Here is a 57671-nt window from a genome sequence, read left to right on the forward strand (position 1 = left end):
AACTTTTGGGGTTCACTACAAGAAGCGTGACTTATTGTTTACATGAAAATGATAACGCAAAGAACTGCGGCTAAAACTAAACGATAAATGGCAAAAGGCATTAATTTTACCTTTGAAATAAGCGCTAAGAAAAACTTAATGGACAATAATGCAAAGACGAACGAACTAATGAATCCTACAGCATAAAAGCCAAAATAGTCCATTGATAAAGTATCCCAGTTTTTCAAAACGGATACGAGGCTAGCTCCTGCCATGATTGGCACAGCCATAATGAATGTAAAATCGGCTGCAACACGGTGACTCATACCAAATAGTACCCCACCCGAAATCGTTGCACCTGAACGAGAAAAACCTGGCCATAGTGATAGGCATTGTACAAGTCCTACCTTAAATGCTAAACCATAAGAAATCTTATCTAAAGAATCAACTTTTGGTTTTCTCGGTGCCAACTTATCTGCAGCAATCATCAGAATTGCTCCTGCCACTAGTGCATAAACAACATGCTCTACTTTAAAAAGATGATCGTCAATAAAATCCTTGAATGCAAAACCTAAGACAACTGCTGGTAGCATACCAACAATAACATGCAATAAGTTAAAGCGGCCATTTATGGACTTAGCTTGACCTTCAATTTTATATAAACCAACTAAGCTTAGCATACGTTTCCACATAACTACGATAACCGCTAATATGGAACCAAGTTGTACAACAATTTTAAATGTGTTGGCAGGATATTTCCCTAAAAACTCCTCAGTCTTTAACCACATATCATCCACGATAATCATATGTCCCGTAGAAGATACTGGTGCAAATTCTGTCATACCCTCGACAAAGCCTAATATTAATGCTTTTAATAACTCTATAATTTCCACCATGTCACCTTACCTTTTTTAATCAAATACCCACTTATTATAAAATACTACGTTTTTATATACTACTGCCTTTTCACCTAAGAAGCCGATTGTTAGATTATCACATACTATTTAAATGTTATATCTACTACCCAAAGCTCTGATCTACTGCCAATTCGCATCGGTGGGCCCCAGAAGCCATAGCCTGATGAAACAAGTGTATGCATCTGTTCCTTCAACTTATAACCATAATCCAGTTCAAATACACGAGCTGTTATATACTGATTCGGCCACAGCTGTCCCTTGTGTGTATGACCAGACATATGTAAATCAACGCCCATTTGGGAAGGCGTGTTTAAATCGTCAGGTGTATGATTCATTACAAGCCATGGTAAATTAGCAGAAGGCTTTAGCACCTTAAGTGGTTTTCTTTCTTTATTCGTTCTGTCCTCTTGCCCTGTTAATATAAACGCATCTTCTACAAGAATTGTTTCATCTAGGAGCATTTTCACATTGGCATTTTCCATTTCCTTAATAAATTCAGGAATTTTTTTGCCATAATATTCATGGTTACCTAATATACCATATGTTCCATATGTAGATGTTAATTGTTTCATGACATCTGCCATACCCTCTTGAACAAACCATTTAGGGTCATCGTCCACAATATCCCCAGCTAACAACACAATATCTGGTTGTGCTTCATTAGCTAAGCTGACAAAACGTTGTAAATGTCGTTTATGTGATAAAACACCTAAGTGAAAATCAGATGCTACAACTGCTCTTAGTGTGTTTAAGTCACTATCTTGTTTATCAACAGTTATTTCTAAATGACGAACAACTGGAGAGTAGGCTAAATAGGAGCCAATGATACTTAACAAGAATAGGATTGCTACTGCTATACTACCTATTATTTGCACGTTTTTAAAAGGTGTAAGCCAAATAATGCATTGTGCAACTAGACATAGCAATAAGCCATATTCAAAGATAAACATCCAATAATTACCGATTACAGAAAACACTCGTAATGACTCGTGTAATCTTCCGATTATAATACTAAAAGCAACCATATATAGCACGATCCAAAATAATACTGGAAAACGAAACCACCCCATTGCTACAAGCCACTGCTTTACTCCCCACCCTAAATAGAAAGTCAAAGCACTATAAATACTAATTAAAAGAACAGCGCCGATTACTTTTGGCATAACCAAGTCCTCTACTTTCTTTCTATAATTTAATTGATTATACCATTATACTTATCAATCATATTGCTTAAAGCACTTGAATAATCTTCTAAAGAAAGTAGGAACTTGTCCCTTTATTCTATGACAAATTTAAGTTTACCTTTTCATTTCATTCGTTACTCTCGTTTTACATGACATTTCACTGTATATAGATGACATTTTCGTCATTTACATACTAAACGCTACTTTTATTTTCACATTCCTTCCAGTAACATAGTAGATGAACGAGCAAATTCGCGTATTTACGAAGAAAAAGGGGTGCTATTTCAAATGACACGTTATAAATTTGAAACAACGGAGCATGAATTATTTCGCAAAACCTTTCGTAAGTTTTTAGCTGAAGAAGCTGAACCGCATTATGCACAGTGGGAAAAGGATCATCTTATTCCGCTTTCTTTTTGGCGTAAGCTTGGCGATATGGGCTATCTTTGTCCACAAGTAGAAGAACAATATGGCGGGCTGGGCTTGGATTTCAGCTTTGGCGTCATCATACAAGAAGAACTTGAACGTATAGGCTCAAGTCTTATCGGGGTTGGCCTGCATAATGATATTGTTGTCCCATATATCGAAGCATATGGGACACACGAACAAAAATCTCGTTGGCTGCCAAAATGTGTTACAGGCGACTATATAACAGCTATTGCAATGACGGAGCCAGGTACAGGATCAGACTTGGCTAATATCAAAACGTCAGCCATTCGCGATGGGGACCATTATATTGTAAATGGTCAAAAAACCTTTATAACAAATGGCATCCATACAAACTTAGCGGTTGTCGCAGTAAAAACAAATCCTCAGGCTGAGAAAAAACATCGTGGCATTAGCCTACTTGTTATTGACGAGGGCACACCTGGCTTTACAAAAGGAAGACAGCTCGAAAAAGTTGGTATGCATGCCCAAGATACAGCTGAACTCTATTTTGAAGATTGTCGAGTGCCTGTTCAAAATCTACTTGGCGAAGAAGGCAAGGGCTTTCATTATATGATGGAAAAACTGCAGCAAGAGCGATTAGCAGTAGCGATTGCCGCACAAACAGCCGCTGAGGATATGCTTACACTAACGCTGGACTATGTGAAATCACGTCAGGCTTTTGGCAAAACAATTGGTGACTTCCAAAATACACAATTTAAAATAGCTGAAATGGCTACTAAAATCGAGCTTGGTAAATCCTTTTTAGAATCATTGATTGAAGAGCATATTGCAGGCAATGATGTTGTGACAAAAGTTTCTATGGCAAAATACTGGATTACCGAAAATGCACGTGACCTTGCTACGCAATGTATGCAATTGCATGGTGGCTATGGCTATATGGAGGAATATAAGATTGCTAGAAGATATAGAGATATACCTGTTATGTCGATCTATGCTGGTACTAATGAAGTCATGAAGGTTATTATCGCCAAAAATTTAGGCCTATAATAAAAAAGGCGGCAGAAGTTTGCCGCCTTTTTACCATTAAACTGCTGGAATTCGAACGATTACTTTAAATAAATCGCCATCTACATCAATGCTCATTCTTGCTCCATGTAAATCGACAATGGATTGTGCAATGGCTAATCCAAGCCCTGAGCCCTCTGTATGACGTGAGGCATCTGCACGTTTAAAGCGTTCAAATAATTCCTCAGCATCTTCACTAATTTCATACTTTGCTACATTTTTCACCGTAAATTCAGCATCGCCATCTGCCGTACGCTTAAATGTCACATAAACACGCGTTCCCTCTAGCGCATACTTCAAAACATTGACAATTAAATTATCAATAAGTCTCCACCATTTTTGACCATCCACATATGCAAAGATTGGATCATGAGGCATGGTCATTCGTAAATCTAGTTGTGACTGTGTTAAATCCTCTTTATGCTCCCCTACAGCTTGTTGGATAAGCTGTGTTAAATCTACTCGACTGCGGTGAAGTTCAATATTACCACTAGCCATTTTCGATACTTCAAAAAGGTCTTCAATCAGCACTTTTAAACGTTCAGACTTTTTATCCAGTATATGAATGTATTGTTTCCGTTCTTCCTCTGTAATATTTGGTTTCTTCAGTAAATCGGTATACGTAATTATAGAGGTTAAAGGAGTACGTAAATCATGACTCACATTTGTAATCAGCTCTGTTTTTAACCGCTCACTTTTCGCCTGCTCATGCATGGACGTACGCACACCTTCTCGTAAATGATTGAGGTTTTCTGCATGACCTGAAAGCGGAGATTTACCTTTTACCTTTACATCACGATTTAAACGTCCTTCAGCCATATCCTTCGTATCTTTCATAATACGGTTTAAATAACCCATTCTTGATAGGAAAACAATCATAGCAGGAAATCCTATAAACATACAAATGCCAAGTACAAGGACTGGAAAAGCTCCGCCTCCTATCATGGTAGCAACAAGGCTACCACCTCCAAAGAAGGCTGCGGCTAGCATTACAATTGAATGTAATGCGATCGAACGATTAATAAATAAGTCAGTCAACGAATCCCCAAGTGACCATAAATAGCTCGATTTCACATTTTCCTCTAGCTTATTCAAAGTATTTACTCTTGTATACAACCAAATTAATTGCACGAAGAAAGCACTACCAATTACCATTAAAACAACTATTTTAAAGCCAATATCGAGTATAAAACGGACATAATTATAATTATAAACAGAATTATATTCAATAGATTCAAAAACAACTTGGGCTGAAATGAAATACATAAGGCTCGTTATTAACAAAAGAATAATTTGTACATCGATTTTATACTTTGTTAAAAGATCTTTTTCCTTCATACTCGTAACTATCTGTAATAAGTCTTTACGCCCCCTCCATACAAAGACGGCCATTAAAATACTTGTGAGCCAAATAAAGTAATGAGTATATTGATTGCGTTGAAACTGTTGAAATTGTTGATACCCTCCCTGTATAACATCTTCTGACATAGCTGCTTTTTTTGAAATAGCTATTACACCTGTATATTCAGCTGTTTCGTAAAGATCATCTACATTCACGTATGTTTCGGTATTGTAAAAAATATCTCTTAAATTCTCACTGATATTCCATGCATATAGCGGTTTTCGATCAGTATACTTAATTTTATAGGCACTACTTTCGGTAACATCACCTGCACGGTACGTTTTACCAGTTTCTGTATTGGTCAACTCATAAGACCAATAGTCATAGTTTTTTCCAAAGTTTTTGGATTCACCTTTTGCTGCTTTAATATATTTATCAATGAGGGCTTCCTTTTCAGCAAGAATCTTTTTTCTTACATGCTCATCATCTTCAAAATTTGCTGTAATATCTTTAATTTTATTATCACGTTCAGACACTAGCTTTGTCTTTAATTCTGTTGCATTGGCATCTATAGCTTCCTGAATGCGTTGTTCGTATTGTGCCTTAATGTTATCGATTTGCTGTCCTAATGTACCATAATAATTACGATGATCTTCTATTTCAGTTTGAGTAATCTCAATTTTATTTTTCAATTCCTCTGCATTTGGTACATTAATTACTAACGGTCCTAGTTCTGCCGTGAAATTATCGATTTCATGTTGGAAATTTTCCGAATCAAAATATGATTTACCAATATACTGATAGCCCACATTATAAAAAGTAAAGACTCCGAAAATTGTCCAGATTAAACACATTAATACGAGAAGAGATTTCCACTTTTTTATCATCCCTTTTTACACTCCTCTAAAAAATTCTTTCTAACAATTGTAAAACCTCTGAGGAGCGAGAATCGACGATTTGATAGGCATAAATTCCAAAATAGATAAGCCCAATAACACCTGCAATAAACCCAGCAATAGTCATATACTTCTCTAATTTATTTTTCCATTTTATAGCCAACGCCCCATACCACCTTTAGATAGCGTGGATTTTTCGGATCAGCTTCAATTTTCTCACGTATTTTCCGAATGTGAACAGCTACAATATTTTCAGCATTATAAGCTTCCTCATTCCAAACACGTTCATAAATTTCACGAATCGAAAACACACGCCCTGCATTTTTCATTAATAGTTCTGTAATTTTATATTCTATCGGGGTTAGTCGAACTGGTTCTCCTTCTAGTACAACCTCTTTTGCCTCTTCATCAAGAATAAGTCCGTCTATTTCCACTTTTGTAGCTCCCTCACTATACGTTCCTAGCTGAACATAACGGCGCAGCTGAGATTTTACACGTGCCAACAGCTCTAATGGATGAAATGGCTTTGTTACATAATCATCTGCTCCAACCGATAATCCATGAATCTTATCGCCATCCTCCGCCTTTGCACTCAGCATGATAATCGGAATATTACGCTCTTCCCTAATTTTAAAGGTTGCTGTAATTCCATCCATATTTGGCATCATGATATCTAAAATTATTAAATGTACTTCATTGTTCTCTAGCTTTTTTAATGCATCTAAGCCATCTGCTGCTTTAATGACATGATAGCCTTCATTTTTTAAATAGATTTCAATACCATCACGAATATCTTGATCGTCATCTGTAACAAGAACTGTTAATTTCGTCATGATATACACCTCGCTCTCAAATATAAGTGTATCTTTTAAATCTTAAAAACCAGCTATTATAAAAATGAAGAATTTCTTAAGGTTTTAGCTTTTTTCTCCCACCCAATGTTAAAACAACAATGCCACCTAAAAGCATCGCTACTCCAAGCCAGGAAACTATACTTAAGTGTTCTCCAATTAAAAACACACCAAGAATTGCAGCAGTCAATGGTTCTGCTAATGAAAGTGTTACAGCTGAGGATGAACTAATTTTTTGTAGTCCACTTAAAAACAGGAAATACGCTACGCTTGTACACATAATCCCCATAAATAACATTGTCCATAAGTTGTGCACATCTACTAACCAGGAAAATCCATCTTGTATAGAAAACGGCAGTAAAAACAAAGCGCAAATGGAGAATGTCATAGCAACTGCGGGTAATGCTTCTTCTTGTGCCATTAATTTTTTACTTATGCTTGTGTAAAATGCAAAGGACAAACCTGCACAAAGCGCTAATGTGAATCCGCCAACGTGAACAGACTCCTCTCCATTATTCATAAACAATAAAAGACATCCGATAATGGCCATCAATGTAGCAAGTCCCCATACTGCTGTGGGACGTGTTTTCCATACTAGCCACTCTAATACACCAGAAAACACTGGTGCACTACCAATAGTAGCAACAGTTCCAATGGCTATACCTGTTAGACGAATGGATGAGAAGAAAAGACCTTGGAAAAACGCAATACTAGCCGCAGCTAAAATTGTCCATTTCCATGACCACCTTAAAAAATTAATTTTCCTCATTATAATCGTAATAGCTAATAATAAACTGCCACCAATTGCAGAACGAATCGTGGCTACAGCTATTGGAGATACCCCTTCATCCAAATATGTCTGGGCAGTACCTGTCATTCCCCATAGAATAGCTGCTAGTAATACAAACAATGAATTTAACATTTTTCAGCTCATCCCCGCTTCACATCTTTCTCCATACTAATCATACATATTTATCCAAAATCAAACAATTATCATTTTTACTTTTCTTTTAATTCCAATAGTATGTTTTCTCATGAATGGACGTTATAATAAAAACAGTAAAAGGAGCGAATCGTATGTACAAATCAATTGAAGAGACAGCTATTGATCTTGGTATGCCTGAGGATCAAGTAATGCGTCTAATTTACGAAGGACGCATCCGTTCTGTTTACGATGGCCAACAAATTTTAATCAATAGTGGACAATTCAGCACTTATTTTAAACAATTGGAACGTATAAAAGAGGAAATTGAAATTTGGCGTGCTACTCCTATTCCAGAGGACATAGACGTCAAAGATGAAGACTAAAAGCCCACCATTCATACAATTGAACATTGTTGAATGGCGGGCCTTTTTTAAAGCTTTTATTAGATTGTCACAACAAATCCTGCTCTTTTCCCAATGATTTCAGCATAATCTTCTACCATGACACTCGCTGTTGGATACATCCCTGCTCCAGGACCGATTAATGTTAATGTACCAATATAGTTAGTCTCTAATGCCACCGCATTGAACACATCATCGACTGGATAAAGTGGATGCTCTTTATCAACTAGTTGAGGACCTACTTTTGCAATAATCTTACCGTCAGCTAGTTTTTCCACCTCAGCAACATGGCGGTAACGAAGACCCTTTTCACATGCTTCATGAACCTGTTCAGCAGAGATACTATCGATCCCAATTACCTCTACATCTGACCAGTCAGGCTGCTCACCAAAAGCTAAGGCACTTAATATCATTAATTTTTTAAATGCATCCTGCCCAGATATATCATTATATGGATCTGCTTCGGCATAACCTAAGCCTTGTGCCTCTTTTAAAGCTGTTTCGAACGACCAGCCCTGTGCACGCATTTTTGTTAAAATATAATTACATGTGCCATTTAAGACACCTTGTATACGACTTACATCATTTACAAGTAAGATATTTTTCATTGTTTTTATAACAGGTACGCCACCAGCGGTAGTAGCCTCATAGCCTACAAAAACGCCATTAGCTTTTGCAAGATCCTGCAACTCCAAGCCTCGTTTGGCAAACATCACTTTATTGGCAGTAATAACATGACATTTATGTTCCACCGCTCGCTTTAAATAACTGTATGCAGGTTCTTCGTTCACAATTGCTTCAAACACTACCTGCATACCTGGCTCTGCTAAGACTTCATCCATACTTGTTGTCATTAAATGTGCTGTGCCTGGGACACGTTCACGACTAGCATCTGTCACTAAAATCTTCGCTACCTCTAATTCAATACCTAATTTATTTTTTAGCTCTTCTCGTTTTTCATTTAAAATATGGTAAATCCCCTGACCTACCGTTCCAAATCCTAAAATCGCTGCCTTTATAGTTGCCATTCTTGTTATTCCCTCCAACTTACATTCCGCAGTTTCATTAAAGCTAATTTTCCATGGGGTTGTGTCATGACAATTTGACACCCACCGCAGTCTTTAGCCAACAACTCTCTTTGTATGAGTTTCGCTATTTCTATATGTGTTAGGACACACACAAATTCAAATAATTCAAAATTTAACTTAAAGAAAATTGTAACGCAAATACACGCTTTGCACAAGAAAAATCTTTCTAGGAAGGACATTTGTTTTCTCTAGATGTGCAAAAGAAATCGGTTTCATTCCCTTTATTATACGTTTTATTAATCAATCTATAAGATTTGAACAAATATTGACTATTTACATTTCAATATATGAATGTCTTTCTTCTATTATATATATGTATGCTCAGACACTCATAACAATCCCTTTAAAGAAAAAACTCATTCCCTGTAGCAGCAGAGAATGAGCTTAAAAATATGAGGGGGTTTTAACTTGCTTTTGAAAGCAATTGATAACGATATTGTGCTAAAGCTTGTTGAACAAGACTAATCTCTTCTTCTGTAAAATTTGGTATTGCATACGTACGTTCCACTAATTGAAATGTACCATACTTCAAGTAAAACTCTGTTGCAGGAAGTGAGATATGGCTCACACCGTACTGTTCATATGCCTCAAATACTTCCTTTACAGTAAAGTCCTTTTCAGTAAAAACATGTTCTTGAAATGCTGTATGACCAAATACTTCCTGCCATTTTCTTTCGACTGATGTAAGAAGGTGTTGAATGGATTTATTGTTGACAAATACATGCCCTTCATTTAGCTCATATATTAGATAGGATACAATGTTTTGCGCACTATAGATGTTACCCATTTTAAACACTCCTTTATCATCAGTTTTTGGGAAGAGTAATCACTGGCTAGGCAACTACTCTTCTATATATTCAAAAGTGGGGGAGCACTTATGAAAACATTTACCTTTTTTAAAAAAATTTTCGTACTGTTAACTTATTTCCTAGTATATAACATGGATTTAATAAAGTCAATAATACATATAAAATTACTTGGTATTATTTTTTATAAGGTTCTGATAATTAACGGGTGCAGTAATAGATTGATGTAGCAACGTTTAACGCATTACCAAATGAGGCTAATCGAATGAGAAAATACGTTAACGTCACAACATCTTACCATTTTCTTTAAACTTTAAGCTTCTACTGTTTGTTCAGTTGTTGTAGCCTGTGTAATGGCTTGATCTAAATCAGCAATAATATCCTCTACTGCCTCTAAACCGATGGATAAGCGAATGAGCGACTCGGTTACACCAGCTTGAACTAATTCGTCTGCTGATAGTTGCTGATGAGTAGTGGAAGCTGGATGAATAATTAATGACTTTGCATCACCTACATTTGCTACATGTGAAAATAATTTCACGCTATCAATAAGCTTTCGCCCAGCTTCTCGTCCACCCTTTATGCCAAATGTAAGCACTGAACCGAAGCCATTTCTTAAATATTTTTTTGCTAACTCATGTGTCGGAAAATCTTCTAGGCCATTATAATTTACATACTCCACAGATGGGTGGTTTTGTAAATACTCAGCCACTGCCAATGCATTTTCATTGTGTTTAGGGATGCGCAGATGAAGCGTTTCTAACCCTTGCAATAAATTAAAAGCAGCATCAGCACTTAATGTTGGACCAAAATCACGTAATAATTGTACACGTAGCTTTGTAGCAAAGGCAGCAGAAGCTGTATCAATTCCATAACGTAGACCATGGTAAGAGGCATCTGGTTCAGTAAAACCAGGGAATCGACCGCTAGTCCAATCAAACTTACCAGCGTCTACAACAACGCCCCCTAAAGTTGTACCATGACCTCCTATCCATTTAGTTGCTGAATGAACTACAACATCTGCGCCGTATTCAATAGGTGTAGAACCGTAAGGAGAAGCGAACGTGCTGTCAATAATTAATGGTAGACCATTATCATGTGCAATTTTAGCTACTGCCTCAATATCTAAAACCTTTAAACTTGGATTACCATAAACCTCTGCAAAGACAGCTTTTGTTTTATCAGTAATCGCTGCTTTGAAATTCTCTGGGTTTGTTTCATCTACAAAAATTGTTTTAATACCATAGTTTGGTAATGTGTTAGCAAATAAATTATACGTACCACCATATAAAGAACTAGCTGCTACTATCTCATCACCAGCTCCAGCTAGATTTAAAATGGAAAATGCGATAGCTGCTGCACCAGATGAAAGTGCTACTGCTGCTGTTCCACCTTCCAATAAAGCCACACGTTTTTCAAACACATCAACTGTTGGGTTGGTAATTCGTGTGTAAATGTTCCCTGCTTCCTCTAAGGCAAAAAGACGTTGCGCATGAGCAGTGTCTTTAAATACGAAAGCAGTTGAGCGATAGACTGGAACTGTGCGAGAACCCGTCACTGGGTCTGGCTCTTGACCACCATGCAACAGCAATGTTTCTGGTTTAAAATTTGTCATTGTGTACCTCCAAATGGTTATTTTTTTACGATGGTACCGGAGATGAGGAGGATTTTTCTGTAGAAAACAAAAACCCTCTTCAGCTAAGAAGAGGGTTGCGGTTGCAAGTTTTCCTCCCCTTATCTGCCAGATCCAAGTAAGAATCTGTAGGAATTAGCACCTTAGTAAGCTCATTGCTTACTGGTTGCCGGGCATCATAGGGCCTATCCCTCCGCCGCTCTTGATAAGAGTATGAGATTCAATTTCCATCGTTGTTACACAGTATAAACATAGAGTTTTTTTCTGTCAACATGTAAATTTTATTTTTTCCGAAACTTCTGTCTGCTCTTATACGTAATATGAACGCATACACTATTTTAGAAAAAATTTTGAGAGGAGTATTTTTATGGTAAAGGCCGTGATCATTTTTCTTATGATTGGCTATATAATAGGCTGTATTCACGGCTCTAAAGTGGCTCAATTTTTATCGGGGGTTGATTTAAAAAAGGCTGGCCACGGTAATGCTGGTGCCTCTAATGCTACTCTTTCCCTTGGCTGGAAGTATGGCGTTTTAGTAGCCCTCATCGATATAGGCAAAGGCGTTGTCGCTATTATAGGTGCACATTTTTATCTAGCGGACGCCATTCATTTAACAGAAGAACAAATTTGGCTGCTTACTTATATTATGGCTGCTGGGGTTATTTTAGGTCATAATTTCCCCTTCTACATGGGCTTCAACGGCGGGAAAGGAACGGCCTCCATCATTGGTATTTTACTTGCTGTTGATTGGAAGATTGGTTTATTTGCACTTATTTTATTTGTTATTTTATCCTTTGCAACAAATTATTTAATTGTAGGTGTTCTAGAATTTTATCTCGTGTTTTGTACAGCAACTTATTTATGGATTCCTGGCATTGGCCCAACCATTATAGCTCTTCTTCTTTTTGGCATAGCCATCATCCTGCACCTCGAAAATATTAAACGATTAGTCAATGGAACAGAGCCTAAAGTAACATCTGCCTTTAAGAAAAAGAAATAATATTTAATGGATATTTTTGTATTTTTTGTGACCGTATTTTTTCTCTTTATCTACTCATATTGCTGTAAAAAACACCATTTTCACATAGATTTTTTTCTACAATAAAATAGACATATTCTTATCTCAATAAAACATTATACAGGCCGATGTTATGGATAATAATCGTCATTTTTATCGTAGAAAGGATGAGAAAATATGTCTTCACCAAAGCAAGCAGCTACAAAACTTAATTTAAAGCCACTATGGATTGGCTTGGCATTCGCGTTACTAATCATTATTACCTTCTTACCTAACAATGGTGATTTACCTATAGCTGGGCAACGAGCTTTAGCCATTTTAGCTTTTGCAGTCATCCTTTGGGTTACAGAGGCCGTTTCATATCCTGTGAGCTCGGCCATGATCATTGCACTAGTAACTGTTTTACTAGGACTCGCTCCGTCAATGGATAATCCAACTACAGAGCTAGGAACAGCTAGCGCATTAAAATTATCTTTAAGTGGCTTTAGTAATTCTGCCGTTGCTTTAGTAGCAGCAGCTCTTTTTCTAGCGGCAGCAATGCAAATTACTAATCTACATAAACGACTTGCACTTTGGATTCTTTCACTGGTAGGAACGAAAACAAAAGCTATCGTATTTGGCGCTATTTTAGTGTCTATCGTCCTCGCATTTTTTGTACCTTCTGCTACAGCACGAGCTGGCGCGGTAGTACCGATATTGCTTGGAATGGTGGCAGCATTTGGTTTACCACGTGATAGTCGGCTTGCTGCCTTATTAGTTATTACTTCGGTACAAGCCGTTTCCATTTGGAATATTGGTATTAAAACTGCAGCAGCTCAAAATATGGTGGCTTTAAACTTTATCCAAGAGCAATTTAATGTGGATATTTCATGGGGTGCTTGGCTACTTTATGCAGCCCCCTTCTCAATTATTATGTCGATCTTTTTATTTTTCATTATGATTGCTTTAATTAAACCTGAGACTAGCAATATCGAAGGTGGTAAAGAGGTCATCAAAAAACAGCTTGCAGAGCTTGGCCCATTAAAGGCTCCTGAAATTCGTTTAATCATTACATCCGTAGTTTTACTATTTTTCTGGGCAACTGAAGGGAAGCTACATCCATTTGATACGACAACAGTCACAATTATTGCTATCGCGATTCTATTAATGCCTAAAATCGGTGTGTATTCATGGAAGGAAGTTGAGCCTCATATTCCATGGGGGACAATTATCGTCTTTGCGGTAGGCATTATGTTAGGAACCATTTTACTAAATACGCAAGGTGCTGCATGGTTATCAGATAAAGTTTTTGGTTCACTTGGGCTAGATACTATGCCTTTACTAGCAACCATCGCACTCGTAACTTTATTTAACATTTTGATTCATTTAGGTTTTGCAAGCGCAACTAGCTTAGCCTCAGCACTTATACCTGTGTTTATCGTTTTAGCCTCCACATTAACGGCTAATGTTGATCAAGTTGGTTTTGTTATTGTGCAACAATTCGTCATAAGCTTTGGCTTCCTGTTACCAATTAGTGCACCACAAAACATGCTTGCCTATGGTACAGGCTCCTTTACAACAAAGGATTTCTTGAAATCTGGAATTCCCTTAACCATTATCGGTTTCCTTCTCGTACTTTTGTTCTCTGCAACTTATTGGAAATGGATTGGATTATTATAGAACTTTCATTAAATTAAAACGTAAAAGCCTTGAAGAAACAGACTATCTGTCCTTCAAGGCTTTTAAGATAAGACTATTGTTTCGTAAAAGCAGGGTCCTTCATCGTACCGTTTTTCGCATAGTTAACGTGCCATGATAGTGCTTTTTCTAGGTCATGTGGTGTGTGATGTCCACCCGTTGCCTCATTGGCATCATTAAAGTACTGCCACAGCTGCTCCCTATAATCAGGATGTGCACAATTATCAATGATAAGTCCCACTCGTTCTTTTGGAGCAAGTCCTCGTAAATCTGCTACGCCCTGTTCAGTTACAATGACATCAACATCATGCTCCGTATGATCCACATGTGAGACCATTGGGACAATACTCGAAATATCTCCACCCTTAGCATAAGACTTTGTTACAAAAATTCCTAAACGTGCATTACGAGCAAAGTCACCAGACCCTCCGATACCATTCATCATCTTTGTACCAGAAACATGTGTGGAATTCACATTGCCGTAAATATCTAATTCCAATGCCGTATTCACTGAAATTAATCCGAGTCGACGAATAATTTCAGGCTGATTTGAAATTTCTTGAGGGCGCAACACTAATTTATCAGCATATTTTTCAAAATTCCCATAAACACGGTTTCCTACTTGCTCAGAAAGGGTAATAGAAGTAGCAGATGCAAAATTCACTTTCCCTGCATCCATTAATTCAAATACTGCATCTTGGAGAACTTCTGAATAAACTTCTAAGTTCTCAAACTCAGAGTCTTTAAAGCCTAGCAATACAGCATTTGCTACTGAACCTACCCCAGATTGAATCGGACGCAAACTTGTTGTTAAGCGACCTACTTTAATCTCTTCACGTAGGAAATTTAATAAGTGATTAGCCATAACATCTGTCTCTTCATCTGCAGGGACAATCGTTGATGGCGCATCTAATATATCCGAAATGACGATGCCTTTTACTTTATCTAAATCTAGTGGAATTCCAATTATACCAAGACGATCAGAGACATTCTGTAAAGGAATTGGATCACGTTTTCCTTGTTGTGCAGGTACATAAATATCATGTATACCTTCTAATGCATCAAGCTGTGCTACGTTTAATTCAATGATGACTTGGTCTGCTTCTTGCACAAAAATGGGAGAGTTACCAACTGAAGTTGTAGGAATTAATAAGCCTTCTTCTGTAATAGCAGCCGCTTCAATGATCGCAAAATCAATTGGTCCAATAATGCCTTGACGAACAAGCTCAGCATTATGGGAAAGATGGGCATCGACAAATGTGATATCACCGCTATTGATTTTATTACGAATGCCAGCATCTGCTTGGAAAGGACCGCGCTTACGTATGACCCCTGCTTCTGCTAAATATTGGTCTACCTCAGGTCCAAGTGATGCACCTGTAAAGACATCTACTTGAAAATCCTCTTTTTTTGCTTTCTCTACAAGTGCAAGAGGTACAACCTTTACATCACCAGCACGTGTGAATCCACTCATCCCTAATACCATGCCATCCTTAATCCAAGAAGCTGCTTCTTCCGCTGTTACAACCTTGCTTCGTAATTGTTCATGACGAAGCTTTTTCGCTAACTTTTCTTCCATTCCCTATTCCTCCATTCCACTTTATTTTTGTTCAACTTGCATATTTGGTTCCAGTAAATCTGTGACATCCGTCAGAGAATGTATCTTTATTCCAGGAGGATTTCATTACCTAATAGCTAATGCTGTCTAAACATTTGTGAATAAAGATCATGTAATTTTTTGGTAGCACAACCAAATAAACAGTCGCACCTATAATTTTATACTATTTAGAATATTTAATCTATATCAAATGAAATATTTTACTTTACGAGATAATTTCTACATTTATAAATTATTGATGTATAACTTTTTATCCCTCATTATTCGATTTTGCTAGAAAAGCGTGCTATGCTCAAAGTATAGAACAGACACAAAGGAGAGAGTTTTTAATGGTTAAAGAACTATTACGTAGCCATTCCTCGGTACGCATCTATGATGGAGAACCGATTTCAAAAGAAATCATTGAAGATTTAATTGGAACAGCACAAATGGCTGCAACATCCCATTTTGTGCAAGCCTATAGTGTAATCTGGGTAACAGATGCAGATAAAAAGGAAAAATTAGGTTTACTCTCTGGTAATCCACGTCAATATGAAACCTCTGGTGGGGCATTTGTTTTTTGCGTAGATTTCAAGCGACTTCAAATGGCTGGGAAACTAGAAGGAGTGGATATTGTAGCCGATTCTGCTGAAAATGTCCTTGTTGGTGTAGCAGATGTATCATTGTTTGCACAGAATTTTGTTATTGCCGCAGAGTCAATGGGTTATGGCATTTGCTATATTGGAGGTGTACGCAATAAACCTTCTGAAATCAGTGAATTATTCAATCTGCCTGACCATGTTTTCCCATTATTCGGGCTAACAATCGGCGTTCCTGCACGTCGCAATGAGGTAAAACCTCGTTTACCTGTATCTGCTGTATTACATGAAAATGAATACAATGTTGAAAAATATGAAGAACTTTTACCAGCCTACAACGAGGAAATGGAAATATATTATAACAGCCGTTCGTCTAACAGAAAAATTGATAACTGGACAAAACAGATGGCTGATTTTTTAATTGAACAACGACGTCCGCATATCAAAGAGTTTTTAGCAACTAAAGGGTTTAATTGGAAATAAATTAATGAAAATGGAGTTACTATCGTATGATAATAATTCCATTTTTTACATAAAAATATTACCTATATATATTCAATCTAGGGATATTGCCACAATTACTTCTATAAATCTAACCTTAAATTAAACGAAAAGACTCTTTCCTTTTCCAGCTATTCCATTCATATTAATAAATGATACCTATTAAAGAAAGGAGTTATAGAATCAATGTCCAATATCAATAAACATCTTGCTCGCACCTTAGAACAACAGCATAAGAGAAGTGTAAGAGGTTTATTCTTAAAAATTGAAGACTTAAATAATGAATGCACCCAATTAAGAAAAAGACTCGAGCCACATATTGATTTGAATGTATATAAAAAACCCATTGATTATGTCAATCAGTTCGTTTCTCACACTACTATACTCAATTTAAAATTCGTTACGAATACACAGAATTTAGAAGTAGTTGTCTTGCATGCTCTTTTATTATCCTATATTTTAGAAAACACTCAAAGCCATGCTTTTGAATATGAAGATAAATTGTTACAGGGGTATATACAAGAAATCTTTACACTAAATGATCATGCAAAAAGACTATTTATGAACCATAGAGAAAAGATGCTTACCTATGTTCAAGGGCAAGCTACATAAAAAAGACGATCTTCGTAATAACAAGATCGTCTTTTGTTCTTTTATTGTAGTCCTCTAATTATAAGAGAGCGAACTGGTAGGAACTGCTCTCCTGTATCTCCATAAGTGAGTATTACCTCATCACCCTCCTGTAAATAAATTGCTAAAGGTTCTGTTTCGGCACTCACTAAATAATTTTCACCATTGTTTAATAAGAAAGATACAGTTGTAAAATCGCCTAGACGTTCTTTATAAACACGTAATACCTTACCACTTATTTGTTTTTCCTCAGCACTTGAGCTACCATCTACAGTATTTCCTCCTCGACTTAAGGCTGTTTTATATAATTTCAACGCCTCCTTAGGAGTAGTAGCGTAAACGGAAATTTCAGGATTGGCTGCAGAAACAATAAAATAGTTTTGTAAGAAACCATTGGAATCTAGCACCGCTGTCAGCCAGCTCGCTTCTCCATAAAAGTTATACAACACTGGCATTTCGCCATTCCACTTTTTCTCAATAAATTTCTTCTCTATTATTTGTAAATTACCTTGTGAATCCATATAACTTGAGTCTTGATTCCCTGTATAGTATGTTGCATCCCCTGTTCGTGCGTTTGTTAGTGAATAGCCTAACATTGAATCTACACCTTCTTTAGGACTTGTAAAATCTGTAAAGTAATACATATCACCCTTCTCATCGAAAATCGGGCTAACATTCGATTCTGTTCCTTCATCAGAAGGAATCTTTACATCCTTTTTACCAAACATACTATTCCAAAAACCATGTACATAATTACCGAAATAACTGTTTTGTAAACTTACTGTCTCTGGTGATACAGCACCATCAATAAATTCGGGTATTTGATCCAGTTTAATGACCTCTGATTTCCCCGTCAGCGCATCAACCAAGACAATTCCTTTTACATCAAAGCCATTACGCGCAGAAATAAATTCCCCATATGAGCGAATATAGTAGGGCTTTCCTTCATCATCTACTTCCAGCTGTACGTCACCATAAAAAATAAGGAATGGGTGTTGTAAACGAATATGACGTTCTAAATTAGCATTTAAATATGCGGAAGGTACATATTTCATTTCCTCTTTTATAAATTTAGGATTATCCGCAGAATCTGTAGCACTCATTATGAAGTAACCAGGTGTTGTACCACCGTTCATCCATTTAAAGAATCCAGAAAATTCAACTGGTGCGATATAAACATATTCGCCCTTCACTTTTTGAATTTGTAAGCGTCCTAATTCATAGTAGCTCGTATTTGGCACTTGACCGAAAGCCTTTTTCATTTTATTGCGAGCAAATTTCGGTGGTACACTTGCAGGTGTTTGTGTCTCATCGAATGGTTTTATTTCAACTTCTTCCTTCATTTCGGATGACTTAAATTTTTCATTAGCATTCCATAAAGGTGCTGATAAAACATACACAGCTACACCTAGACTTGCTAAAAATAAAACACCTTTTATTTTCCTTTCGATACCACTTGCTAGCAGAGCACCCACTAACGTTAATAAAATAATAGCAGGCCAAAAAACAAGCCAATTTACATCAATTTTTGTTACATATAACGTAATCCCTGTGGCTAAAAACCCTAGTACGAAGACTCCAATAAAAAAGTATCCTATTACCTTTTTCGATTGTCCATCTTCTCGCTTCTTCGTAATAAGCGGTGTCACTAGCACACTTGCGATCAATGCAATGACTGCTGAAGCTATCAGTAGCTTAGTCATTTGGTTCATCCTCTCTTCTTCTTTCTCACTACTTACTTTACGGTTACATACTAAAAAAGTTTCATACATACGTTGTACAGAAAGGAATTCTACCATAAATATTGAATTTCAAAAGGAAAGGAGCTGAAAAATTTGTTAAAAAAATTATTAATCAGTGTCATTATTTTATTGGGTCTTTATTATATTTTTCTCTTTTCCCATATTGCTGAAAGTTTAAAACTCATCTTTAAAGTGATTCCTATGTTGCTCATCATTATTTTAGCTGCGATTCAGAAGCCATTACATATTAAAAAATACCAACTTTTGATTATTGCTGGGCTTGTATTCTGCATGATTGGAGACTATACATTGCAGTGGTTTTTAATCGGTCTAACTAGCTTTCTTATCGGGCATATCTTTTATATTTTTGCTTTCACTACTGCAAATGAGCGGCATGTACCAACTTGGGCTAAAATACTATTATTACTCTATGGAGCAAGTATGGCTATATGGATTGCGGGATCAGTCTTTAAAACAGGTGAAACCATACTTGGTATTGCAGTAATCGCCTACATTTCTGTGATACTCACAATGGGATGGACAGCTATTAAAACTGGATCTACTCTGGCAACAAGTGGTGCAATATTATTTATTGCATCTGATTCTTATTTAGCTATTAACAAATTTGTCATGCCACTAGCATTTTCTCATGAAATTATCATGCTGACTTATTATAGCGCCCAATTACTTATTGCTTTAAGTATCCTTCAATATTCCGAAATCCGAAGTAAAGTGTTACAATAATATCGATTATGCCAAGGCATAATTGCGCCTGGAATCGGCTTTGTGAAAGCACAAAGAATTTTAACATATATACATTAGGAGGCCATACTTATGAAAGAACAAGTAATTGAGCGATTAATACGCTATGCAAAAATTGATACACAATCAGACTTCACAAGCGAAACAACTCCTTCTACACAAAAACAATTTGACCTATTACATGTTTTAAAAGACGAACTTGCCGAAATTGGTTTAACAGACATTACATTAGATGAAAATGGCTATTTATTTGCCTCATTAGAAGCTAATACAGAAAAAGAAGTACCAACTATCGGCTTTTTAGCCCATGTTGATACAGCTACTGACTATACAGGCACAAATGTGAAGCCACAGCGTGTAGATAATTATGATGGTGGAGATATTCAGTTAAACGAAAACTTAGTTATGTCTCCGACTGACTTCCCAGAGCTTAAAAACTATGTAGGCCAAACACTTATTACAACAGATGGTACTACTTTATTAGGCGCTGATGATAAGGCAGGGATTGCTGAAATTATGACGGCAATGGAGTACCTCATTAAAAATCCTACTATTAAGCATGGTAAAATCCGTGTAGCCTTCACGCCAGATGAAGAAATCGGTCGTGGACCACATAAATTTGATGTCGCCGCTTTCGGTGCAGACTATGCCTATACTATGGATGGTGGACCACTTGGCGAATTACAATTCGAGAGCTTCAATGCCGCTGGCGTAAAAGTAATTACAAAAGGCACTAGCGTCCATCCTGGTTCAGCAAAAAATAAAATGGTGAATGCTATTACAATGGCTATTGCCTTCCAAAATGAAATGCCTGCTGACGCAGTTCCTGAAAAGACAGAAGGTTATGAAGGTTTCATTCATTTAATGAGCTTTAAAGGGGCTCTTGAGCATTCTGAGCTATCTTATATCGTGCGTGACCATGATCGCCAAAAGTTTGAAGAGAAAAAACAATTAATGCGTGATGCTGCAGCTAAAATTCAAGCACAATTTGGTGAGCATGCACTGAGTATTACCATTGAAGATCAATACTACAATATGGGTGAAAAAATTGAGCCTGTAAAAGAAATTGTTGACATTGCACGTACTGCAATGGAAAAATTAGATATTACACCGAATACCCTGCCAATTCGTGGCGGTACAGATGGCTCACAATTATCTTATATGGGCCTACCGACACCAAATATTTTCGCTGGTGGCGAAAACATGCATGGCAAATTCGAATATGTATCCGCTGAAACAATGGAAAAAGCAACTCAAGTTATCATAGAAATCGTTCAGCTTTTTGAACAGCAAGCAAAATAATAGTTTTAATTTTGAGTGAGCTTATTTCTATACGCATTTACCTAAGGAATCATGAAAAATTTTCATAGCTACGAAGAGGGGTTTTTCCTCTCTTCGTAATTTTTTCAGCCATAATTACTGAATTTTCAAATTACACAAAGGGTTTGAGGTTATAAACTCAAATTGAGGTGATGTTTATGAAAGAAATTGCATTAGGTATTTTAGCTTCCCTTTTCTTTGCCGTGACATTTATTTTAAATCACGCAATGGAAATGCAAGGTGGTAGTTGGCTATGGAGTGCATCATTACGCTATTTTTTTATGCTCCCTTTCTTGCTTATCATTGTCTTTTATCGTAAGGGCTTTTCACAGCTTTCTGGTGAAATAAAAGCACAGCCTATAGCATGGCTACTTTGGAGCTTTGTTGGATTTGTTTTATTTTACGCGCCATTAACATTTGCTGCTGCTTTTGGTCCAGGTTGGTTGGTTTCAGGTACATGGCAGTTTACAATCGTTGCTGGTGTATTATTAGCTCCTCTTTTTGTATCGATCATTGCTGGTAAAACAGTGCGACAAAAAATACCTTTTATATCCTTGCTTATTTCATGCGTCATTTTAGTAGGTATTTTGCTTATACAAATACCTCATGCACAATCAGTATCGTTTAGAAGTTTAATGCTTGGTATTTTACCTGTCATCGTTGCAGCTTTTGCTTATCCTCTCGGCAATCGTAAAATGATGGAAGTTTGTGGGGGCCGAATCGATACTTTTCAGCGGGTGTTAGGAATGACCATTGCTTCAATGCCAGCATGGATCATCATAGCTATTTATGCCGTTCTTACAGTAGGACTTCCCTCAGCAAGTCAAATGTTTCAATCATTGCTTGTTGGAATTAGCTCAGGCGTTATAGCAACAGTTTTATTTTTCATAGCAACGGATCGCGTAAGAGACCATCAAGGCAAGCTAGCTGCTGTGGAAGCAACTCAATCAACAGAAATTCTTTTCGTTATTATAGGTGAGGTATTACTATTAGGAATTGCCTTCCCTAGCCCTATTGCACTTGCAGGTCTCGGAGTTATCATTGTTGGTATGCTATTACATAGTTACTATACAATGATTATCGGGAAAAAGAATGCTGTGCAACAAAACACAACTTCTTAGCAGTCCATTTTATGGGCTGTTTTTTTACAAAAAAAAAAGACGACTCTATTCTAAATTTAGAATAAGTCGTCTGAGATTTTCACGTTCCCAAAAAATGAGGGGGGTTTTAGGAGCGTAATCATGAACTAGCAAACTTCTGGAGAAAAGTAGCTAAAGTTCATCCTCTCTACACTGTATTGTAGACGAGGAATAATCTTTATACGATAATGATAATCATTATCAATTAAAATGTCAATCATAATCTTATAATTTTTTTACTTTTTCAAAAAGATTTTTTTAATGAGCGTCGGTACTGCCATTGCTTCAACTGAAAATGTAAAAAACAGCCTATACAAAAGCCTGCTATTGCGATGGCCGATGCAATTGCAACCAGGCCAGTAAAGATATGACCAACAACCTGCCAATGTAACAGATAACCTAATAAACCAGCTGCTAAACAAAGGCTAGCAATACTTGAATTAAATTTTTGCTGCTGAGCATCCTCTGGTATATATGTAGATGGAGCCTTTGTTAAAAAGAGCTTCCCTACACGAAGTATCGGGTTATAGTTGCATAAAATACCTAGTAAATTTGCAGCTAGTGGAATTACTAATATCCAGGTAATTCCTGTTACCCATGATAAAATGACACTCAGAAGAATAGTCCACTGGTTCAGTCTAACAAGTGGTCTTGGAATTGTATGAAGTTGCGACACCCTAAAACCTACCTTTCTGATATGTTTAATGTATTTTACTACATGATATTCCATTTGTGAAGCAAAAATGATTACTTTATAATGAAGTTAACAGATGTTCAAAGGAAAAGAGGATAACTATGCCAGCTTTAACAATGGATCAAGTTCAACAATTAAACTCTTACAGTATTTATACAACTGAACCTAAGCGGACTTTATTTACTTTAGCTGATATACATAAAGACTTTTACCATCCTGATTTTTTAAACCTTATGATGGGTATAACAGATGCAGCAACAGAAACAGCCGCTATTTCTCACTTTGCACGCCGCTATGGAATGTTTTTTGCTATGCAATTTTATATGCTTGCCGCTTATGACGAAGTATGGGATGGTAAGCCACTTGAATTGCGTTTTGATGCTGCAAAGGAATTTAATAGCTTTACTGTTGCCATGTTTGCCAATCCAAATGATTGGCGCTACGTTGATGAAGATGAACGCCAAGCTGTTATTGAGAAAATTCTTTACGATGGCCATGTCATTGTCCAACAGCTTCGTAAAGTAACCTCCATCTCCCCCCTTACCATTTGGGAAAATTTCTTCGGCTATTTGCTATGGCATTATCATATATTATTATCTAATCCTGGCTTAGCCGATCAAGCCATGGAGGATGTTGAGGCTTTAGAGGACCCAAAAACATGGGCACGCTTCTCCAATAAATCTTGGTGGGCACAATATACAGGTGGTCTTAGCCCGACTAATTTAGTCAACGTTCCTGTAAGAAAATCATGCTGTTTTTCTAAAGATATCCCTGGTTTAATGGCTTGTGGTTTTTGCCCAATGAAAAAATAATAGAGCCTTTTAAAAAAAAGCCTTACCCTCCACAAATTCATGTGAAAGGTAAGGCTTTGTGCTTTATTTTTCGTATACTACAAACCAATCGTTGTTTTCTTCAAACATAGACGTGCCAAGGAAACCTTGTTTTAAAAGTTGCTGTTGCGCAGTTGTGTCTCCCATCGATATCACTTGTTTTTCAGTAAAGTTCGGGGACATCTCTTGTCGTAAGTCTTTATAAAAAATATAACGAAGCTTATCTACATATTTAATTTTTAATCCTTTAATAACGAGGTCTTGCGAGAATTTATCCTTTAAGCTCGGAATATTATATGGCTTTACAGTGGAGCAAACATAATCGTATTTTTCTAAATCGATATTTTCCATCACTACTGTAGCTAATGTCTTCTGTAATCCGTAACCTCGATATTTTGGTGAAACATTCGATATTTCCTGATATAAAACACTTTGAAATTCGTTTTCTGCAATCCCACAATCATAGCCAAGGTGTTCTTCATCAATTGGCGGGTTTAACAGTGCACGAAAGGCGATTAATTCTTCCCCTACATAAGCACCTATCATCATTCCATGACCATTTAAAATATACTCAAATTCCTCTGTGCTTAAGGGTTGGAGGATACTTTGGTCTGCTAAAGCTTCATAAACCTCAACTTGTAGCTCTTCAATTTGTTGTAAATGTTGGAGTGTTAATTTTATAACAAAAAACGGTGTCTCACCAAGCATACCATCATAGATAATTTCCATATTACGCCTCCTTAGGCTGTGACAACAGTTGAAAACTTACATAATTCCTGGATGACAGCTTCATCTACATCTACCCCTAATCCGGGTTTTTCATTTAAGCAAATAAATGGCACATCATAATGTAAGTTCCCAACATCCTTGGAGAATTTTAATGGACCCGTTAGTTCTACACTCGTCATAATCTTCTTAGAAAATGCTACATGGAAGCCTGCAGCAGAACCAACTGACGACTCTACCATGGAACCAACTTGACATTCAATTCCTGCCATTTCCGCCATAACAGCAAGCTTCATAGCAGGATAGATGCCACCACACTTCATTAATTTAATATTTACTTTATCTGCTGCACGCTTGGCAATAATTTCACGCATTTCACGTACGCCTCGTAGTCCTTCATCAATCATTAATGTCACATCAGACTTTGATTTAATTTCTACCATTCCATCAATGTCTTCGCTATCGACAGGTTGCTCTAGCCAATCGATATTTAAATCTTTCATAGCACGTAAACCTTGTAAAGTAGTGGCAGCATTACCCCAACCTTGATTTACATCCACTCGAATAGCAATGTCTTCGCCTACTCGCTCACGTACCGCTTTTATACGGGCTACATCACGAAGTACCTCTGTACCTACCTTCATTTTAAAAGAGCGATAGCCCAATTCTACTCGATTAGCTGCCTCTTCTGCCATTGCTTCAGGTGTTCCAATGCTTAGTACATGTGTGATTGGGAATTTTTCATGATAACGTCCACCTAAAAGTTGGTATACAGGCACCCCTAAGGCTTTTCCAGCAATATCGAAGCAAGCAATATCGATCGCTGCTTTTGCTGCTGGTACATCTTTCACAACTTTATTCATTTTATCGTGTAGTTTTTCAAAGGCCATTGGACTTTCCCCAATAATAGCTGGGACAAGCTGATGTTTTAGTACAGCATATGTACTTTCCCATGATTCACCTGTTACATGTTCATCAGGAACAGCTTCACCATACCCTACCACACCTGTATCGGTAGTTACTTTTAAAATAATGGAAGGCATTGTATCATATGTAGCATAACTAATGATGAATGGATCAATTAGCGGTAAATGTATAGCAAAAATTTCTACTTGTTTAATTTTCATCTTAATCAGTCTCCTCTGTCGTTAAAGTTGTCGCTAATACGTCGCTAAATGTTTAAAAAAATAGAAAAGGAGTGATGTCCATGTCTACCAAAATAGCGATTATATGTTCAAAAGCATTTATGAAACGTATTATTAGTATCGCACAAAACATAACCGATATTCAATTAGAATTTTATCTTTACAGCCACCCCTCTGAAGCGCCTACTTTAATGAAGCAAATAAAACCGTGTGATGCAATATTATTTGGAGGAACGTTACCTTATCTACACACACAATCATTACTTTCAGAAGTTCCAATACCTTGGAATTATATTAAGCAAGATGAAACAACCATTTCTACAACATTGTTATCATTAGTAGCCAAACATGCTGTAGCTATCGACAGGATATCCATTGATGTAATGAATCCTGCATTCGTTGATAATGTTTTAGCAGAAATAGAATTTCATGGTCAAAAGCCACATGTTCAGCATATTTCGATTACTGAACCAACTGAGAATATTTTAAAACGCCATATCGCCCTGTGGAATTCAAAAAGTATTGATTTTGTCATTACAAGTATTCATAGTGTATTTGATGAATTACAAGCACTTCAAATACCGTCAATGCGTATGTTAGATGCTACCAAATCTATTATTCAATGCCTTGAAGAAACAAAATCAAAATCACTATTAACCAAGTCAGAAGCTTTCAAGGCTGTAGTGGGTCTCTTAGAAATCCCTAAAAATACTTCCATTGAATCAACTGTTTTAAGTCAAATTGCGAAAGCTACCTTTTCAACTTTTAAGCAAATTTCAACGCATTCCTTTGAGCTATACACAACTGCTGGACATCTTCAAAATGCTCTCGAAAAGGAAAACTTAGAGCAGCTCATACAGCAAGTTGAACAACCTTTTAAGCTAGCATTTGGCTATGGCTATTCCATTTTGGAGGCCACACAAAATGCTCAGTATGCTTTAACGTTTACTAAACCTTTTGAGATTTATATTCTTGATGAACATAAAAACTTATTAGGGCCTTTCCCTAATACAGAAGGTAAAATTTCTTTAAAAACCGATGATCCTTATGTTTTACAAATGGCTAAGCTTACAAGTTTAAGTCCATTAAATATTTCTAAAATAATCAATTTCAGTAACGAACGACAGTCAGCTCAATTTACATCTCAAAATCTTTCTGAATACCTCCAAGTAACACGACGTACTACAGAGCGTATTATTAAAAAATTAGTTGATAATGGCTATGTAAATATTGTTGGTGAAGAAATGACCCATCAACAAGGACGTCCTCGTAAAATTTATCAATTGAATTTTGCAACTTACTAAACTGCCTCATAAAAGAATTCTCGTAGATACACATGAATCTACGAGAATTTTTATTTTAGTCAACCATTACCAAATTATCCGTATTTTCAGCTTCTTGCGCCTTTTTACGCTTCTCAGCTTCTGCTATTTCTTCTGGCGTTAATTTAACAATAGCAAATCCAATATATCCATAGATAATAGAAATAATCGGTACAGTAAAGTTAAGAATTGCATAAGGTGCATATTCCATTGCACTTACACCTAAAGTAGCTAAAATAAACACACCACAAGTATTCCATGGGAAGAAAACAGATGTTAATGTTCCCCCATCCTCTAATGCACGAGAGAGGTTTTTAGAATGTAAACCACGTTGTTGATAGACACCCGCGAACATACGTGAAGGAACAACAATTGAGATATATTGCTCAGAACATGTTGCGTTGGTTGTTACACAAGCTGCAATCGTTGAAGCAATAAGACTTCCTGTAGATTTAGCAAACTTCACAATTACATTCATCAATGCCTTTAACATTCCTGAATACTCTAAAATACCACCAAATGTCATCGCTACAATCGTCATTGAAACCGTATTCATCATCGAGTCTAGACCACCACGGTTAAATAAATCATCCACCATGTGATTACCTGTTGAGATTTCAAAGCCTGCCTGTAATGCTTGTACAGCACTTGCAGCTGAACCACCTTGTACAAAAATCTGTAGTAAGAAACCTGAAACAATCCCTATAATTAAAGCTGGAATTGCTGGTACTTTCTTAGCTACTAATACAATAACCCCCACAGGAACAAGTAATAGTAAAGGAGAAATAACGAAGCTTTCTTCCATCACTTTTAAAGTTGTTAATATTTCTTCAGATTGCATTGAAACTTCTGCAAATTTTCTACCCATGAATCCAAAAACAACAAGTGAAATAATCAACGCTGGAATCGTTGTATAAAGCATATGCTTAATATGTGCAAACAGATCTGTACCAGTTAATCCTGCTGCTAGATTTGTTGTATCTGATAATGGTGACATCTTATCTCCAAAGTATGAACCCGAAATAACAGCACCAGCAATCATAGCCGCTGGAATACCCATACTTAAACCAATACCCATACCCGCGACACCAATTGTAGCCATTGTAGACCATGAACTACCAATAGCTAATGACACAATTGAACATAACAACATGATTGTCACAAGGAACCACGCTGGAGAAATTAACTTTAGACCGTAGAAAATCATTGTTGCTACGACACCGCCGCCAATCCATGCCCCAATTGTCAAACCTACTAAAATAATAATAACAATGGCAGGTAATGCCAGACGTATCCCTTTATACATCATCTCTTCAATTTCTGCCCATTTATATCCATGCATTTTGGCAACAATTGCTGCTACAGTTGTGCCGACAAGAAGAGGTACGTGAGGACTTTGCTCTAAAACAACTACTGTAATCAACATNNATATCCTTTTTCATTTTTCCATCCCCTTTTTTTGCACCAAATCCCTTTTCGGTTTTTTCAAGACGCAAATAATTTTTTACGTTTTTTAGCTTAATATTCAAAAAATTAAAAGTCAACGCAAAAAATTTATGCTTCCCTAGCAAATCCCTTTATTTTAGCGTAATAAAACGCTTTCAAGTAGCAATAAAAAACAATGCAAACCCTTGAATATCCATGCATCATTAAAAATGTTCATGCAAAAAAGCTATATGAAAAAAAAGTTACATTTTTTCATATAGCTTTTAATATTTTTTTATTCAGGCTTTTTTTCTAATACACATGCAAGTACTTTCGCAGCATCAATTAAGGCACTACGATCAAATGTCATTTTAGGGTGATGTAATCCTGGTGTTAAATTTGCACCAATTCCAATCATTGCCGCTTTTAATTCCGGCTTTTTAACTGTATAGAAATGGAAATCGTCACTACCTGGTGTAGTTATTTCATCTGCTAAATGCCCTTCTCCCAAAGCCTCAATGATGGCATTCTTTGCCATGTTCGCAGCAGTTGGGGAAACTTCAGCACCTGGTGTGAAATCTATCCACTTCCAACTCATATCAATTTCAAATTGTTGCTGTATTGATTTCAGGCCAGATTCAATTTTACTGCGCAGCAATTCAAGTTGTTGATTATGCTGTGCGCGAACATCCATTGAGAAACTAGCATTACCTGGAATAATATTTGTACTACCACCATCCGCAATGATTTTTGTTAACTTAGCAGAATGTGGTTCAAATGGTGATAAATGAATGCTGTGTAGCATTTGTTGCACGGCCATAATAACATCAATGGCATTTTTACCTTGATGTGGTCTAGCACCATGTGCATCTATTCCTTGAATAGATCCCTCTAAAAAATAAGCAGCGCCATGATGAATCGCAGGCGAAACTTTGCCAAGTGGTAATTCTTCTATTGGTCTTAAATGAACACCAAATAAATGTGATACTCCATCAACCGCGCCTCTATCAAACGTTGCACATGCGCCATTTCCTAGTTCTTCAGCAGGTTGGAAGATGAAACGAATACGATGTTGTAAGGTGCGATCTTTCAGTAGTAATAATGCACCAAGCACCATGGAGATATTCGCATCATGTCCACACGAATGATTTGCTTGCCACTTCCCATCAACTTCCTGCCATAAGGCATCAATATCAGCACGTACTGCAACAATTTCATTACCAGTCCCAATTTCAGCTATTAATCCTGGTATATCACCTAATAAACGATAACTAACATGCAATTCATCTAGTATGGAAGCAATTTTTTTAGTAGTCTCAAACTCTTTCCAACTTACTTCGGGATATTGATGAAAATGATCAAACCATTGATAAATCGTTTCTTCTACTGTTAAAGCTTTCGACATAACTACACCCTCTATACGCATTTTTGTTTCCCATTATACATGAATCTTTTTCAGAAAAGTACATATGTCATCAGACCTAATACACTTATTTTAATCATATATTACATTCATATGCACTGGAAAAGCCATTTATCAATAGAGGTATAATATACAATGGGCTATGCTAAAAGTTAGTATACTTTCAACATAGCCCATCAAATTTTCATTATAAACTTGTAAAAAACCCTTCTGGATACTCTTCATACTGTATATTCACCATTTGCTCCTCATTTTTCTCTTCTTCTTCACGTAAATCGAATTCTTGATCCATTAAATACGTTTCAAACTTTGAATTTAACAACTTCCCCATTGTACCACTCCTTATTAATTGAATTTTCTGATAAAAGGATTATACAATAGATTTTTAGTAAATTGCAATAAATTATATACATTATGCATTATAACTATAAAACCTATCTCATTTTTAGATTGAACTATCGTATTTTTTCTATTTATTTACAAAATAAAAACTGCATCTTTTGACATTCAGATACAGTCTCACTTTTCATTCTATTGAATGGCTCCACAGGCTATTCTAGCTCCTGAATTACCAGCAGGATCTGTTTTATAATCATCCGCTGATTCATGAATGACAATAGCACTTCCATCACTATCTAATAGCGAATTTGGTTGATCTTTTTGTAAAGTTAACCCCTCAGCTAAAAAATTAAGATCCACATTGCCATCTTCACCAATTTCCAAATTTGGTAAGTCCCCTAAATGATAACCATTAGGATTTAATTTACCATGTTCCTTGTTTGTTGGATTAAAGTGGGCACCAGCTGATTCAAATTTAGGTGGTTCACACTTTCCTACTTCATGAATATGGATACCATGTGTGCCTGGTGGTAAGCCTGTTAATGCGAGCGTCATCATAACCCCATTATCTTCCTCTTGAAGATATGCATTGCCATAGCTTTCATTATTTGCACCAATTACTTTTGCAGTAGCTGTTAAAGGGGTAGATGCATTGACAGCTACTTTCTCCTCTTTCTTATCAAAAAAACTGCAACCCGCAACAAAAATTAGTAAAGAAAGACTCATTAAGCTTATTTTTTTCATAAAAATACCTCCTCTCTTTCTGATGATTTCCAATTTCTTCAGTACTTATGCAAAATTAATCATTTACGATTCTATAATGGCTCCTATTTCATTTGAGCTTGACTAGGAAACTCAACCAAAGTAAAAGGGATTTCCCAAAGTTCGAGAAACCCCTTTCATAATTAATTTAAGATTTTTACCGTTACTGTTTTGACACCCCACTGAAGTGCTTGTCCTTCAGTAGGAATAAATACATCGATTTTATTTCCTTTAATAGCTCCCCCTGTATCAGCAGCAATTGCTTCACCATAACCTTCCACCCAAACCTTCGTACCGAGTGGAATAACCCGTGGATCTACAGCGATTACCTTTAAATTAGGATTCGACCTTATATCTGTTCCATTTGCTGTAATTCCTGAACAGCCTTCACAATAGGCTGTATACGCAGTCGCACGCATTGTTAATGTTTTACCAGAGACAGTTGCTGGAGCACTTGCTGGTTTTGTTTTGGCAGGTGCAGCAGGCTTAGTAGCTGTTGCAATCCCCCCGGAAGTTTTTGGTTTTGGTTTTGCAGCTGAAGCTTTAATAGCTATCGATTCACCAGCTAAAATCAAATCTGACGCAAGGTGATTCCATTTCTTCAAATCATCTACAGTTACATTATTAATACGAGCTATTGAAAATAAAGTATCCCCACCTTTGATGACATATTCATCCCCCAATGGTTCTTCTGCTTTTGACGTGTCTTTCACTAAGTCTTGCTCTGGGTAAAACCATAATGAATCCTTTTCATTTAATTGCTGGAACTCACCTACTGTTAAATTATAAATTTGCGGGAGTGCCCATAGTATATTGCCTGGCGATTTGTCCTTAGCAAAGGAAGGACTAGCATAGAGACTCACACCAAATGTCAATACTACCGCTAAAGCTAATGCTCTTTTCTTCATGTTTAGTAATACCTCCATCATTTTATTATTTGTTGCAAATCTGTTGCTAGCACACTAGAGTTAAAAGCTCTATTATGTAAGCAACCATAAGTTTGCAAATTAATAACTCAGGACTAGCTACCTGATATTAGGAATTATTACTATAAAAACGGAAAAATATACAATTTCAATTAATTTTTTAGTAATTTAATCAATTTATTGCGTATAAACTATAATTTAGTAGGTCTGTTTAGGACTTTTTTATATTAGATATTTGCTATATTTAGCCGATAAAAAAAGAAAAGGAGGGAATAAAAATGGAAGTTAATTCACTTATGTCATCCCAGCTGATGGAACTCCAACAAACAGTACAGATGAGTGTCATGCAAAATGCTCTTAATTTAAACACAACTACTGCAATTGAATTACTGAAAGAACTACCTCAACAACAAACAGCTCCTACTCACCCATATAAAGGATCCATAATAGATATCTCAATCTGATCATACAGCCATATTTATCGAAAGGAGGTTCCTTATGTGATTCGGGTAATTATCGTGGACGATGAGCCATTAGCTCTGGTTAGTATGAAAAAACATTTAAATGAATTTGATAACATAGAGGTCATTCGAACTTTTACTACTGCAAAGGATGTATTGAAAGAAGGACCTACCTTAGACTTTCAAGTAGCATTTTTAGACGTTGAAATGCCAGGTATGAGCGGATTAGAAGTAGCACAACTGTTAAAAACATGGGATAAAAATATCTGTATCATTTTTGTAACTGCCTATCGAGACTATGCTGTTCAGGCATTTGATGTACAATCACTTGATTATTTATTAAAGCCAGTTTCAAAATCTCGTTTAGAGATAACCATTAACAGAATACAAAAGCTATTCCAAAAAAATCTATCATCGGAGAAAACTCGAACGCATCAAAAGCCTATGCTTCAAATCAGATGCTTTGGAGAGTTTGTCGTTTCTTTTGATGAAAAAGTAATTCATTGGAGAACAATTAAAAGCAAAGAATTGTTTGCCTTTCTATTTTTACAGCTTCATATGCCCGTACCTCGTGATAACATTTTAGATTCACTTTGGAGTGATACGGATGTAAAAAAAGCCAGAGTACAATTGCATACTACTGTCTCCTACTTACGTACAACACTTTCATCTTATGGCTACACGGATGTCATTGAATATGCAAATGGCTGCTATATTTTGAAACTAAACGATTTTCAATGTGATGCCTTTGATTTGGAGGATATCTTAAATACCAAAGCTGAAACAGGACGATTAAATATTGAAAGAGCTGAGGAACTCATCCAAAATTACCATGGTGAATTTATGGCAACAATGGACTATGCATGGACTACTAGTAAAGCAAATTTGATGAATAAACAATTTAGTCAACTACTTGATGAATTGATACTTTATTACTCTAAAAATCAGAACCTTAAAAACAGAGAGCGTTCATTGTTATTTGCTTTAGAGTTTAATCCGTATTCCGACAAAATCGTGCAACAATTAATCCAACATTATACTGAAATTGGAAATCGCGCAGAAGCTATAAAAATATACCATTCTTTTAATAGCCTTCTATTAACAGAATTAAATGTGTCACCATCTCAGGAAACCACAGAACTTTTTCAAAACGTCTTACATGCACATGAAAAAGAGCATGAAAACAAGCGTTTACCCCTAAGGACATGAAAAAACATGCTAGCGTCCAGTGCTAGCATGCTTATATAGTTTAATTATTTAACAATCATTTGTCTCATATTACTTACAACACACAAACAGTTTCTTCCAGATTTTTTAGCCTTATACAAAGCATGATCTGCAATTTCTATCAGTTGATTGGGACTTTGGACATTTGGTGTAAAAGCCGTAATTCCAGCAGACATTGTCACAGGTCTTCCACACACAGTTTCTTGTAAAGCTTGTTTAATTCGGAGACTTTCCGCTAATTGGACTGCATCCTCTATATTCATCGAAGGTAAGATGACCATAAATTCTTCGCCGCCAAATCTAAAGCATAACCCCTGTTCCCCGACACTGCTCTGCATAGTAATCGCAAAGGCTTTTAAAACTTCATCTCCTACAGTATGACCATATGTATCATTTATACTTTTAAAATCATCTAGATCTATTAAGATAATGGCATGAGGAACCTTATCAATAATTAATTTGTGTAAAATTTGATCCATTCTTCTGCGATTAAGAATCCCTGTTAATGAATCTAAGTTCAACTGCTCTGTTAAGTCATTGATTTTACTTTCCGAACAGATCATCATATTTTGAATATTCTTTTTCAATAATTTTACCTCATCATACCAATCAGCAATTTCCTCAATCCCTTGTGCTCCTTCATCTACTTCAATTCTTTTCGATAGCTCTTTGAGAGGCTGTGTAATTCTAATAGCAAACCAAATAGCAAATCCCATTATAGTCGCTATAACTATTATGATTGGGCCTAGGACTTTTTTAAAAAACAAATTGAAGGACACTATTCTTTCATCAAGTAAAGTATCAACCATTTGTTGCGTATACAGCTTTAATGAATGGTCATCTATCTTAGCATCTTGTAAATAGCTTTCCGTAATTGTCGAGACTTCCATTACATAAGTTTCTTGTATATTTGTTTTATGTTCCTTCAAAATTTCATTGAAATTACGATAGCTACTCCAAATACTAATACTAGATGTCATGAGGACAACAATAGTTGTCATACTAATAATAAGAAACGATAACTTTAACTTGAATTTACCCACAATAGATCATTTCTCCCATTGAGATGTTTTTTCGTTAATCTTATCTATGTTTAAATTTTGATATACTTATTCAATCATCATACGTCAAACCTCTTAAAGAAAACTTAAACACTAATGATTTTTTCCCCCTTCAATTTAAAAGGAAAAAATCGATAGTACTACTAACTCCAAATTGTTCTATTTATATAGGCTTAAAGCATTCTTTTATTATCCATTATATTTTCTTTTTTCCAATTTCGTGGCATGGTAGATAGAGATTATTAGGAGGGAAAAATTGCTGTGTTGAGAAAAGCTTCTACCCAACATCTACTTATTATAATTGCCATTTTTATAGTCCTTACTTTTCTAAGGTTATTATGGTTAAACTATTTCCTCCCCTCTACACATCAACCTAGTGCCAAAGATGGTGTGGTCCACATAAACAATTTGACTACATCGGAAGAAGAAGTTATTTCCTTGGATGGAGGATGGATCTATTATCCTGGACAATTTGTGAATTCTGAAAATAAGGGGGGTAACAAAGAGAGTCATAGCAATACGTATAATACCCAAAATATTCCTGCGCCAAAAGATGAGCAAACGACTCAACCCTATGGCACTTATCAGTTAAAAATTCTGCTACCAAACAATTTAGATAATGATCGATATGCCATTCGTATACCTGCTATCTCAACTGCATCAACCTTATATATAAATGGAAAGCTAGTAGGAAAATCAGGCAAAGTAGCAGATAATGCAGAAGACCATGAAGGTCAAGCTGCACCTTATACTGTTTATTTTACTAATACACAATCTGAAATTAATCTCATACTTCATGTATCTAATTTTGATACACCTACAAGTCCTATTATTAATAAAAGGATTTTATTTGGCACTGCGTCAGCGATGACGCATCATCAATTAATTGTAGGGCTATCTCTTTCAACTATTGTAGTTATGCTAATCATATTCTCTCTTTTTAGCATACTTGTATATTTGTTCATCTATCGAAAATCTATCGTTTTACTTTTCACATTTGGTTTTCTTTTGCCTTTAGCAGATGAATTAATTACGTTTGATCGCTCCCTACTGGATTGGTTGCATCTGAATTATGTATGGTCCTATAAGCTTTCTTCTATTATTTTTCTAGGAGCCTCCTTTTTCTTTGTTCAGTTTATGAGAGTCCTCTTAGTCAAATATCACAACACTAAAAAATTTCAATGGATTTTTGCTTGTTATGTTTTAAATGCAATACTCACGATTGTTTTACCAATGACATGGCTGATACCTACGAAGAATATTTTCTTCGTACTTTATCTAGTATCCTTTCTTTACGTAGTGGTACTGGCTCTTAGAGAGTATTTAGAAAACCAAAAAAGGAGCTCTGCTTTTATTGCACTAACAGCTATCGGCACCACAAATGGTATTATATGGGGTTTCATTAAATCTGTTTACGTATTCGATATTCCCGTTTATCCATTCGATTATTTATTTATCATGCTTGGTTTTTCTAGTTATTGGTTCAAACGTTTTCATGAGAACTCTCAGCAAATTCAAAACTTAGTGACTAAACTACAACACGAGGATGCTTTAAAAGATGAATTCCTTACAAGTAATGCAGAAAAACTTTGGAGTCCAATGAATAGGATGATTACCCTAGGTCAATCCATTTATGACAACCCACATAACAAACTTGTTACTGAAGATGAAAAAAATCTTAAACACCTTATCGATATAGGTAGAAGTATGTCCTTTACGTTAAACAACATACTGGATTTTACTCGTTTAAAAGAAGGAGATTTACATCTCCATACACAAAGTGTAAATCTTCAAGGTGCTGTTTATGGAGTTTTCGATATCCTCCGCTTTATTGCAAATGGTAAACAAATACATATGGTATCTTTAGTACCTCCAAGTTTCCCAAATGTATTAGCCGACGAAAATCGCCTTATTCAAATCCTATTTAACATTTTGCATAATGCCCTAAAGTATACAGGTGAAGGCTCTATAGAAATTATTGCTCATGAAGAACAGCATATGGCTATTATCCACATTCGTGATACTGGACAAGGCATGGACAATTTTGTACAAAGTCTTTTGTATTCGCCCTATGAACAGGGCCAAGAATATGATGAAGGCATTGGTATTGGCCTACTTATTTCAAAAAAACTGATTGAATTACATGGAGGTACGTTAAATATACAATCTATTCCTAACAAAGGATCGAATGTTTATTTTACATTACCTCTTGCAGATGAAAGTAGACAAAATAAGGAATACGCAACCTTTAATGCACAAGCTAAAACTCAGCTATCCACAAATGAACAAGAGTTATCCATGGTGTCAGATAAGCATTTCAGGATCTTAATGATTGATGATGACCCTATGAATTTAGCAACGATGAAAAGTATATTTTCGATCTCTGAATACGAAATTACTACTGTTACAACCAGTGAGAAAGCTCTAGCTCTGATTCAGCAAGAATCATGGGATTTAGTAATTGTTGATGCAATGCTTCCGTATATTTCAGGCTATGCTGTAATTCAAAAAATACGAAAACAATACTCATTGCTGGAATTACCTATCTTATTATTGACGATAAGAAAGCACCCTGAAGATGTTTATACAGGCTTTGCCTATGGTGCTAATGATTATGTAACAAAACCTATTAATGCATTAGAGCTAAAAGTAAGAAGTCGAGCTTTAATTGATTTAAAATATAGTATTCAACAACGTCTACATTTAGAAAGTGCTTGGCTGCAATCTCAAATCCAACCACACTTCTTATTTAATACACTTAATACCATTGCCTCACTTAGTACTATTGATACAGATAGAATGATCGATTTAATGCATCACTTTGGTGAATATTTACATGCCAGCTTTGATGTCAGAAATCTTCAAAGAGTAGTACCACTACAGCATGAGCTCGATTTAGTTCGTTCGTATCTTTACATTAAACAGCAGCGATTTGGAGAATTAATTCAGATTGAATGGGATATTGATGAAACGATACAAATTGAAATTCCTCCAATTTCTTTACAAACGTTAGTTGAAAATGCCATTCGACACGGTATATTAAAGAAAGAAGAAGGCGGTACTGTTTGTATTCGTATTAAAGATTTCACAACTTATGTATCCATTAGCGTAATAGATGATGGTGTGGGAATTAGCCCCATTCTATTAGAGGAATTGCAAGAAGATTACAAAGGGACAAGCTCTGGTATAGGGATAAGAAATACAAATCTACGCCTTAAAAGAATTTATGGCCAACAATTACAAATTCAAAGTACTATAAACCAAGGTACAAATGTTACTTTCCATATACCTAAAGATTAAAAACAGGAGTCATTACAACGCCATTTTTGTAGTGACTCTTTTCTCAAGTTTCCAATTACATATAGATTTTTCGAAATGAGGGTACAGTATACATATAGAATAAAGGAAGGAAGGATCGATAGGTATGTACAAAATATACATAATAGAAGACGATGCAAATATAGCTTCACTGATTGTCGAGCATTTAGCTAAGTATCAGTTTGAATGCTTTACTGTACAACAATTTCCACACATTATTGAAGAATTTAATACTATACAACCACACCTGGTCATTATGGATATCAATCTCCCGACTTACGATGGCTATTTTTGGTCACGGAAAATCCGTCAACTCTCAACATGTCCCATCATCATTGTCTCTGCCAGAGTAAATGATATTGATCAAGTATATGGAATTGAAAATGGTGCCGATGATTTTATCACAAAGCCCTTTTCATTGGATGTCCTCATGGCAAAAGTAAATGGACTACTTCGGCGTACCTATGGTGAATATGCTTTAACCGAGACAACAACCATAACTATAGCCAATACTACATTAAATCCAGATACAGTTCGTCTTCAAACAAAAGCCAAAGAGAGCCTGTTAACGCTAAAAGAAATGCAGCTTAGTAAGTTATTATTCGAAGCTTACCCTAATGTAGTGCCGCGTCAAAAGCTTTTAAGTGCTATTTGGGATGATGAAACCTTTGTTGAGGAAAATACTTTGTCTGTGAATATTGGTCGATTACGTAGAAAATTGGAAGCCGTACACTCTAAACTTGAGATTAAAACGATCCGTGGTCTTGGATATCAATTAGTGGAGGAAAGTGAATGAAGCTATTCTTTCGAGATCATCTTAGTATCATTATTCTCTATAGCATAAGCTTCCTCCTATTACCTTGGATAATTCATGTATTAGATGACCTATCCTCACACTATGCCTACTTTATTTTTCTTGTCAGCTTTCTATTTATTCTGTGGCTACTTGGTCGTTATTATCGAAGAAGAAAGTTTTATCATCATTTACAAAAAAATATCAACACACAGGATGATCTTCATTTATTTGAACCACGTGCAGCTATTGAGCAATACTATAGTGAAAAACTAAGGCAAATACAGTATTTATTTTTAACCCAACAGCAAAGATTGGAAGAACAAGCACATGAGAAGCAACTAGTTCTATCACATTTTGCACATCAAATGAAGACACCTTTATCTGTTATTCAATTAATCGTTCAAGCTACACCCAACAAGACCACTGATGAATTGCAACAATGGTATACCATCAATAAAGAGTGCAATAAATTGACATTTACCCTCAATCAGTTATTAACGTATGAGCGCACATCTCATTTAGTAGCTGATTTAAAAATTGAACCTATTATTTTAAAAGGACTCGTGCAAGAAGTCATCAATGATTTGAAGGATTTCTTTATCATAAGAGAAGTTTTTCCAAAGCTGACGTTTGCTGAAGACCAAATCATTTATTCAGATCGAAAGTGGTTAAAAATTGTACTTTATCAAGTATTAAATAACGCCATTAAATATAGTGAAATGGCAAGCACCATTCATATCCATTATGACAACACGGCTTTGCACATAAAAAATCTTGGTGAGACGATCCCTACTAGTGAAATAGCACGAGTGTTTGATTTATTTTATACAGGTATGAAGGGGCGAACGAGTGGTGAAGCAACAGGTATAGGCTTATATTTAGTGAAAAAGATTTTAACTACACTAGAGCACCCCTTCACTTTACAATCTTCTGAGCATGTCACTACTTTTTCCATTAATTTTTCAAATAGTCTTAAAAAATGAAGATGACAAAGTTGTCATCTTCACGTCATCAAGAGAAATAGGTTATGTGCCGCTCCTTTTCTATACTAAAGTTATCTAATGAGCATAAAGGAGTTGTTTTAATTTGGGTAACGCAATACTACAAGTAACCAATTTGCACAAGGAATACATCGGTGAGATCACCTATAAAGCATTAAACGGTATCGATTTTCAGCTACAGCAACAGGAATTTGTAGCTGTCATGGGACCTTCAGGTAGTGGGAAAACAACATTTTTAAATAGTGTATCCACTATTGATCGTCCTACCGCTGGCGATATCTTCATAAACAATCATAATCCTTACGCATTAAATGATGAGGAGCTCGCCAAATTTAGACGCTCTGAACTAGGTTTTGTATTTCAGGATTTTAATCTTGTGCATACATTAACAGTGAAAGAAAATATTTTATTGCCATTAACATTAGATAGCATACCTGCTTCAAAAATGCTTCAACGTTTAAAGGATGTCGCTCAATTTCTTGGTATCGAAGAACTATTGTCGAAACGTATTTATGAAATTTCAGGTGGACAAAAACAACGAGTAGCCATCGCTCGTGCCGTTATACATGGGCCAAGTTTATTGTTAGCAGACGAGCCTACAGGAAACTTGGATTCAAAGGCTGTCAATGATGTCATGAACTTATTTTCCTCAATTAATCAAGAGCTTGATACGGCTATTCTCATGGTGACACATGATCCTTATGTAGCAAGCTTTGCCAATCGCATTATTTTTATTAAAGATGGGAAATTATATAACGAAATACATCGAGGCAACAACCGCAAGCATTTTTATCAGGAAATTATGGACACGCTTGCTTTTCTAGGTGGTGGACAGCATGAGCTTTAATCATATTGTGATTCAAAATATTTTACGTGACAAATGGACGTATGTTTCTTACTTCTTGAGTAGTATGTTTTCTATTATTATTTTCTTTCTATTTTCTGTTATCGTCTTTCATCCAAATCTGAAAAGCCTAGATCCAAACTCTACACTTGGAATTTCTTTAATGCTAGCTAGTATGCTCGTTTATTTATTCTCTTTTATTTACATTACCTATTCAATCACAGCATTTTTACGTAAGAAGACCAAGACCTTAGGAATATTTATGATTACTGGGGCTTCCATGAAGCAGATTCGTAAGCTGGTCTTCCGTGAAAATCTGTTGATTGGCATTTTAGCTATTCTGGCGGCTATCGTTCTCGGCCTTGTTATTACACCTCTTTTCTTAATGGGTGCAAAAGTCATTTTAAAGGCAGAAACATTTGGTATGTACATCCCTCTTCAAGCAATCAGCATAACCATAGGATTATTTCTGATTTTATTTGTTGTAATATCGACAGTTGTTACGAGGTTCATTAATAAAGAAGCGTCTATCCAACTTTTAAAAAGCGATACAGTTATCGAGAAATCTATTAAGCCTCATTATGGGTTATTAATACTAAGTATTTTGATGTCTGCCACTTTAGCTTACTTGCTAAAAATCGAGCATTCCATTGTAGACACTTTAAGTGTCCTTTATTATCTGTTATTTTTTATTAGCATTCTTAGTACGATTTATTTAGTTATTACACAAGGATTTCGTTTGTTTTTAAAAATATATGAAAAGTCTCCTGCCTATCTTCAAAAAACAAATATGCTTTTGGCGTCCAATTTAAATGCAAAAATGAAATCACATGCAAATATGCTGTTTCTAATTACTATCCTATTAAGCGGTGTCTTTCTATGTACAAGTATTTTATTTAGCTCTTATTACAATGTAAAAAAGGCTAGTGAAGAAAATTATCCATATAGCTTTCAATATATTGCTGATCCAAAAGCTGATGACAACATGGTAAAGGCTGATCTTGATTATCTTGAAGATACTTTATCAACTGTTCAAGCTCACAAGTATTTTATTGAGTTTAAATCAAACGAAGATCAACGCATTGGCTATATGGCGTTATCGGATTATAACCTGATCCAGCATCAGGACAACAAACTAAGTAAAGATGAATTTATTGCCGTCGCTGGCAGTCGAGATGTAGCGCCTACAACAAACAATGCCAGCGATCTGTATATAAAATCTTTAAAACTAGCCAGCACCCATGAGCAAAATCTGCTATCTACTGGCTTCCAACAAAGTTATTTCATTGTACCTGATGACATTTACAAAACCATTGACTACCCTATTTATAAAACGTATATCTATGAACTGGAAGATTGGACAGCCCACACAGATTTGGCAAAAATTATTACCAGTGACTTACCCTCTTTACCTGGAGAACGTTATGTAACATCCAAAATTGATTTATATAACACAGAGATGTTTGTTAAAAGCGTCATGTTCTTTATCGGCTCCATGTTAAGTCTAATTTTCTTAAGTGCAGCCATGAGTATATTGTACTTCTATTTACAAACAACATTACAACAAGAGAAGGAAAAGTATATTGGTATACGTAAGTTAGGACTTTCTAGAAATGAATTAGCTACCATTATCACTAAAGAATTGGCGATTCTTATTTTTGTACCATTCACCATAGCTATTACACTCTTGCTAATTACACTTTTTGCTATACAAACAATGGTTTCTACAGCATTTTTACAAGTTTCCATAGCTAGCTCTTGTTGTTTCTTTGTGCTTTTCCTCATTAGCTATGTATTAATTCGAAAAAGTTATTTTAAACGCTTAGTAAGCTAAAAAAATCGCACTCCTTAAGGGGTGCGATTTTTTCATAGTGTTGAAAAACAAACCAATTAATAGAATCTTTATGAAAAGCTTTTAACAAAGTTTTTCAAATAAAGTGAAGGTGTTAACTACTCATCTTAGTGAGGAGTGTCGTCACTCATCTCTTCTCCTCATTGAAAATAAAAGCCATAATTCAAATAATGGGCTATTTGATCGCTACTGCTGCTAAGGAAAAAACACTTCTGTAGAATGGTTGATTGGAGAGGAACCAGCGTCACTCCTAGGGGATTTAGCGTCGCAGATGAGACCTTGGAGCGAACGTAAGTGAGTGAAGCGGCTCATCGGACGCCCCCTGGAATGGACACTGGCGGAACGCAAATCAACCTCAGCCTTGTGAAAAGGTCTTTTTCTGCAGATGACATTATCTTTTCTACCAAAGAACGGGCTTTGCTACCATCAGCCATAGCATAATAAGCAATAATACTATATACATCCAGGTTTTACGATGCAACAGTGAAACAAATTGTAGATGATTAAATGCTGGTGTGTTAAAAGTACGCAACGTCGGTTTAAACGCCCTTGCTAGAAATACGATCGATGCAAACATCACGAGGAAGGTTAATACAATCCACGAGGTATTCAAATGATAGCCCGCATGCCACATTAACAAAATACCAGAGGCTACTAGTACATGCCCTGAATGTTTGACCAGCGTAATGGACCCCTTAAAGGCTTCTATATATGGTGGCATGTCATCCATGGAAGCTATGCGCATTTTTTTTACAATGGTTAGCACAACGAACAAAGGCCCAATCGAAAGAATAGCACTTAAAATATGTATATAAAGAAGAAGTGTATAAATGGAAAACATACTGTGTACTCCCCTTTTCATCAGTCCCCTTCATTATAGCATTCAAGCTGAATTTACTTTATCAGCAATTGTGAATCCTTTGTAAACACAGCCTGAATCATTGTTAAATTGTTTGAAAACCGTATAAAGAGGGTATTGTTTATAGTAACATGCACTTATAGAACAAAAGGAGTGATTTTTATAGGTATTCACCAATTTTTCACAAGTCTTAATGATTTAGAGCGTATTATTCGTTGCCCAGGTCGCTTCAAATTTGAAGAGCACAACGTGGCAGCCCATTCATGGAAAGTGTCCCAATATGCGATGTTTTTCGCAACGTTAGAAGAAATGCACGGTGCAACAGTTGATTGGAAATCTTTATATGAAAAGACAATCAATCATGACTTTGCAGAAGTGTTTATTGGTGACATTAAGACACCAGTAAAACATGCTAGCCCAGAGTTAAAGCAAATGCTCGCACATGTGGAAGAAAAGATGATGGAAAAATTCATTATCAATGAAATCCCTCAAGAATTTCAGGCAATTTTCTTTGAACGGATGAAAGAAGGAAAGGATCAGACTTTAGAGGGTCGGCTACTTGAATTTGCGGATAAACTCGACCAGTTTTATGAGGCTTTCGCAGAATTAAAGCGTGGTAATACTGACAAAGAATTTGTCTATATGTATCAATCAGCCCTTTCAAAACTGTTGGCAATTCCACTTGAAGCGACCGTCCACTATTTCCGCACAGAAATTTTAAAGGATGCAGTAAAGGAAAAAACACATATCGATATTCAAGCATTAACAAATGAAGTATTAACATCAAACTAATAGGGTGCATGTACAAGTTTTCCGATTGAAAAATTCACGGAAGGCTTTTTTTATTTTCCGCAAAAAGTCGTATAATGAGGAGAGATTGAATGGAGGGAAAGTATTGTCACAGGAATGCTCAATTATAGAGGATTTAATACCTCTTTATAAAAAACAACTGCTTCAAGCATCAACAATAGAATTTGTCGAACAGCATCTAACAACTTGTCAGCAATGTCAGCAGCTTGTAGCCAATTCATCAACTCAGAACGCATACTTACCCATGAAAAGAACAGTATCCTTTTTTCATATCATATTTATTGTATTATCCTTTATGTTTGCCATTAACTCGTCCTTACTTGGCAATCAAAAGGGCTTCGTCATCTCATATGCTCTTTTCGGCTGTCTTTCTTACCTTTTCTATAAAAATATCTGGATTGTTTTTATCATAAGCTCTTTGCCTGTATTCGTTTGGGCTATCATTAATAATCTTAATAACGAGCTCTATATTACAATCTTTTCTTTAACTGAAATAGGGGCGCTTGTGATTGGAGCTAGCTACATCGCACTTTTACATACCATTTTCGCTTTAATTGGCGCAGCTTTTGCCATTCTATTACGTAGGGTTTTTCAATAAACAAAAAAGCACCTTTGAACTTTTTTACCAAAGTTGAGGTGCATTTTGTTTGTTAGGCCTTTTTCACAAATTCTGATTTTAATTTCATGGCACCAAAGCCATCAATTTTACAGTCGATATTATGATCGCCTTCCACTAGACGAATACTTTTTACCTTTGTCCCAATTTTTAAAGTGGAAGAACTGCCCTTCACCTTTAAATCCTTAATAACAGTAACTGAATCGCCGTCAGCTAACAGATTACCATTTGCATCTTTTACAATAAGTGCATCTGATTCCTGTTCAGTTGCGTCCATACTCCATTCATGCGCACATTCTGGACATACATAATTTGCTCCATCCTCATATGTATATTCTGAATGACATTTTGGACAATTTGGATAAGCTGCCATTTTTGCTTCCTCCTTTTATATTTTTACTAGGAAAATCCTCTTTATGCTCCTATCTTTACATAGTCGACCTTATTTAGCAAAGGTTGTTCGTATTTTCCGTTCGCATTTGTGAAGAAAATATGAAACATCAGCACCTTTTTGAAGGTAGTACAAGATGTTTATAACGCTATTTGGAACACTTGCCCATTGACTAATTTGCCATTATCATCTTACTTGCATGTTTATCGATCATGCTTTATTATATCCATAAAGGCTGCATTGTTCGTATAATATTAAGTTTTAACCTTTAAGCTGTAAAAGGGAGTTTTATTATTGGAGTTGGAATGACGGGCCTCACACTACGGTGCATGAGGATAAGCAGGAAAACTTCTGCGAACACCCACTTTGAGGAGTGGTGGTTTAAAACTTTCTATAATAACTACGGCATACGCGGCTTTTTATACATGATTGATACAGCACCTTAGCTATTTAGGTTAAGGTGCTTTTTTATATTCAACCTACTCTCCTCTTCTCCTTATTCAATCACTTCCTAACCATTCATAAAAAGTAAGGACAACCTTCTTGTATTTTGTATAATTCCCTCCCATTTTGCGCATAGATGGAGTAACAAGGGAGGTTATGACATTGAAGAAAATAATTTATCTATTGGTTTTTACTTCACTACTGTTAGTAGCTTGTGGAAAGAGCGCTGAACCAAAGGAAGTGGCAGTCGATCAAAATACGAATGTTGAAGATATTGTAGGCGCGATTGTGAAAAACGAATTCTCTGTGGATGAATCAAAAGACGGTGTTGTCACAATTTCCATTCAAGATACAGATGTAACAGAAGGATCGAAAAGCCAGATGCTAAAGGATTCTACTAAAATTTTCGCTGATTTGTCCAAATTAAAAAATGTGAAGACACCTGCTATTACTTGGTATGCTCCTCTCACTGAACCTGATGGGGACAAAACAATGACTGAGGTTTTGAATATTTATTTTAGTGAAGAGGATTTTCACAAAATAGACTGGGCCAATTATCTACAGGTCGATATCGAGTCTAGCGCTACAAATTATCATGAAGATGAGGCTTTAGAAGATTAATCACATAAAGATACCCCACATCCTATTGTGGAGTATCTTTTTTTACATATTGTTCTATAGCGTTTTCCAAAAGAGAGTGCTTTATTTTGTAGTGAGTTGCTTGCCAAATTCCTTTCCCACCCTGCAGGATTATTAGTTGAGGAGATTCGTGCTTCACTTGAAGATCACAGGCAATAGCATTTGAAATTACCCGATCCATTTGTACAATGACAAGATATTTAGGCAATTCCGTTTGTAATTCTTTATATTCCTTTAATGCTGAAATACTACTTATACATGTCATGCTAATTTTTAACACAAGACAAGGTTTGAACTTCGATTGCTCTAAAACCTCGCACCATTTGTTTAATGTCGTTATTCGTTGCATTTAGTAACCCCCTAAACAGATTATATACTACAAGGGGTATTTTAGGTTACAAAAAAACACGAGACTACATACGTGCTCGTGCTTAAAATTTTCTATTTAAATGCCTTCCGTATTCATGAATACTAGACGCCAGCCATCAGGGTCTTCAATGGTTACCCCTTTCTCAGCCCAATATGGATTTTCAGGCTCAACTTCGGGATATCCCATGAGCGCAAGACGTTCGGCAATATGACGAATGGTATCTCTGTTTGGGATATAAAGTACGAGAAGATTGTCCTTACTTGGTGCTGGACAAGGGCTACCGTCACTATGCTCAGTAAATTCTAAGTGATAACCTGCATCTGGAAGACCAATCATTAAACCATTATAGCCACGATGTTCTGTAAACGAACCAATTTTCTTTAATCCGACACCTTCACAGTAAAATCGTTCTACTTCCTTTAGCTGATCGGTTGGTCTTGCCACACGCACCTGTGCGACTGCTAATTCATTTGTCCATTGCTGTTCCATTGTTATGAAATCCCCTTTTTAGACTATTGTAAAATGAGACCATAACGCTGGAAACAGTCCTAAGTCTGAAGTTATTGGATAAGAGCAACGCTAAAAGAAGCAGCTGTTTTCTCTTTTACTTCCTCTAAAGAAACACCATCTGCTAATTCTATCAGTTGCATGCCCTCTTTCGTAAAATCAAATACAGCCAAATCTGTAATTAATCGATGTACGACACCTTTACCCGTTAGTGGCAGTTCACATTGTTTTTTTATTTTAGATTCACCATTTTTATTCACATGCTCCATGACGACAATCACTCTCTTTGCACCGACGACAAGGTCCATTGCGCCACCCATGCCCTTCACCATTTTCCCCGGAATCATCCAGTTAGCAAGGTCTCCTGTTTCAGATACCTCCATACCTCCTAAGATGGCAAGGTCAATATGTCCACCTCGAATCATTGCAAATGATTCTGCACTGTCAAAGAAGGATGCCCCTAGAACTGCCGTAACTGTTTCTTTACCTGCATTGATTAAATCAGGATCTACTGCATCTTCTACTGGATAAGGACCAATACCGAGAAGTCCGTTTTCGGATTGTAAGAGTACGTCATAATCGGTTGGGATTGCATTCGCCACAAGTGTTGGAATACCTATGCCTAAATTGACATTCATACCGTTGGCTATTTCTTTTACTGCTCGGTTAACAATTTTTTGTCTTGTATCCATCATGCTTCCCCCTTCTTCACCGTTAAACGCTCAATACGCTTCTCATAATTTTCACCTAATAATACACGTTGTACAAAAACCCCTGGCGTATGAATATGATCAGGATCTAGCTCGCCTACTTCTACAATTTCCTCCACTTCAGCTATTGTAATTTTCCCAGACATAGCAGCTAATGGATTAAAATTGCGTGATGTTTTTCTGTAAACTAAATTCCCTAGCTTATCGGCTTTCCATGCTTTGACCAGCGCAAAGTCAGCAACAATACCTTCTTCCAAAATATATTCTTTGCCATCAAAAACCTTCACTTCTTTTCCTTCAGCAATTAGTGTGCCAACCCCTGTAGCTGTATAAAAACCAGGAATTCCAGCTCCACCTGCACGCAAACGTTCTGCAAGAGTTCCTTGAGGTGTCAACTCTACTTCTAGCTCACCACTTAAAAATTGTTGTTCAAAAATCTTATTTTCTCCTACATAAGAAGCAACCATTTTTTTTATTTGCTTGTTTGCTAATAGTAGACCCAATCCCCAGTCATCTACACCACAGTTGTTACTGACAACGGTTAAATCCTTAGTTCCCTGCTGCACTAATGCTGCGATTGATTTTTCGGGTATACCACATAGCCCGAAGCCACCTACAGCTAATGTATCTCCATCCTTAATATCCGCAATCGCCTCTTCAAACGAACTCCATACCTTGCCATTCCCCATCTCGAAACCTCCCTAAATTGCTCGTTTATTAAGGAAAATTCTACATCATTGCTATTTTACAAGTAAAGGAATTAATTAGAATACTACTTATTCTTATATGGAATAAATCTTTTTTCCCCATTCCTACCTATCATTTCAAGTAACTGTTTTAATGCATAAGATTGATAGGTATTTTTCTTCGTAATAATCCCTAAACGCCACGGCATTTCAAAATCATCTAATGGAATTATTTTCACATTGGTATTTGTTTGCTTAGCTGCAATGGAATGGGGTAACAATGTAACCCCTAGATTGGAGGATACTAACTCTACAATCAAGTCCCACTGTGAACTTTTATAGCCGATTGTAGGTGTAAAGCCAACACTTTCACAGGATTTAATTATATAGTCGTGAAGCGTGAACTCCTCTGCAAAGATAATGAACGTTTCATTTTTTAAATCTTGTAAAGCTATGGATTTCTGGTGTGCATAGGGGTGAGATTCATTCATAAAGACATAAAACTGGTCTTCTATAAAGGATTGAACAGCAAACTTCCTTTCATCTACTGGTAATACAACGATGCCCATATCAACATCACCATTTTCAACTAGCATTTCTACCATTTTTGCACCACGTTCGATAAGCGCTAAATGCACTTCAGGATATAGCTGATGAAATCCCCTAGCGATTTCTGGGAAAAATAATGTTCCAATTAAAGGTGGAATTCCTAATTTGATAGCACCTGTCTTAATATTTAATAAATCGTCTAGCAAAATATGTAGTTCTTGGACAGCCTGCATTATTTTTTGTCCTTGATGATAAACAATACTACCTGCGTCAGTAAGTTCTACATTACGCGTTGATCTGTTCAACAATTCAACTTGTAATGATGCTTCTAATTTTTTGATACTTTTGCTTAATGAAGGCTGAGATACAAAGGAATCATGTGCAGCCTTTGTAAAACTCCTATGCTCAACAACAGCCATAAAGGCTTTTAAATCTCTTAATTCCATCACTATCTTCTCCATTTATTCGTATTTGTTATAAAAGCATCTACAAGTACTACCCTTTAGCAATAAATTCTCCATCCTTTCTTTTTAATCCTTTGCAATGTGTTGAACTATAAAATTTAGATATTTTCACCCCTGCCATTATACGTATCTTTTCGACTTTTGGAGAGTTTTTTGAGAGTTATATGACCTACAATCAATTATAAATATTGTCATAATTTATCAAAGATTGGAGATGTAACAGATGTTGAAGCAATTGCTTGAAAATCGAATAGTTAATAGGCATTATTTAGGTCTTACATTTCAGCAACATGTTTATGAATTAAAGAACTGTGAGGAAGTTTTAGGAGTGAAAGCTAAATCGCTACATATTGAGAATCGTCATATTGCTGTTGGCTATATTGCTGATGACAGTATTTTCTTTAAAAGTGCTCATTTCGGAAATACCATGGTCACTTTAACAGATGGAATTCATCAAGCAATTGTTCAGCTATTTGTACAACATTCTGGTGAAATTTGCATTGAAGTGAAGCCTTATATTAAACATGCCAACATCGTGGCTGTTTATTTTCGGACAATTCTAGCTGATACTGCCATTGCCATTGACCTAAAAGGCGCATTAAAAAAATTCCTAGTAACTCATCATTATATGATTGAAGCAGATACGATCATGGAAGTTCATTATCAATCCATGCATCCCTATGTGCTCAAGAATTCTTATGCTGGGCATTTTGTTTTAGGGTGTACACCCGATGGTAGACAAGTAACAGGAGCCGAGGAGTATACATTAGCTAACCGTATAGCTAATTTAAAGTTTTCTCACATTATTACTCAGCAACAAGGCATACCAAAATTAATTGCTTTAAATATATTATTAACGTTTGTTATTACGAATAAGATTTTTGTTACTAACGAACTTTCTATGTAACTAATTGGATAGAGGATTTTACGATGTTATTTTCATTTATTTTATTGATTGTCATCATACTAGTAGCTTTATTTGTTATAAAATCTTTTTCTCTCTATAAAAAGCGTGCAGAAAAGAAAAAATTTTTACAAGAAAGACTTAAAAACCTTCTACTGACAAATATAAGCCAACTTAAATAAAAATTTTTCAAAGAGAAATGACCTTATCTTATTAAGTGCCAACAAAAAATACACCACCTTTATAGTAAAAAATAACTCTATAAAGGTGTGTATTTTTTAGTGAGCTTTTTCTAATGCTAATTTAATGCCAAATGCAATTAATATTGCACCTGTTAATCCTTCAATTACTGCCTTAGTTGATGGCTTTTTCATAAATGCACTAATTCGATCTAAAAGGTACACGTAGAAGATAAACCATAGCATTGTTAATGCTGTGTAAATTAGACCCATTATTAAAAAAGGAAAAAATGTTCCACTATTTCCATCTACAAATTGAGGGAGAAATGTTAGGAAAAATACTGCGACCTTTGGATTTGTCACATTTGTGAGAAACCCTTGTTTAAAGCAAGATTGGTGGGAATATTTGTGTTCTATACTTCCTACATCGTCTACAACTGGAGATTGTGTTCGAATTGTTCGAAGTGTCCACAAGGTCTTGATTCCTAAATAACATAAATAAACCGCACCAACATATTTTAAAACAGCAAATATATAGGCGGATTTTACAATAATCGCCGAAAGTCCAATAACAGCCGCACAAGTATGAATTAATAAACCGCAACAAGAACCTATGATTGTTTGTAAACCGCCCTTTCTACTTACAGTCAGTGTGTTTTTTGTTGCAATCGCTGTATCAGGGCCAGGTAAAATAATAAGTAAAATGCACATAACTAAGAATACAGATATATTGACCATATTACGCCCACCCTTTCTGTCAGAAAATTATAAAAGTAATTGTAACATACGCCAAGTCCAACAGAAAGATACAAAATTTTTCCGTTGACATATAACCGTAGGGTGTTATATATTCATAACACCCTATGGTTATATTTTATACAGATTCCTCTGCTAGTGGACTTAATAACGTTGAAAAAGGAGTAATAGAACATGACTGAAAAATTACAGGATATTGTCAAAACAATTACATTAAATGCCCCTATCGAAAAAGTTTGGGAGACTGTCGCAACAGCTGACAAAATAGCTGCTTGGTTTATGCCAAATGATTTTCAACCTATCGAAGGATACGAATTCACTATTCAATCACCGTTCGGCCCATCACCCTGTAAAGTAGAACGTGTAGATGCACCACACTTTCTACGATTTGCTTGGGATCAAGATGGCTGGTTCGTAACTTTTGAGTTAAAAGAAGTAGGCGAGCATACTGAATTTACTTTAACACATGGTGGCTGGAAGGAAGCTTCACATATTATTCCTAAAGCAAACACTGCTACTGAAGCCGTACGTACTAATATGGATAACGGATGGACAATGATTATTAATCATAAATTAAAAGAGGCTGCTGAATTCTAATGACTGAAGCAGCCATAAAGTATGATATTTTTCAAGCAATAGCTGATCCCACAAGAAGAAGCGTTTTACAGCTCCTTGCAGCAAGCGACAGACCTATTTCCAATATTACTGAGCATTTTACGATTAGTCGAACGGCTGTTGTAAAGCATTTAAAAATATTGGAACAGGCGGAGCTAATCTCTGCTCAAAAAAAAGGTCGTGAAAAAATCTATACGTTGCATAGGGAGCGTTTAAAGGAGATTGAAGATTGGCTCCAATACTTTCATTTATTTTGGGATAATAAATTGGCTCAGCTTCAAAGCATGGTTGAAGATCATTAAAGCAGAAAAAGAGCTGTCTTTTTGTCAGACAGCTCCTCATTTAAAAGAGATAAAATAATCCCCCATTAATGACTTCTATTTTAATTTTTGCTTCATATTGCTCCTCTAATGCTTTTTTTTCAATTTCATAACACTCTGGTTTATCCTCTATATCCTCATAAAAATAATCCAATACACGTTGATCACGTTGCCATCGTTTTTGTGCTTCCGTTGCCCAGGAATGGTCATCCTGCTCAATAATTGACTCAATTGTAGCTTTCAATCTTTCCAGTGCTCTGGCAGGCTTAATAATATATTGCACATGAAATACATTTTCTTCAGGTTCTATGTTAAAGTCCGAAGAACAAATCCTTTCATGAAAACCCTCCTTGATGACGCCCGTCAATAAATTAATGCCAAATGAGTAAAGCATTTCTTTTGTACGATCACAGCAATACGAAACTTTAAAGTTAACACCTAACCAGGGTGTTAAAATAACCTGCCCCATATCACGATCCACTTTTTCAAACAACTGAACATAAGCTCCTAGTTCCCTTGTAGCTAAAAATATCTGATTTAAACGTGGAGAGCCGTAATGAATAGCTTCCCCAAATAAATTACCAGCCATTGCTGTTTGATTTGTAATAAAGGTTACTTGCGCTGGATTTGGTTCGCTATTCGTTGCTTCAACATATTGCCAATAAAATGGCCTATTCATAATTCTTTTATCTATGTCTATCGTTAATTGAACGGTTAGATAATGATTCTCTTCTCCTAAAATTGCACAGTTATTCTCCATAAAAAATTCCTTTAAATAGTGGTGAACTTGCTGTGGATACATAGCTGCACCTCCCTACCTTATACAGATTCTTTAAAGTTTGTTAAAATGGCATCTAAATCGCCAACCACCTTCTCGAACACATCAATTTTTGTATGAAGCAATTCCAAGATTTTCTCTTCAATTGTATGTTCAATGGCAAGATTATAAATATGGACATCATGCTCCTGTCCCAAACGATGGACACGACCAATACGTTGCTCTAGCTTCATTGGATTCCAAGGTAGATCATAGTTGATTACATGATGACAAAATTGAAGATTTATCCCCTCTCCACCTGCCTCGGTAGCGATGAGCACCTGTGCTCTTTCTTTAAATAGGTGCTTCATATAATCTCGTTTACTTTTATTAAACTTACCATTAAATAGCACACTTGATATGCCATTAGAATGTAAATACCATTGTAAATAAATTTGCGTAGCACGATATTCTGTAAAAATAATAACCTTGTCATTTGCTTGTTTAACAATTTCCAATGTCTTTTCCGCCTTTGAATTCACTTCCAAGGTCATTAATTTAGTAATAATTGCTTCAATTTCTTGTGGTTGTACATGATCATCTAGCATATTCGTTAATGTTAATGCCGTAGCTTCCTTGCTACTACACATTTCTTTTTGCAACGTAATTAATGAAAATGACCCTGTGTTTTGAAGGTTGCCAAGCATTTCATAAACTTCTCTTTCTTCGTCCGTAAATGTAATCGGTACAATTTGAACACGACGATTTGTCCAATCAATCCCCGTATCTTCCCTACGATTTCTTACCATTACCTGATTAACCAACTCTTTTAAATAATCATCATGTTCTAAATCATGCTTGCTAGCAGAGAAAGCCGATTGGAAGGCATCATAGTTACCAAGATGCCCAGGCTTTAATAAGGAGATTAAATAATACAATTCAAAGATATCATTTTGAATAGGTGTGGCAGTTAATAATAAGCAGAATTTTTTCTTTAAGCCTTGTACAAACTCGTAAATTTGTGTTTTATTATTTTTTAATTTATGTGCCTCATCAATAATTATCATGTCATAATCCTGCTCATAAATGCGCTCTCTATGTGGACTCTTTTTTGCCGTATCCATACTCATAATAAGGACATCATAGCGCTCTATCGGGCAATTTTTTTTATATGCGACGGCAGGAATATGAAATTTTATATTTAACTCTTCAATCCACTGATTAATTAAAGAAGCAGGTGCTAAAATTAATGCTCTTTTCACAAGACCTCGAATAAGGTATTCCTTTAAGATTAAGCCCGCTTCTATTGTTTTACCTAGCCCCACTTCATCAGCTAAAATAGCTTTCCCATTCATACGTTCAATAACTGTTTCAGCTGCTTCTAACTGGTGTTTCAAAGGTTGTAAATTAGGTAAGTACTTTGTAGCCTGCAATCCTGTAAAATCAGGAATTAGTTTCATTTTCACAATATCATAGTTCATCTTGTACAATGTCCAGCTATCCCATTTTTCAAGATGATTTAATCGATCGATAAAGCCCTCTTCCCACTCGGACGACCTTTCTATTTTCATGATCATCACCCCATGTCATTTTTTCTAGTTTAGGGTGTCCAAAAAAGGAAAAGCTATGTTATTTCTAGATGAAAAACACCTAATGAAAGTTATTTTTTCATTAGGTGTTTGTTAATTCATCTATTTACGGAATTGTTTTGGAGATTTTTCAGCAAATTCTTTAATGATAAATGAGAGTTTCTCAGGTACATTTTAGATTTTTTGAGTTGACGAACATTTTTTTCTCTAATAGATAGACTCTTTATTAAAATGTTTCGCGATATCCATGACAATCATATTCTCTGTATAATGTTCTTATATATACTCCATAATCAGCGTTATGTTTTCTTTTTTATATTGATAGTCCATCAGAAGTATTTCTTCTAAAATATACATCAAGACAAAAAGAAAGGAACACCAACAATATATTAGTGCTCCTAAAATTGATTATTTTAAACTTTCCTGTAATAGCTTACGATTACGTTGTTTGAAAATGTCATTATGTGAAGAAACAATACCTCCCTCAGAAGCATCAGGTTGAATATACTTCTTCGCACTATTCACTGCATGAAGTGCATCATGAAAGGCTGCTGCAATTAAATGAATTTTACCATCATGGCTCAAAATATCACCCGCAGCATAAAGGCCTGGGATCGATGATTCACTATTAATCGTACCAGCGATAAAATAATCATTTTTGCGCTCAATGGCTAATGGACTATTATCTAACAATTCTTTATCACGCACATACCCATGACTAATAACAACTTCATCAACAGGAATTTCTGTTACAGTCCCAGTTTCATGATTTGTTAAAGCAATAGCTTTAATCATTCCTGCTTGATCGTCTGCAATCAGCTTAGTAATTTCAGAATTGAAATGGCATTCGATCGAACTATTTGCAAGCTCTGTAATTTGAGCCTCATGTGCAGACAATGTATCTTTTCGATAAGTTAAATAGACCTTGGATGCTACCTCCGTTAATTCTAATGCCCAGTCTACCGCTGTGTTACCACCACCAGAAATAATAACTGCCTTATCTTTAAATTTTTCATAGGATTTAATTGTGTAATTTAAATTAGATACTTCAAAGCGTTCAGCCCCCTCAATTTCAATTTTTTGAGGATTTAGGATGCCACCACCAATAGCAACGATAACTGTTTTGGAATAATGAATATTCCCTGACTCTGCTGCGATGACAAATATACCATCTTCATTTTTAGCAATGGACAGCACTTTTTCATTTGTATAAATAGAAGGATTAAAGGTTAAGGCTTGCTCAACTAATTGTTTAATTAGTTGCCCCCCTGATATAGGCGTTACACCTCCCACATCCCAAATCATTTTCTCTGGATAAACATGAATTTTACCGCCTAGCTGTGGTTGTGATTCAATTAGCTTGGTTTTCATTTCACGTAAACCACAATAAAAGCTTGAATATAAACCCGCTGGCCCACCACCAATAATGGTTACATCATACAATTCTTGTTCTAACAATTCCTAACACACCTTTCATTTGGTCATTACTATCTCAACAATTGGACTAGCTCGTACTGCATAACAGCTCAATCGTAAATGTCTAAATGTAAATATTGCTTTGGAAAATCCTCCTTAACTCCATTATACGATAATGATAATCATTATCAAATAAAATTATAACAAATCATGATATTAATAACAGATGTGGTCACCTTTTATTAATATTTTCATTTATGTAATTAGTAAAAAAATAAATTTATGTATTTGTCCCTAAAAATTTTCATCATTATGCTTTTGCACTATTCATTCTAAAAGCAGATTATACGTTTTACTTACTTTTTGATACACTATTGGAAAAAAGATCGAGGGCACAATGAAAAGAAAAATTTTTATATTACATGAAATCTATGGAGTTAATCATTTTATTGAAGAACAAATACAAATATACAGCGATGAGGACACTGCCGTTTCCCTTATTTCACTTTATCCAGAAGGGCTTTCCTTTCCATATGACCAGGAAAAACAAGCCTATGACTTTTTCTTACAGACAGTTGGCTTTGATGCTCCTCTTGAGTTGCTTTCCCCAAAAATATTGGAGGCTTGTGAAAACTACAACGAGGTAATATTAATTGGATATAGTGTAGGTGCAACTTTAGCCTGGAGATTAACTACACTCCCCCTACACCGTGTCATTTGTGTATATGGCTCACGGATCCGCCAATACCTTGATAACATTCCATCTTGTCCAACTTTGGTTGTTTTACCTAGCCATGAAGATAGTTTTGATATTCAATCATTGAAGGATACTCTTGTAAACATACCGAATGTTCAAATCAAACAATTTCAAGGCTTACATGGCTTTATGGATGCCTCTAACTCAAACTACTGTCAGTTGAGCCACTCGCAAGCACTCAACGACATTCAATACTTTTTACAAGCTAGCAAGCTATAGGAGGAATAAACGTGGAACAAAATATTGATATTCAGGTTGATCCATATATTGAAGCAGGCAATGTTATTTATCCAAGCTTCCATCTTTCTCTACAACCTGGCACGATTATAGGCATCTATACAGATGTTTCCAAAATACATACATTAATGCAATGGTTTATGAAACGAGATGATACGTATACTTCTTTTCGTGAAAGCTCGTTATATGAGCGACTCACAGCGCGCGAGTATATCCAGTTCATTTTAAAGCTTTTTAACCGCCCAACTAATGAAACAGAGAACATATTGAAGCTTTTTAAACTTACTGAACAAAAAAACAATAGAATTAGTAAGCTTTCTAATAGTGAAAAACAGCGATTAAAACTATTGAATATGTACCTACATCCGGCATCTATTCAAATTTTAGAAGAACCCTTTCAAAATATAGATGAATTTTCAAAGCAAACTATCCAACAGTTATTAAAAAATCTCGCAAAAGAGCATAAAATTATCATTTTGTTA

Annotated in this window: 57 protein-coding genes, 1 other RNA gene and 1 riboswitch (1 of these 59 running past the window's edge); of the genes, 27 read left to right on the plus strand and 31 right to left on the minus strand. The window is 35.9% G+C overall.

Annotated elements, in window-relative coordinates; all coding sequences use genetic code 11:
- Window positions 1-38: 38 nt before the first annotated feature.
- Together B3D98_RS10430 and B3D98_RS10435 are read right to left on the minus strand one after the other, a co-directional pair.
- On the minus strand, window positions 39-875 hold the full coding sequence (locus tag B3D98_RS10430) for an undecaprenyl-diphosphate phosphatase (RefSeq protein WP_175400802.1): 837 nt from the start codon (window positions 873-875) through the stop codon (window positions 39-41).
- Window positions 876-979: 104 nt separating this feature from the next.
- Window positions 980-2059 (minus strand): metallophosphoesterase, encoded by a 1080-nt coding sequence (locus tag B3D98_RS10435; protein ID WP_288582869.1) that lies wholly within the window; start codon window positions 2057-2059, stop codon window positions 980-982.
- A 309-nt stretch (window positions 2060-2368) separates the two neighbouring features.
- On the opposite strand from B3D98_RS10435, the gene B3D98_RS10440 reads away from it, so the two are divergent.
- On the plus strand, window positions 2369-3517 hold the full coding sequence (locus tag B3D98_RS10440; RefSeq protein ID WP_288582871.1) for an acyl-CoA dehydrogenase family protein: 1149 nt from the start codon (window positions 2369-2371) through the stop codon (window positions 3515-3517).
- 36 nt (window positions 3518-3553) lie between these two features.
- Here the strand turns inward: B3D98_RS10440 and B3D98_RS10445 are convergent, their stop codons facing one another.
- The 4 genes from B3D98_RS10445 to B3D98_RS10460 all read right to left on the minus strand — a co-directional run bounded on the left by B3D98_RS10445 (window position 3554) and on the right by B3D98_RS10460 (window position 7546).
- The gene (locus B3D98_RS10445) at window positions 3554-5764 is read right to left on the minus strand and encodes a sensor histidine kinase (RefSeq protein WP_053075714.1); all 2211 of its coding nucleotides are present in this window, start codon (window positions 5762-5764) and stop codon (window positions 3554-3556) included.
- 16 nt (window positions 5765-5780) lie between these two features.
- Entirely contained in the window at window positions 5781-5936 is a 156-nt protein-coding gene (locus B3D98_RS10450; RefSeq protein WP_155483369.1) for a hypothetical protein, read from the minus strand.
- Window positions 5914-6606: a response regulator transcription factor gene (locus B3D98_RS10455; RefSeq protein WP_048393287.1), complete on the minus strand. Its 693-nt coding sequence runs from the start codon at window positions 6604-6606 to the stop codon at window positions 5914-5916. Before B3D98_RS10455 ends, B3D98_RS10450 begins: the two co-directional genes overlap by 23 nt.
- Before the next feature lie 76 nt (window positions 6607-6682).
- The gene (locus tag B3D98_RS10460) at window positions 6683-7546 is read right to left on the minus strand and encodes a DMT family transporter (protein WP_103117365.1); all 864 of its coding nucleotides are present in this window, start codon (window positions 7544-7546) and stop codon (window positions 6683-6685) included.
- A gap of 155 nt (window positions 7547-7701) precedes the next feature.
- On the opposite strand from B3D98_RS10460, the gene B3D98_RS10465 reads away from it, so the two are divergent.
- Complete coding sequence (locus B3D98_RS10465; RefSeq protein WP_004229745.1) at window positions 7702-7932, plus strand: hypothetical protein; 231 nt, start codon at window positions 7702-7704, stop codon at window positions 7930-7932.
- 59 nt (window positions 7933-7991) lie between these two features.
- Here the strand turns inward: B3D98_RS10465 and B3D98_RS10470 are convergent, their stop codons facing one another.
- From B3D98_RS10470 to B3D98_RS10480, 3 genes are all read right to left on the minus strand, one after another.
- Complete coding sequence (locus B3D98_RS10470; RefSeq protein WP_066038433.1) at window positions 7992-8978, minus strand: homoserine dehydrogenase; 987 nt, start codon at window positions 8976-8978, stop codon at window positions 7992-7994.
- Between the two features lie 463 nt (window positions 8979-9441).
- Entirely contained in the window at window positions 9442-9825 is a 384-nt protein-coding gene (locus B3D98_RS10475; protein WP_048393282.1) for a hypothetical protein, read from the minus strand.
- A 332-nt stretch (window positions 9826-10157) separates the two neighbouring features.
- Complete coding sequence (locus B3D98_RS10480; protein WP_054549070.1) at window positions 10158-11459, minus strand: O-acetylhomoserine aminocarboxypropyltransferase/cysteine synthase family protein; 1302 nt, start codon at window positions 11457-11459, stop codon at window positions 10158-10160.
- Between the two features lie 116 nt (window positions 11460-11575).
- Window positions 11576-11689: riboswitch (SAM riboswitch) on the minus strand.
- 155 nt (window positions 11690-11844) lie between these two features.
- Here B3D98_RS10480 and B3D98_RS10485 point away from each other — a divergent pair.
- The gene (locus B3D98_RS10485; protein ID WP_048393278.1) at window positions 11845-12477 is read left to right on the plus strand and encodes a glycerol-3-phosphate acyltransferase; all 633 of its coding nucleotides are present in this window, start codon (window positions 11845-11847) and stop codon (window positions 12475-12477) included.
- Between the two features lie 195 nt (window positions 12478-12672).
- Window positions 12673-14154, plus strand: coding sequence for a DASS family sodium-coupled anion symporter (locus tag B3D98_RS10490; RefSeq protein ID WP_048393276.1), 1482 nt, complete (start codon window positions 12673-12675; stop codon window positions 14152-14154).
- A gap of 73 nt (window positions 14155-14227) precedes the next feature.
- On the opposite strand, the gene B3D98_RS10495 is transcribed toward B3D98_RS10490, so the two are convergent.
- Entirely contained in the window at window positions 14228-15751 is a 1524-nt protein-coding gene (locus tag B3D98_RS10495; protein ID WP_048393275.1) for a succinate CoA transferase, read from the minus strand.
- A gap of 368 nt (window positions 15752-16119) precedes the next feature.
- On the opposite strand from B3D98_RS10495, the gene chrR reads away from it, so the two are divergent.
- Complete coding sequence (gene chrR / locus B3D98_RS10500; RefSeq protein WP_048393273.1) at window positions 16120-16851, plus strand: class II chromate reductase ChrR; 732 nt, start codon at window positions 16120-16122, stop codon at window positions 16849-16851.
- A 204-nt stretch (window positions 16852-17055) separates the two neighbouring features.
- Entirely contained in the window at window positions 17056-17481 is a 426-nt protein-coding gene (locus tag B3D98_RS10505; protein ID WP_054549068.1) for a hypothetical protein, read from the plus strand.
- 41 nt (window positions 17482-17522) lie between these two features.
- Here B3D98_RS10505 and B3D98_RS10510 read toward each other — a convergent pair whose 3' ends face one another.
- On the minus strand, window positions 17523-19202 hold the full coding sequence (locus B3D98_RS10510; protein ID WP_054549130.1) for a tripartite tricarboxylate transporter TctB family protein: 1680 nt from the start codon (window positions 19200-19202) through the stop codon (window positions 17523-17525).
- Between the two features lie 132 nt (window positions 19203-19334).
- On the opposite strand from B3D98_RS10510, the gene B3D98_RS10515 reads away from it, so the two are divergent.
- From B3D98_RS10515 to B3D98_RS10525, 3 genes are all read left to right on the plus strand, one after another.
- The gene (locus B3D98_RS10515; protein ID WP_103117364.1) at window positions 19335-19985 is read left to right on the plus strand and encodes a lysoplasmalogenase; all 651 of its coding nucleotides are present in this window, start codon (window positions 19335-19337) and stop codon (window positions 19983-19985) included.
- Between the two features lie 90 nt (window positions 19986-20075).
- A complete protein-coding gene (pepT, locus tag B3D98_RS10520; RefSeq protein ID WP_048393267.1) occupies window positions 20076-21305 on the plus strand; it encodes a peptidase T in 1230 nt (409 codons plus the stop codon).
- A 176-nt stretch (window positions 21306-21481) separates the two neighbouring features.
- Window positions 21482-22444 carry a multidrug resistance efflux transporter family protein gene (locus B3D98_RS10525; protein ID WP_048393266.1) on the plus strand — a complete coding sequence of 321 codons (963 nt, stop codon included), beginning with the start codon at window positions 21482-21484 and terminating at the stop codon, window positions 22442-22444.
- A 262-nt stretch (window positions 22445-22706) separates the two neighbouring features.
- Here B3D98_RS10525 and B3D98_RS10530 read toward each other — a convergent pair whose 3' ends face one another.
- The gene (locus B3D98_RS10530; protein ID WP_054549066.1) at window positions 22707-23138 is read right to left on the minus strand and encodes a DUF4395 domain-containing protein; all 432 of its coding nucleotides are present in this window, start codon (window positions 23136-23138) and stop codon (window positions 22707-22709) included.
- A 119-nt stretch (window positions 23139-23257) separates the two neighbouring features.
- Here B3D98_RS10530 and B3D98_RS10535 point away from each other — a divergent pair, with 119 nt between their 5' ends.
- Entirely contained in the window at window positions 23258-23968 is a 711-nt protein-coding gene (locus B3D98_RS10535) for a Fe-S oxidoreductase (RefSeq protein ID WP_103117361.1), read from the plus strand.
- A gap of 63 nt (window positions 23969-24031) precedes the next feature.
- Here the strand turns inward: B3D98_RS10535 and B3D98_RS10540 are convergent, their stop codons facing one another.
- Entirely contained in the window at window positions 24032-24715 is a 684-nt protein-coding gene (locus B3D98_RS10540; RefSeq protein ID WP_288582887.1) for a GNAT family N-acetyltransferase, read from the minus strand.
- A gap of 11 nt (window positions 24716-24726) precedes the next feature.
- Entirely contained in the window at window positions 24727-25839 is a 1113-nt protein-coding gene (locus B3D98_RS10545; RefSeq protein ID WP_054549063.1) for a mandelate racemase/muconate lactonizing enzyme family protein, read from the minus strand.
- Between the two features lie 80 nt (window positions 25840-25919).
- Between B3D98_RS10545 and B3D98_RS10550 the strand changes: the two genes are divergently transcribed.
- A complete protein-coding gene (locus tag B3D98_RS10550; protein ID WP_288582890.1) occupies window positions 25920-27161 on the plus strand; it encodes a hypothetical protein in 1242 nt (413 codons plus the stop codon).
- A gap of 55 nt (window positions 27162-27216) precedes the next feature.
- On the opposite strand, the gene nhaC is transcribed toward B3D98_RS10550, so the two are convergent.
- The 5 genes from nhaC to B3D98_RS10575 all read right to left on the minus strand — a co-directional run bounded on the left by nhaC (window position 27217) and on the right by B3D98_RS10575 (window position 32036).
- Window positions 27217-28605, minus strand: coding sequence for a Na+/H+ antiporter NhaC (gene nhaC, locus B3D98_RS10555; RefSeq protein WP_288582892.1), 1389 nt, complete (start codon window positions 28603-28605; stop codon window positions 27217-27219).
- 294 nt (window positions 28606-28899) lie between these two features.
- Entirely contained in the window at window positions 28900-30009 is a 1110-nt protein-coding gene (locus B3D98_RS10560; protein ID WP_054549062.1) for an amidohydrolase, read from the minus strand.
- Between the two features lie 205 nt (window positions 30010-30214).
- The gene (locus B3D98_RS10565; protein WP_167444843.1) at window positions 30215-30358 is read right to left on the minus strand and encodes a hypothetical protein; all 144 of its coding nucleotides are present in this window, start codon (window positions 30356-30358) and stop codon (window positions 30215-30217) included.
- 200 nt (window positions 30359-30558) lie between these two features.
- Entirely contained in the window at window positions 30559-31110 is a 552-nt protein-coding gene (locus tag B3D98_RS10570; protein ID WP_054549059.1) for a superoxide dismutase family protein, read from the minus strand.
- A 161-nt stretch (window positions 31111-31271) separates the two neighbouring features.
- Window positions 31272-32036, minus strand: a complete 765-nt coding sequence (locus B3D98_RS10575; RefSeq protein WP_103117358.1) for a 3D domain-containing protein — start codon at window positions 32034-32036, stop codon at window positions 31272-31274.
- 296 nt (window positions 32037-32332) lie between these two features.
- Between B3D98_RS10575 and B3D98_RS10580 the strand changes: the two genes are divergently transcribed.
- Both B3D98_RS10580 and B3D98_RS10585 read left to right on the plus strand, forming a co-directional pair.
- Window positions 32333-32518, plus strand: coding sequence for a putative motility protein (locus B3D98_RS10580; protein ID WP_004229797.1), 186 nt, complete (start codon window positions 32333-32335; stop codon window positions 32516-32518).
- Window positions 32519-32554: 36 nt separating this feature from the next.
- Entirely contained in the window at window positions 32555-33724 is a 1170-nt protein-coding gene (locus B3D98_RS10585; RefSeq protein WP_048393245.1) for a response regulator, read from the plus strand.
- A gap of 44 nt (window positions 33725-33768) precedes the next feature.
- Here the strand turns inward: B3D98_RS10585 and B3D98_RS10590 are convergent, their stop codons facing one another.
- Window positions 33769-34785, minus strand: coding sequence for a GGDEF domain-containing protein (locus tag B3D98_RS10590; protein ID WP_288582896.1), 1017 nt, complete (start codon window positions 34783-34785; stop codon window positions 33769-33771).
- A 456-nt stretch (window positions 34786-35241) separates the two neighbouring features.
- Here B3D98_RS10590 and B3D98_RS10595 point away from each other — a divergent pair, with 456 nt between their 5' ends.
- The 5 genes from B3D98_RS10595 to B3D98_RS10615 all read left to right on the plus strand — a co-directional run bounded on the left by B3D98_RS10595 (window position 35242) and on the right by B3D98_RS10615 (window position 42596).
- Window positions 35242-38103, plus strand: a complete 2862-nt coding sequence (locus tag B3D98_RS10595; RefSeq protein ID WP_288582898.1) for an ATP-binding protein — start codon at window positions 35242-35244, stop codon at window positions 38101-38103.
- A 124-nt stretch (window positions 38104-38227) separates the two neighbouring features.
- The gene (locus B3D98_RS10600; protein WP_066038418.1) at window positions 38228-38917 is read left to right on the plus strand and encodes a response regulator transcription factor; all 690 of its coding nucleotides are present in this window, start codon (window positions 38228-38230) and stop codon (window positions 38915-38917) included.
- Window positions 38914-39900, plus strand: a complete 987-nt coding sequence (locus tag B3D98_RS10605; protein ID WP_054549054.1) for a sensor histidine kinase — start codon at window positions 38914-38916, stop codon at window positions 39898-39900. The genes B3D98_RS10600 and B3D98_RS10605 overlap by 4 nt, the downstream gene beginning before the upstream one ends.
- Before the next feature lie 103 nt (window positions 39901-40003).
- Complete coding sequence (locus B3D98_RS10610; protein ID WP_281217024.1) at window positions 40004-40765, plus strand: ABC transporter ATP-binding protein; 762 nt, start codon at window positions 40004-40006, stop codon at window positions 40763-40765.
- Window positions 40755-42596, plus strand: coding sequence for an FtsX-like permease family protein (locus B3D98_RS10615; RefSeq protein ID WP_288582900.1), 1842 nt, complete (start codon window positions 40755-40757; stop codon window positions 42594-42596). Before B3D98_RS10610 ends, B3D98_RS10615 begins: the two co-directional genes overlap by 11 nt.
- 418 nt (window positions 42597-43014) lie before the next feature.
- Here the strand turns inward: B3D98_RS10615 and B3D98_RS10620 are convergent, their stop codons facing one another.
- Window positions 43015-43455 (minus strand): hypothetical protein, encoded by a 441-nt coding sequence (locus B3D98_RS10620; protein WP_066038415.1) that lies wholly within the window; start codon window positions 43453-43455, stop codon window positions 43015-43017.
- 171 nt (window positions 43456-43626) lie between these two features.
- Here B3D98_RS10620 and B3D98_RS10625 point away from each other — a divergent pair, with 171 nt between their 5' ends.
- Entirely contained in the window at window positions 43627-44265 is a 639-nt protein-coding gene (locus B3D98_RS10625) for a YfbR-like 5'-deoxynucleotidase (RefSeq protein ID WP_081010946.1), read from the plus strand.
- 103 nt (window positions 44266-44368) lie between these two features.
- Window positions 44369-44881, plus strand: coding sequence for a zf-HC2 domain-containing protein (locus B3D98_RS10630; protein WP_112117180.1), 513 nt, complete (start codon window positions 44369-44371; stop codon window positions 44879-44881).
- Window positions 44882-44933: 52 nt separating this feature from the next.
- Here the strand turns inward: B3D98_RS10630 and B3D98_RS10635 are convergent, their stop codons facing one another.
- The gene (locus tag B3D98_RS10635) at window positions 44934-45272 is read right to left on the minus strand and encodes a zinc ribbon domain-containing protein YjdM (RefSeq protein ID WP_048393229.1); all 339 of its coding nucleotides are present in this window, start codon (window positions 45270-45272) and stop codon (window positions 44934-44936) included.
- Between the two features lie 247 nt (window positions 45273-45519).
- On the opposite strand from B3D98_RS10635, the gene ssrS reads away from it, so the two are divergent.
- Together ssrS and B3D98_RS10645 are read left to right on the plus strand one after the other, a co-directional pair.
- Window positions 45520-45712: non-coding RNA, 6S RNA (ssrS, locus tag B3D98_RS10640), on the plus strand.
- A 178-nt stretch (window positions 45713-45890) separates the two neighbouring features.
- Complete coding sequence (locus tag B3D98_RS10645; RefSeq protein WP_232735603.1) at window positions 45891-46355, plus strand: hypothetical protein; 465 nt, start codon at window positions 45891-45893, stop codon at window positions 46353-46355.
- A gap of 22 nt (window positions 46356-46377) precedes the next feature.
- On the opposite strand, the gene ytxJ is transcribed toward B3D98_RS10645, so the two are convergent.
- From ytxJ to B3D98_RS10670, 5 genes are all read right to left on the minus strand, one after another.
- Window positions 46378-46722, minus strand: coding sequence for a bacillithiol system redox-active protein YtxJ (ytxJ, locus tag B3D98_RS10650; protein ID WP_066038413.1), 345 nt, complete (start codon window positions 46720-46722; stop codon window positions 46378-46380).
- A gap of 96 nt (window positions 46723-46818) precedes the next feature.
- Entirely contained in the window at window positions 46819-47232 is a 414-nt protein-coding gene (locus tag B3D98_RS10655; protein WP_054549048.1) for a VOC family protein, read from the minus strand.
- A gap of 71 nt (window positions 47233-47303) precedes the next feature.
- Window positions 47304-47945, minus strand: a complete 642-nt coding sequence (locus B3D98_RS10660; protein WP_288582911.1) for a 3-oxoacid CoA-transferase subunit B — start codon at window positions 47943-47945, stop codon at window positions 47304-47306.
- Window positions 47942-48649, minus strand: coding sequence for a CoA transferase subunit A (locus B3D98_RS10665; RefSeq protein ID WP_288582913.1), 708 nt, complete (start codon window positions 48647-48649; stop codon window positions 47942-47944). The genes B3D98_RS10660 and B3D98_RS10665 overlap by 4 nt, the downstream gene beginning before the upstream one ends.
- A gap of 83 nt (window positions 48650-48732) precedes the next feature.
- Window positions 48733-49641 (minus strand): LysR family transcriptional regulator, encoded by a 909-nt coding sequence (locus B3D98_RS10670; RefSeq protein WP_288582915.1) that lies wholly within the window; start codon window positions 49639-49641, stop codon window positions 48733-48735.
- Window positions 49642-49882: 241 nt separating this feature from the next.
- On the opposite strand from B3D98_RS10670, the gene B3D98_RS10675 reads away from it, so the two are divergent.
- Window positions 49883-50566 carry a hypothetical protein gene (locus tag B3D98_RS10675; protein ID WP_288582917.1) on the plus strand — a complete coding sequence of 228 codons (684 nt, stop codon included), beginning with the start codon at window positions 49883-49885 and terminating at the stop codon, window positions 50564-50566.
- 275 nt (window positions 50567-50841) lie between these two features.
- Here the strand turns inward: B3D98_RS10675 and B3D98_RS10680 are convergent, their stop codons facing one another.
- Window positions 50842-51480, minus strand: coding sequence for a LysE family translocator (locus B3D98_RS10680; protein ID WP_066038411.1), 639 nt, complete (start codon window positions 51478-51480; stop codon window positions 50842-50844).
- Window positions 51481-51672: 192 nt separating this feature from the next.
- On the opposite strand from B3D98_RS10680, the gene B3D98_RS10685 reads away from it, so the two are divergent.
- Together B3D98_RS10685 and B3D98_RS10690 are read left to right on the plus strand one after the other, a co-directional pair.
- The gene (locus B3D98_RS10685) at window positions 51673-52095 is read left to right on the plus strand and encodes an SRPBCC family protein (RefSeq protein WP_048393204.1); all 423 of its coding nucleotides are present in this window, start codon (window positions 51673-51675) and stop codon (window positions 52093-52095) included.
- Window positions 52095-52415, plus strand: a complete 321-nt coding sequence (locus B3D98_RS10690; RefSeq protein WP_054549042.1) for an ArsR/SmtB family transcription factor — start codon at window positions 52095-52097, stop codon at window positions 52413-52415. Before B3D98_RS10685 ends, B3D98_RS10690 begins: the two co-directional genes overlap by 1 nt.
- Window positions 52416-52455: 40 nt before the next feature.
- Here the strand turns inward: B3D98_RS10690 and B3D98_RS10695 are convergent, their stop codons facing one another.
- From B3D98_RS10695 to B3D98_RS10705, 3 genes are all read right to left on the minus strand, one after another.
- Window positions 52456-53235, minus strand: a complete 780-nt coding sequence (locus B3D98_RS10695) for a YqhG family protein (RefSeq protein WP_288582921.1) — start codon at window positions 53233-53235, stop codon at window positions 52456-52458.
- A gap of 17 nt (window positions 53236-53252) precedes the next feature.
- Window positions 53253-54767, minus strand: coding sequence for a DEAD/DEAH box helicase (locus B3D98_RS10700; RefSeq protein WP_048393198.1), 1515 nt, complete (start codon window positions 54765-54767; stop codon window positions 53253-53255).
- 420 nt (window positions 54768-55187) lie between these two features.
- A complete protein-coding gene (locus B3D98_RS10705) occupies window positions 55188-56237 on the minus strand; it encodes an NAD(P)/FAD-dependent oxidoreductase (RefSeq protein WP_066038409.1) in 1050 nt (349 codons plus the stop codon).
- A 355-nt stretch (window positions 56238-56592) separates the two neighbouring features.
- Between B3D98_RS10705 and B3D98_RS10710 the strand changes: the two genes are divergently transcribed.
- On the plus strand, window positions 56593-57171 hold the full coding sequence (locus tag B3D98_RS10710; protein WP_054549041.1) for a dienelactone hydrolase family protein: 579 nt from the start codon (window positions 56593-56595) through the stop codon (window positions 57169-57171).
- Window positions 57172-57182: 11 nt separating this feature from the next.
- Window positions 57183-57671 carry the 5' portion of a LytTR family transcriptional regulator DNA-binding domain-containing protein gene (locus tag B3D98_RS10715; RefSeq protein ID WP_066038407.1) on the plus strand. The gene runs 468 nt beyond the window's last position, so 489 of the gene's 957 nt are visible here — the first part of the coding sequence; its start codon is at window positions 57183-57185; the stop codon falls past the right edge of the window.

Origin of the sequence: Lysinibacillus sp. UBA5994 (assembly GCF_002429725.1) — a bacterium.
Taxonomy (GTDB): Bacteria; Bacillota; Bacilli; order Bacillales_A; family Planococcaceae; genus Lysinibacillus; species Lysinibacillus capsici.

Coding starts and splice junctions, on each gene's coding strand:
- B3D98_RS10430 (WP_175400802.1), bottom strand. CDS start 875: ATGGTGGAAATTATAGAGTTATTAAAAGCATTAATATTAGGCTTTGTC.
- B3D98_RS10435 (WP_288582869.1), bottom strand. CDS start 2,059: ATGCCAAAAGTAATCGGCGCTGTTCTTTTAATTAGTATTTATAGTGCT.
- B3D98_RS10440 (WP_288582871.1), top strand. CDS start 2,369: ATGACACGTTATAAATTTGAAACAACGGAGCATGAATTATTTCGCAAA.
- B3D98_RS10445 (WP_053075714.1), bottom strand. CDS start 5,764: ATGATAAAAAAGTGGAAATCTCTTCTCGTATTAATGTGTTTAATCTGG.
- B3D98_RS10455 (WP_048393287.1), bottom strand. CDS start 6,606: ATGACGAAATTAACAGTTCTTGTTACAGATGACGATCAAGATATTCGT.
- B3D98_RS10460 (WP_103117365.1), bottom strand. CDS start 7,546: ATGTTAAATTCATTGTTTGTATTACTAGCAGCTATTCTATGGGGAATG.
- B3D98_RS10465 (WP_004229745.1), top strand. CDS start 7,702: ATGTACAAATCAATTGAAGAGACAGCTATTGATCTTGGTATGCCTGAG.
- B3D98_RS10470 (WP_066038433.1), bottom strand. CDS start 8,978: ATGGCAACTATAAAGGCAGCGATTTTAGGATTTGGAACGGTAGGTCAG.
- B3D98_RS10475 (WP_048393282.1), bottom strand. CDS start 9,825: ATGGGTAACATCTATAGTGCGCAAAACATTGTATCCTATCTAATATAT.
- B3D98_RS10480 (WP_054549070.1), bottom strand. CDS start 11,459: ATGACAAATTTTAAACCAGAAACATTGCTGTTGCATGGTGGTCAAGAG.
- B3D98_RS10485 (WP_048393278.1), top strand. CDS start 11,845: ATGGTAAAGGCCGTGATCATTTTTCTTATGATTGGCTATATAATAGGC.
- B3D98_RS10490 (WP_048393276.1), top strand. CDS start 12,673: ATGTCTTCACCAAAGCAAGCAGCTACAAAACTTAATTTAAAGCCACTA.
- B3D98_RS10495 (WP_048393275.1), bottom strand. CDS start 15,751: ATGGAAGAAAAGTTAGCGAAAAAGCTTCGTCATGAACAATTACGAAGC.
- chrR (WP_048393273.1), top strand. CDS start 16,120: ATGGTTAAAGAACTATTACGTAGCCATTCCTCGGTACGCATCTATGAT.
- B3D98_RS10505 (WP_054549068.1), top strand. CDS start 17,056: ATGTCCAATATCAATAAACATCTTGCTCGCACCTTAGAACAACAGCAT.
- B3D98_RS10510 (WP_054549130.1), bottom strand. CDS start 19,202: ATGACTAAGCTACTGATAGCTTCAGCAGTCATTGCATTGATCGCAAGT.
- pepT (WP_048393267.1), top strand. CDS start 20,076: ATGAAAGAACAAGTAATTGAGCGATTAATACGCTATGCAAAAATTGAT.
- B3D98_RS10525 (WP_048393266.1), top strand. CDS start 21,482: ATGAAAGAAATTGCATTAGGTATTTTAGCTTCCCTTTTCTTTGCCGTG.
- B3D98_RS10535 (WP_103117361.1), top strand. CDS start 23,258: ATGCCAGCTTTAACAATGGATCAAGTTCAACAATTAAACTCTTACAGT.
- B3D98_RS10540 (WP_288582887.1), bottom strand. CDS start 24,715: ATGGAAATTATCTATGATGGTATGCTTGGTGAGACACCGTTTTTTGTT.
- B3D98_RS10545 (WP_054549063.1), bottom strand. CDS start 25,839: ATGAAAATTAAACAAGTAGAAATTTTTGCTATACATTTACCGCTAATT.
- B3D98_RS10550 (WP_288582890.1), top strand. CDS start 25,920: ATGTCTACCAAAATAGCGATTATATGTTCAAAAGCATTTATGAAACGT.
- nhaC (WP_288582892.1), bottom strand. CDS start 28,605: ATGTTGATTACAGTAGTTGTTTTAGAGCAAAGTCCTCACGTACCTCTT.
- B3D98_RS10560 (WP_054549062.1), bottom strand. CDS start 30,009: ATGTCGAAAGCTTTAACAGTAGAAGAAACGATTTATCAATGGTTTGAT.
- B3D98_RS10565 (WP_167444843.1), bottom strand. CDS start 30,358: ATGGGGAAGTTGTTAAATTCAAAGTTTGAAACGTATTTAATGGATCAA.
- B3D98_RS10570 (WP_054549059.1), bottom strand. CDS start 31,110: ATGAAAAAAATAAGCTTAATGAGTCTTTCTTTACTAATTTTTGTTGCG.
- B3D98_RS10575 (WP_103117358.1), bottom strand. CDS start 32,036: ATGAAGAAAAGAGCATTAGCTTTAGCGGTAGTATTGACATTTGGTGTG.
- B3D98_RS10580 (WP_004229797.1), top strand. CDS start 32,333: ATGGAAGTTAATTCACTTATGTCATCCCAGCTGATGGAACTCCAACAA.
- B3D98_RS10600 (WP_066038418.1), top strand. CDS start 38,228: ATGTACAAAATATACATAATAGAAGACGATGCAAATATAGCTTCACTG.
- B3D98_RS10605 (WP_054549054.1), top strand. CDS start 38,914: ATGAAGCTATTCTTTCGAGATCATCTTAGTATCATTATTCTCTATAGC.
- B3D98_RS10615 (WP_288582900.1), top strand. CDS start 40,755: ATGAGCTTTAATCATATTGTGATTCAAAATATTTTACGTGACAAATGG.
- B3D98_RS10620 (WP_066038415.1), bottom strand. CDS start 43,455: ATGTTTTCCATTTATACACTTCTTCTTTATATACATATTTTAAGTGCT.
- B3D98_RS10635 (WP_048393229.1), bottom strand. CDS start 45,272: ATGGCAGCTTATCCAAATTGTCCAAAATGTCATTCAGAATATACATAT.
- B3D98_RS10645 (WP_232735603.1), top strand. CDS start 45,891: ATGACATTGAAGAAAATAATTTATCTATTGGTTTTTACTTCACTACTG.
- ytxJ (WP_066038413.1), bottom strand. CDS start 46,722: ATGCAACGAATAACGACATTAAACAAATGGTGCGAGGTTTTAGAGCAA.
- B3D98_RS10655 (WP_054549048.1), bottom strand. CDS start 47,232: ATGGAACAGCAATGGACAAATGAATTAGCAGTCGCACAGGTGCGTGTG.
- B3D98_RS10660 (WP_288582911.1), bottom strand. CDS start 47,945: ATGATGGATACAAGACAAAAAATTGTTAACCGAGCAGTAAAAGAAATA.
- B3D98_RS10665 (WP_288582913.1), bottom strand. CDS start 48,649: ATGGGGAATGGCAAGGTATGGAGTTCGTTTGAAGAGGCGATTGCGGAT.
- B3D98_RS10670 (WP_288582915.1), bottom strand. CDS start 49,641: ATGGAATTAAGAGATTTAAAAGCCTTTATGGCTGTTGTTGAGCATAGG.
- B3D98_RS10675 (WP_288582917.1), top strand. CDS start 49,883: ATGTTGAAGCAATTGCTTGAAAATCGAATAGTTAATAGGCATTATTTA.
- B3D98_RS10680 (WP_066038411.1), bottom strand. CDS start 51,480: ATGGTCAATATATCTGTATTCTTAGTTATGTGCATTTTACTTATTATT.
- B3D98_RS10685 (WP_048393204.1), top strand. CDS start 51,673: ATGACTGAAAAATTACAGGATATTGTCAAAACAATTACATTAAATGCC.
- B3D98_RS10690 (WP_054549042.1), top strand. CDS start 52,095: ATGACTGAAGCAGCCATAAAGTATGATATTTTTCAAGCAATAGCTGAT.
- B3D98_RS10695 (WP_288582921.1), bottom strand. CDS start 53,235: ATGTATCCACAGCAAGTTCACCACTATTTAAAGGAATTTTTTATGGAG.
- B3D98_RS10700 (WP_048393198.1), bottom strand. CDS start 54,767: ATGATCATGAAAATAGAAAGGTCGTCCGAGTGGGAAGAGGGCTTTATC.
- B3D98_RS10710 (WP_054549041.1), top strand. CDS start 56,593: ATGAAAAGAAAAATTTTTATATTACATGAAATCTATGGAGTTAATCAT.